Raw genomic sequence first — 48,365 nt, 5'->3', positions numbered from 1 at the left:
GGTTGCTTGGCACCTCGAAAGATGTTTTTGGCCCGGCCACAGGCAATTGTTCAGCAAGTCGGCAGTATTTCTTTTGCCTTCCGGCACTCAGGACGCACGTCGGGTGTCGGTGACCGTAAATCGCCGGCCAGCCAGTACCAAATTGGCGAAGCCGAACAGCGTAAACAGTTGTGTCGTGTTCTTGGCCAAGCCGCGATAGCGCGTCTTCCGATGACGGAACAGGTTCTTGATGACATGGAACGGATGCTCGACTTTCGCCCGCACGCTGGCCTTGAGATGCTCCAGTTTTTCGAGCATGCGGCCGAGCTTGTTCTTGGGCAGGGCCTTGCGCTTGGAGCGCTTCATCGCCACGTGCCAGGTCACCGATTTGCCGAGATTCTCTGCACGTTTCTCGACGCCTTGGTAGCCGGCATCGCCAAGCGCCGCAGATTCATCGCCGTGCAACAACGAGCCCGCTTGTGTGACGTCGGCGACGTTACCGGCAGTGCCGATGACGGTATGCACGAGGCCGGACGCGGCGTCCACTCCCACGTGCGCCTTCATCCCGAAATGCCACTCGTTGCCCTTCTTCGACTGGTGCATTTCCGGATCACGCTTGCCGTCCTTGTTCTTGGTCGAAGGCGGCGCCGCGATCAGCGTGGCATCCACAATGGTCCCCTCACGCATCATCAGACCCTTCTCGGCAAGGTGGCCGTTGATGGTGTCGAAGATCTTTTTCGTCAGCCCGTTAGCTTCGAGCAGATGCCGGAATTTGAGCAGCGTCGTCGCGTCCGGCGCAGACTCCCGATTGAGGTCGATGCCGACAAAGGCGCGGATGGCCTGGCTGTCGTAGATCGCGTCTTCAATGCCCTCATCCGACAGCCCGAAACACTGTTGGGCCACATACATCCTCAGCATGCGTGCCAAGCCGATCGGCGGGCGGCCAGCACCGACGATCTTGGGGTAGAACGGTTCGATTGCCCGCTGCAGCGGCTCCCACGGCGTGATCTTTTCGATCTCCGCAAGAAAGCGGTCGCGCCGCGTCAGCTTCTTCTTGTTTGCGTATTCAAGGTCCGAGAAGCTCTTTTGCATGATCGACACGACAGCGTTGGATGGGTTGAAATTATCGCAGATGGGCAGGCCTGTGGCACCTGCGGCGGATGAATTGATCAGCGGCTCCCTAAGGGAGAACGAGTGCGCGTTCCTACTCTTGAACAGTACGTTTACGTCAAGCAAGGGGAGGCTGCATTGGTTCAGTGGCATGACACTCATATCAAATATATCGCTACAGCTGGGCTCGGCCCATGCGTAGCTGTGCTTGTGGTCAGCGAGCTATACATTGGCCTTGCTCATATAGATAACACTAGTGTGATACATGCAAAGACTTTGGCGGCGTACGCCCGGGGTACCATCGAAAATCCGACCGACGTTTACATCGCTTCATCAGTGGATCCAGGTAACGAACACGGAGACCCATCGACATTTGCGATTTTTAAAGCAATGGCAGAGGTATTTCCCAATCATGTGCGTGTAGCAACTACGGAGATAGCTTGGGATCTAAATTTATTAAAAGCATTGTTCAGGTTTGAATTAAGGGAAGATGCAGCTATCCAGAACGTGTCAAGATGGAATTTACCTAATTAAGAAATATGAACGTAACCCACGTATAGACCGTTAGCGGTAAGGCGATTAACGACTGCGTCAGCATGAGGGCACCTCGAAAAACCTCGGCTGACCTGACGACGGCTGGGTAAAATCTTGACATCGAACGAGCCAGCGAGTGTCGTCATGATGAAACCCCGGATCAGCCTATTTGCCGAGCAGGAGCGCGAAGACCGGCGAGCAAAAATAGGCGATCCTTTGGTAGGACTGGCCGAGCACGTCGATTTCGACGCACTGGCCGCTCGCATTGATGCAGCCGCGCCGAGGCCTTCTCGTGCCAAGGGTGGTCGTCCGCCTTACCCGACAGTGCTGATGATCAAGATCCTGGTGCTGCAACAGTTGTACAACCTGGCCGACGACGCCCTGGAGTACCACCTGCCCAATCGCCATGCGCCTGTGGATCGGACTACACCTGCCCCGGTTATCGCTCGGGGTCTTCACACCGAGCTGGTCCACTGACACCGGCAGCGTCGTGCTCGAACACGAGCGCGTGCTGGTGGCCTTGCAGGAAGCGCTGGACGCCGGCGTGCGCACCGGCATGCGCCGCGGCCGCGTGCTGATCGACGTTCTGCCAGCAACGCCTTGCACCGAAGTCGTGACCGCTGGGTTCTTATGGGAAATGCGCGTCCGCTATGATCCGTGTTATCCATTGGATACCTTCGCGGTGGCGGGCGAGGTATTTGATGAGCCCAGGCGGGATTTTTCGTAGCCGCATTTCCTGTCGAATTCCTAAGGCTGATGCGTCAGCCGGGGCCAGCGCGGGGCTGACCAGCAGGGCGCCCGTATCCGAGAATGAAATCAGCTTTCGATCGAATAGCTTGTCGAGATTCGGGCTCAACAGAAGGCCGTTATCCAGATCAAGGCGTTCGTCGTTGGTTTCGCATTCGCGCCACGGAACAATATGGGACGCGATCAACGTGGTTTCCGGACCGCATCCGAGCACGCTGCAGGTGCCCCACCGGGCTACCAGCTTCTTCCGGTACGACCCTTGGCCAACGCGCGCAAGTAGGAGTCGCTCCTTTTCGGTTGCGGAAACCGGACCGATGATTTCCTCCGCCGCTCTGTCGGAAATGTAGTCAGCAAATGCAAGCTGCGTGGAGCGCGCCGGATCGCGGACGGCATTCGGGTGGAGTGAGCCTATGCCCGAGTAGTACCTGTGCACGAGCGAACATCCTGCATGGGAAGGCTTGTGTTCAAAATGGGCAGCGTTGCGCCCGTCCTTGCTTTCTTGCATCAAGACGATGGGGCCGTGGCATTCATGGCATCGAAACAGCGCTGATCGCCGATGCGGATAGACGGCCGATACCGGCCACATTTCCCATTGATCCCCGGTCCAGATTTGGCAACTCTTCTTGTCAGCGTAGGTTTGCATGCGGGTTGTCTTTCATGCGGAAAGCAGATCGATATATGACTGATAGCCGAAGCTACGGTTCTTGCGCTGGCCTGTCATCTCGCGCACGATGCCAAGGTCGGCGAGGGCCTTGACCGCCGCGTTGGCGGTCGGGTAGGTCGTCGCCAGGCGCTGCTTCACCTGTTCGACGGTAAAACGCGGCATCATGGGCAGCGATTCAAACAGGCGGTAGGCAACGGCGCCGGCCTTGGGTGACTCCAGCAGCCGGCGCCGGTCATTGGTGATTAGCGTCGCCAGGTCCACGATCGTGCGCTCCGCTTGCGCCGCCGCTGCCGCGACTGCCTCGAGGAAGAAGGCGATCCACGCTTCCCAGTCGCCTTCGGTACGTGTGCTTGAAAGCAGGCGGTAATACTCGGCCTGGTGCCGCTTGAGGTGGCCACTGATGTAAAGCAGTGGCGCCTGCATCAAGGACCAGTGCTCCAACAGGGCGGAAATCAGCAGCCGGCCCATCCTGCCGTTACCGTCGAGGAAAGGATGAATGGTTTCGAATTGCGCGTGCACCAGCGCTACTTTGACGAGGGGCGGCAGTTCGCCGTGTTCCCTGTGGACGAAACGCTCCAGATCGGCCAGCAGCTCCGGCACCCGTTCGGGCGGTGGCGGCACAAAGACGGCATTCCCGGGGCGCGTGCCGCCGATCCAGTTTTGCGAGCGGCGTAACTCTCCAGGCTGCTTGCCCGCGCCGCGCACGCCGTCCAGCAACAACCGGTGCGCTTCGCAGATGAGGCGCGCGCTGATGGGGAGGCCGTCGTCCGCCTGCAAATTTTCGCGCACGAAGCGGAATGCGCGCAGGTAATTGGTCACTTCTTCAACGTCGTCGGCGTTGTCCACCTCGATTCCGGCCTCGTTTTCGAACAGGTCGTCGAGGGTCGCTTGCGTGCCTTCAATCTGCGAGGTGAGCAATGCCTCTTTGCGCACGGCGGCGTAGAGCAGCCAGTCTTCGGAGGGGACCAGACCCGAAACGCCGTTGAGTCTGGCCAGCGCCAGTTCAGCCGCGCGGTTGTCGGCGGCATAGGACTCAGGCGCGACTGGCGGCGCAGTGGGCGGCAAGGGGTTGGGCACGAAAGCGTGTACACTCTCGCCTAGAGTTGTCGTGGTGACAATCGAACCGGTAGATCGGGACATTTTAAAGAGTCCTTTAATATGAATGGATATATTAAAGCATTCTTTAATTTACGGCTTGGGGTAAACAAGAGATCTTTCAGACCCGGCGCTTCGGCCACGAAGTGAACCGCCCCGACTTTCGTGGAGGCCGGTTGGTGTAAATCAGGCTTGGACGACCTGACTGTTCAGCTGCTTGTAGTAGTTTGCCTCAGCCTCGGCCGGCGGTATATAGCCGAGCGGTTCGGGCAAGCGGTGGTGGTTGAACCAGGACATCCATTCCGGCGCAGCTACTTCGACGGCCTCATGTGTTTTCCAACGAGCGCGTCGGTGTATCAACTCAGCCTTGTGAAGCCCGTTGATTGTCTCGGTCAGGGAATTATCGTAGCTGTCGCCCTTGCTGCTCACGGACGGCTCGATGTCGGCTTCTGCCAAGCGTTCGCTGTACTTTATCAACACATATTGCGAGCCCCTACTGTTGTGATGGACCAACGCGTTTCATTCCGGCTGACGGGCGTACAGCGCCTGCTTCGGCGCAGCGAGGACGAAGTCGGCTCGCGTTGAGCTGCGGACATGCCAGCCGACGATCCGGCGGGCGTAGACCTCGATGGGGAAGGTTGCATACGCGAAACCTTGCTAGTGGCCTCAGCTAGTCAGAGCAGCTGAAGCGGATTCGGTCGCGAAATATTATGCAAGCATAATTATTTGAATTATGCTTGCATGCAGATTTTTAGTCATGATAGGATGCAAGCACCACAACATATGAGGATTGCTTGCATGTCCGAGTCTGAGAAAAACTTGAGTAAGGCGAAGGGGGGCGTTGCCCGTGCCAAGGCGCTAGACCCCGAGGCTCGTAAGGCCATCGCAAAAAAAGCCGCCGTAGCCCGGTGGGGCGCAAAACCGCTGCAGGCAACCCATAAAGGAAATTTTAAAGACGACTTCGGGATTGATGTCGAGTGCTACGTCTTAAATGACGAGAGCAAGACTGCCGTTATCAGTCAGCGAGGTATGGGGTCGGCGATTGGCCTTGGCGAGGGAGGTAGTCGTCTGCCGGCCTTTATCAAGGGCAAAACCATTTCGCAATATGTCGGGCAGGAACTACGTGAGAAACTGGAAAAACCTATTATTTTTCAAGGGCTTGGGGTTGGTACCAATGCCCAGGCAAAAGCCCAAACGTACGGATACGACGTCACCATCCTTATCGACTTGTGTAAGGCCATCATTAGTGCCGAAGCGGATGGGAAGTTGCTCAAGAGCCAGGAAGCGTTCGCTCGTCAGGCGCATGTGATCGTAGGCGCGTCGGCAAAGGCTGGTATCAAGGGGTTAGTGTATGCGCTGTCTGGATACGATGCGACCCGCGAAGAGATCATCACGGCGTTCAAGCACTACGTGCAGCAAGAGGCTAAAGAATATGAGAAGGAGTTCCCGCCGCAGTTATACGAGGAATGGTATAAGCTGTATGATTTGCCGAAGTTCGAAAGGGGGCGCCCTTGGGAGTTTAAAATCCTTACGCTTAACCACGTCTATTTCCCGCTGGCCAAGAGTAACGGCAAGCTCCTGGAGTTAATGCAAGCGAATAAGGCCGCCAGTGGCAACCGTACGAAGAAGCTGCACCAATTCCTTTCCGAGATTGGAACCCGCGCATTGCGCATTCACCTCGGCCGTATTCTTGAAATGGTCGAATCATCAAAAACCAAGGAGGAATATGAGCAGAAAATTCGAGACCGGTTTGGTGACCAGAAAGAATTCGACTTTGGCTGAGAACTAATCTCGTAGGAGCATGGCCGAGAGGATCGTCCCGGCGCTCGCTACAGCCAGTTCGCTACTCGACCATGATGCGAACACGTCCCTCGTCGATGTTGACTGAACGAGCACGTGCCATCCCGGCACCGCGCACTTGTGCCGACCGGCACTTGATCATGTGCCGATCGGGCAGGAGTTGAACCTTATGCCCATCTTTGGCCGTGTAGTGGAGAGGGGACAGCAGCTTGGCTTCGTTGGGCTTCGACGTCGACTTCGATGCGTCACCCGGAGTTGCATCCTGATGCCGCGGTAGCGGAGCCGGGGCCGATGCGCGCTGGCTTGGACGAACGCTGCACTGAGGGCGCGTGCTAGTCCAAGAACGCGGCCCTCATGTGCGCTCGCGCGGCCAGGTGCTGAACGCAAAGACCCAAAGCAGATGAGGTTCAGAACTACAACAAAGCTGAGCAAACTCCAGGTGCTGTTGAGGCCACCGACCAGAACGAGCGTATTGTCGCTACGATGCTTCTTCCGCGCTGACGGCGCCTTCCCGTCCTTTTCCTTCTTGAACATGCGGCGGCGCTGCTGTGAGCCTACCGGCCGCCTCGCCCGCCATGATCCTGCGCCGCCAGAACCGCTCCCGCGCATAGCGCGTCACTGCCGCATAAGTCTTGCCACGGCGCTGCCGATACCGGGCGCCCACCGCGCGCATCTCGTCGAGGTAGCGCGCGCGCGCATCGGCGGCGCCGTCGATGTGCCGCTCGATGGCATGGGCTGCGCTTTCGGCCGTCGCCAGCGCGTTGAACAGCCCCTGGGATGCGATCGGATCGAAGGCCGACATCGCGTCGCCGACCGCAAAGAAGCCTGCGGGCAGTCGGCCCAAGGCGCCGGGATCCAGTCCACCACCACCGGCCGGCTGCGCGTGTACCGGAAAGTCCAGCGTCGCGGGGCGGATCTCGCCGAGCAAGGGATGACGATGGGCTTTGGCGAGCAGCCGCGCCGGAGCGCGCAGCGTTTTCAGCTCGTCGTCGTCGCTGTCGAGGTGCAGTGCCAGCACGCGTTTTCCCGACGGCACGCGCACGCTGTACCACCAGCCGTTGGTGTCGGCGCAGATGCGGGTGACCTGGTCTTCATCGCGCTCGTCCGCGGGCAGGTGCGCGTACAGGCAGACCAGCCGATCCTCGCCATGCCGGGCCAGCCCGAGCTGCCTCGCGGCGATCATGCTCCGGCCACTGGCATCGACCAGCACCGGCGCGCGGTGCGTGCGACGGCACGGGGGTGCACCGGCTTGCTCCGGACTCTGGAAATCGACACGCCATCGCCCGTCCTCGTGCGCCACCTCGAGATGCCGGACGTGGTTGTCCAGCGCCGCACCTGCCGCCAAGGCGGCCTCGCGCAGACCGGCGTCGAAGCGCGCGCGATCCAGATGCCATCCCGCACCGAGGGGATCGCGCACGGGATCGAACCACGTCGGCGGGCCCGCGTGCCACTGCGCGACGGACGCGCCGCGTTCCACATGCCCCTGGACGAGAAAGCGCTCGTAGATCCCGAGGCGCTGCAACAGCATGCGGGCCGCGCCCGGCAACGATTCTCCGATGCGCGCGGTGTCGATCGCCCGCGCCTGCGGCCGGTCCAGCAGCAACACGCGACACCGCGGCCGCAAGCGCCGGGCCAGCGCCGCGCCGGCCGGCCCGGCGCCCACGATGATCGCGTCCCAGTCCGTCGGCACGCGGTCCGGCGGGCGGGTGTTCACGCCGAGTGCTTTGGCGTGCCGCGCCGCGCCACCTGGCGCATCTGGCTGTCGGTGGCCTTGCGTTCTTCGCTGGACATCGGCTGTCCGCCGCGATCCTCGACCTGCATCACCGGGGGGAAATCGGGGTCATCGGGAATGCCTTTGCGTACCTCGACGATGCCTTGCCGGTCGAAATGGCTCACCATGGCCTGCAATTGCTGCTGATACCCGACGCCCAGCGTCCGGTCCCAGTCCATCCGGTCGTTGAACGCCGCCAGGCGCTCCGCGCGCGGCAGTTCCTCGTCCATGACCTTGTCGTAGTTCTCGACGCTCAGCACCTGGTTCGGGACCCGCGCCGGCCAGAACGTGGGCAGGTACGGGTCGTACTGCGGGTCGTAACCCGAGCGGCAGCTGGCGGTGTCGGTTTGCCAGGGTAGCGCCATCCAGCGCGTGACCGAACCCGGAAACTGTCCGTACAACGGCCCGTTGAAGGAACAGGCCTCGGATGGCGTCAAGGTCTTGCCGTAGTCCGGTTCGGGATCGTCCTTGGCGCGGTGGCGCCAGCGATAGGGCTCGCTGTACATCGAGGCATGGCGCACCGGCCAGGTCATCTCGCACCCGGGATGGAATGCGTCGGCCAGGCAGAATTCCAGCGCGGCGCGATCCAGCATGGCGGGCTGCTCCTCCAGCGGCACGGCGGCGATGTCCTGGTGGGGACCGGCCGCCGCATCGGGATCGTAATCGGCGATGAAGTGGCCGTCGGCCCAGCGTTCGAGCATCGCCAACTGCGTGGTCGTCAGCGCATTCATGGCCCGCGGGATCGGCGGCATCGGTACATCCATCGCATCGCCATAGGTCCACGGCCACGGCTTCATCGACGCGTCCTCGTATTGCGGGTTGCGGAATGCGTTGGCGACCGTCTTGCGCAGTTGCGCGTACGTGTCGCCCTCCTGCGCGAGCTTGCGCAAGTACGCCGGCGCGAGGAAGTACTGGGGCATGCCGTAGCCGAAACCTGCCGCGAAGCCGGCGTTCATCCATTGCAGGTCGCACAGCGCCTTGAAGATGGGCAGCAGGTCGTTCTTGAACGAAGGCCGCGTCGGCACCGGCAGCTGGCCGGACTGGACGGCGACGTCGGTCATCAACGCATACATGGTGCGCACCGATTTCTGCTGGGGCCCGTAATTCGGTGGCGCCACGACCACCCATGCCGGCGCGACGCGCAGTTCGCGTCCGCCGACCCGCACGCGCGCGGTCACCGGGCCATCGCTGGTGTCGTCATACCAGCCATCGTTGTTCGCGAACGTGGTGGGCGCGCAGCCGTCGAACGATGCCGACTTGCCGGACCCGCCGAACACCCACAAGCGGCCGCGCGGATCGGTGCGCAACTCGCCCAGGGGGACCGGAATGCCCATGAAACTGCCGCCATCGAAGTGATACGCCGGACCGGCGGCGCCCGGCGCGTCGATGCTGCGGGGGCCGGGCTGGATCGACAAGGTTCCGCGCTCGGGGAATGGCACGTTCGCGTTGCGGCGGGTGGAAGGCGGTGCGGTCGCCGCTTCCGGGATGTCCAGCGCCAGCTCGAAGTTGTACCAGGCCGCTTTGTGGTTGGCGAGTTCGACCGTCCACTCGATGTCGACACCATCTTGCATGGCCAGCTCGCACAGCACGCGCCCCTGGGCGTCGTAGCCGTAGATGCGGAATTCCGCCACTTCGCGTTTCAGCGCGCCGGTGCCGTCGCGGTAAAAATTCTCGGGCCTAGGCAGCGGGTCGACCACCTGGGGCCCCACATAGAAGCCATCCTCCTTGCTGGAATTGCCGACCCGCGCGATGCCGACCGACGGGTGGATTTTCGCGTACGCGATCTGTTCGGCGAACTTGGTTTCAGTACTCACGAGTGCCTCCTTCAGGTTGGGTCGAAACGATGGGCGAGCGGGCGGCCGGTTTCGTGACAACACCGGCTCATGGAGAACGTCTTGCGAATACTTGGCGGTGAAGGATAGCAAGGATCGTAAAAAAGTCTATCAACCCTGCATGATTTTTCCGATTTTTTCGATTTTACCGATGCGCCGGATTGGGGTGCGTTGCGGCACATCGTTCCGAATGTGTAGCATTTTTTCAACTCGGGCACCGAATCGATGAATGTTTGTAGTAAAATTTCATAACATTGTATTTCTTGCTGCACCGCACACGGTGATACGGGTTTGTATATATAAGCTATTTCGCGCTGACGCGAGTTACCCGGTGCGTGTTCTGTAAATTATTTACATTTTGCGTCGTCCCACGACGCATCGATCTGGAGAGCTTGGAATGAGCGTTGAAGAGGCACGGAACTTCAAGGAAGAGTTGCTGGGGCGGGACATCCGCCAGCTCGGCCGCATGCTGGGGGAAACGATCCGGGCCCAGGAGGGCGACGGGGTATTCGACCGCATCGAGTCGATCCGTAAGAGCGCCATCGGTTTCCGGCGCGACCAGGACGGCAGCGCGCACGAGGAACTGGCGGCGATCCTCGCCGGGATCTCGTCCGACGAGCGCACCCAGCTGATCCGCGCGTTCACCTATTTCTCGCTGCTGTCCAACATCGCCGAAGACCAGCACCACATCCGCCGCAGCCGCGCGCACCTGTCCGCCGGATCGGCGCCCAAGAAGGGCAGCATCGCGCATGCCGTCGACGGCGTGTTCGGCGCCGGCCGCATGGACGACCTGCCTGCCTTCTTCGACAACGCGCACATCAGCCCCGTGTTCACGGCGCACCCCACCGAAGTGCAGCGCAAGAGTGTCCTCAACTGCCAGATGGCGATCGCGCGCCTGATCGGCGAACGTGACCGCACGCAGCTCACGCCCGACGAGGAACAGGACAACGACGAAGCCCTGGCGCGCGCCATCCTGACCCTGTGGCAGACGCGCCTGCTCCGTCCCGCCAAGCTGTCGGTGCTGGACGAAGTGGAAAACGGCCTGTCCTTCTTCGACTACACGATGTTCAGGAGCCTGCCGCGCCTGTACTGCGCGCTCGAGGACACGCTGGCGCAAAAGGATGACGCCTGGGCCGGCACGGAACTGCCGTCGTTCATGAAAGTGGGCAGCTGGATCGGCGGCGACCGTGACGGCAACCCGTTCGTCACCGCGGACATCCTGCGCGCCACGCTCAAGGCGCAGTCGACCCGTGCGCTCGATTTCTACCTGCCCGAGCTGCACACGCTGGCGTCGCAGCTGTCGCAGGCGCAGTCGCTGTGCGGCAGCACGGAGGCGCTGCGCCGCATCGCCGAACGCGCGCCGGACAACTCGCCGCACCACCAGGACGAGCCGTACCGCCAGGCGCTGCACGGCATGCATGCCCGCCTCGTGGCGACGCGCGACTGGCTCGTCGCCGGCGCGGCGGCCCCGGACGCGGCGGCGTACGCCAGCGCGGCCGAGCTGCTGGCCGACCTGGACGCGATCCACGAATCGCTCGTCGCCAACGGCGCCCGTCAACTGGCGCGCGGCCGCCTGCGCCTGCTGCGCCGCGCCGTGAAGGTATTCGGTTTCCACCTCGCGCCCGTCGACCTGCGCCAGAACGCCGACGTGCACGAACGCGTGATCGCCGAACTGCTGGCGCAGGCGCGCCCCGGCGTCGATTACCTCGCGCTGGACGAAAGCGCGCGCTGCCAGGTCCTGCTGGACGAGCTGCAGTCGCCGCGGCTGCTCGTCTCGCCGTTCGAAGCGTATTCGGAAGACACCGCGTCCGAACTGGCGATCCTGCGCGAGACGAAGCGCGCGCACCTGACCTACGGCCGCGACGCCGTCACGAACTACATCATCTCGAAGGCCGCCTCCGTCTCCGACCTGCTGGAAGTGGCCGTGCTGCTGAAGGAAGCGGGCCTGCTGCATCCGACGCTCGGCACGCTCGACGTCAACATCATTCCGCTGTTCGAAACCATCGACGACCTGCGCGCCGGCGCCGCCATCATGGGCGCGGCGTTCGGCCTGCCGCTGTACATGCGCCTGCTGCAGTCGCGCGACCGCCTGCAGGAAGTCATGCTGGGCTACTCGGACAGCAACAAGGATGGCGGTTACGTCACCTCCGGCTGGGAACTGCACAAGGCGGAGCTGGAACTGATCGCCGTCTTCCGCGCGCACGGCATCAAGCTGCAGCTGTTCCACGGCCGCGGCGGTTCGGTGGGACGCGGCGGCGGCCCGAGCTACGAAGCGATCCTGGCGCAGCCGCCGGGCGCCGTGCAGGGACGCATCCGCCTGACGGAGCAGGGCGAAGTCATCACCGCGAAGTACGCCAACGCCGAGGTCGGCCGGCGCAACCTCGAGGTGCTGGTCGCCGCGACGATGGAAGCGACGCTGCTGTCGCATGCCCAGCCGCAGCCGGACGCGGAGCAGGTCGCGGCGATGGACCGCCTGTCCACCGAAGCGCTGTCCGCCTACCGGTCGCTCGTGTATGAAACCGAAGGCTTCGAAACCTATTTCTGGGAGTCGACCGTCATTTCGGAAATCGCCGCCCTGAACATCGGCAGCCGGCCGGCCTCGCGCAAGAAGTCGCGCTCGATCGAAGACCTGCGCGCGATTCCCTGGGTCTTCAGCTGGGCCCAGTGCCGCCTGATGCTGCCGGGCTGGTACGGCTTCGGCACGGCGGTGGAACGCTTCATCGCCGACGCGCCGGCCGAGCGCCTCGCGCTGCTGCGCAAGATGTACAAGGAATGGCCGTTCTTCACGACCCTGCTGTCGAACATGGACATGGTGCTGGCCAAGAGCGACATCGCGATCGCCAGCCGTTACGCGGCGCTGGTGGGCGACGCCGCGCTGCGCGACCGGATCTTCGGCTGCATCAGCGCCGAGCATGCGCGCACGGTGGACATCCTCGGCCGGATCATGGAACAGGACGAACTGCTGGACGCGAATCCGCAGATGCAGCGCTCGTTGCGCAATCGCCTGCCGTATATCGACCCGCTGAACCACCTGCAGGTCGAACTGCTGCGCCGCTACCGGGCCGGGACGGACGACGACGCGACCCGCAGCGGCTTGCACATGTCGATCAACGGCATTTCGGCCGGCTTGCGGAACAGCGGCTGATCGACCGCGTCATCACTGGTAACGGATCGTCCAGCTGATCCTGAGCGGTTTGTCGAAGGTGAACGCGCCCGTGCGGCAGCTGGCCAGCGTGGCCATCGGCCCGTACGGCGCGCGATACGCCTCGCTGCCCGCGACGTCCTCCGCGCGGCAGTTCGCGAGGCCTTGCACGGCGAACCCGCGTACGACGCCGTCATGGAAAGCGACGTCGGCGCCGGCCACGCTGGCGCCGCTCGAGAACGACGCGAAGTCGAGGCTCACGCCGGCCACGTCCAGCGGCGCCGCCGGCGTATAGGTGTCGGTGCGCGTGACGACGCCGTGGCGCAATACGTATTCCGTCTCGACGGCGATGCGCGGGTCCTTGACCGGGAGGTTCTTGCCCAGCTTCGTGAGCGCATCCTGGCGATACGTGACGCGGTAGCCACCGTCGACGTCGTGCGCCTGGATGTCCTTCATGAAGGCCGTCGCGATCAATTCGCTGCCGTCGGCCAGGCGGAATTTCGGCAGCAGCTGCGGATGCGCGGCGCCGCTGTCGGCGATGCCCGAGACGATCCCGTACGAAAACGGCAGCGGATAATACGGGCTGTTCGCATGCTGGCTTGGACCGCCGTTGATCATCGACAGGCTGAATACGTGCGGCCCGTCGCGCCAGATGGCGAGGGCGCGGTCGTACTCGCCGCCGGCGAAGCGCGTGAGGCTGAACGCGGGGCGCGCGCGCGCCAGCCAGGCCGCCAGGTCGGCGCGCGGCGCGGCGTCCCGCATGCCGGCGCGGTTCCACATGGCGTCCGTGCTGATCAACTGGTGCAGCAGCGAGAAGTTCTCGCCGAGGATGCGGTGCTTGCCGCGGTACGTGTCCGTGCGCCGGCCCTTGCCCCACATGTCGACGGAATGCAGCGCGGGGTCGTACCAGAAATCCATGTAGCGTTCGCCGATGCGCGCCGAGTAGGCATACGCGTACTCCTTTTCTTCCGGACTCAGGACACCGAGGTAGGCGGCCGTCGACAGGATCTCCAGCATCGCCGTCTCGCCGTACGGCCCGAGGCTGCGGCCCATCGTGAAGCCGGTGCCGTCGGCATTGGCCGCGTTCAGCGCGACGTCGGCCGACTTGCGCAGCAAGGCCTTGAGTTCCGGCGTCACGCTCAGGCCGGTCTCGATGAAGCGTTCGCAGATCTCGGCCGCCAGCAGGATGCTGTAGCGGTCGAACCGGCCCTGGCCGTCCGTCTCGTCCGAGAAACCGTAGGTGCCGGAATAATCGGCGTAATGCTTGAGCATCTTATCGAGCAGGACCTCGCTCGCGTGCGCATCCTCCCAACCCATCAGCAGGCGCAGGCGCGCGATGCTGAAGGCGACGCCGTAGTAATTGGTCGGCAGGTCGATCAGCTCGAACGCGGGCTGGCGCACGAACGTCCGCCAGTCGAGCTTCCGGCGCAGCAGGTCGAGCGTGGCGGGATGCACGGCGCGCGCCAGCAGGCCGGCCTGCTTCAGCTTGTACAAGGCGCCCATATAGTAATAGATGCCCCAGGTATCGTTTTCCATGCCGACCGTCAGATCGGCGATGGCGGCGTAATCGCGCAGCATGCCCGGCAGGCGCGGGTCGTCCTTCGGTGTGTGCAGCAGCACGTCCGCGAGGCCCGTCGCGATTTTCCCGGGCAGGAATTTGTCGTGGCTCTGGAACGGCGCACGCCCATCGATGGTGATGCCATCCCGTTCGCGCACGAGCTTCTGGAAAAAGTAATCCAGCTGCGGGTAGGCCTGTTCGACCGTCCGGTGCAGCGGCGGCGTGGCGCGCGCCGGCGCGGCGGGCAGGAAAGTCAGGCCGGCCAGCAAAGGGGCCGACATCAGGGCGGGCAGGGCAGGGCGCATGCGTGTCTCCGGTCTAGTTAAACGTTTTCCTAAAAGGATAGGCCAACTCGTCCGGAAAGTAAACGGGGGCGTAATCAGGGCCGGCGGGCGACGGTCGACGTGCGCAGGATCAGCTGCGGTGCGACCTTGGTGAGCTTCTCGACGTGCTCGCCGCGGATCACGGCCAGCAGCTTTTCCATGGCCGTCGCGCCCATGCGTTCGCTCTGCAGGTCGACGGTGGTCAGGGCCGGCGTCGTGTATTTGCCGTAGGGGATATTGTCGAAGCCGACGACGGAGATGTCCTGCGGGATGGCCATGCCCAGGTTGGACGCTTCCTTCATGAAGCCGAGCGCCATCAGGTCGTTGTAGCAGATCAGCGCGTCCGGGCGCTGGCTGCCCAGGACGATGGCGGAGCACAGGCGCTCGCCCTCGGCCAGCGACGGGGCCTCGGCATCGAAGATCGCCAGTTCGAGGCCGGCCGCGTTCAGCGATTCGCGGATGCCGCCCAGGCGCTCCTCGTCGCGGCGCGACTTGGAAAAGCCCAGGTAGGCGATGCGGCGGTGGCCCAGCATGCGCAGGTGCTGGGTCAGCATGTAGGCGCCGGCGTGGTCGTCGCTGGCGACCGTCGGCAGCGGCAATTCGGCCAGGCTGCCGAAGAACACGAGCGGCTTGTCGATCTCGGCCATCCACGCCATCTCTTTTTCGCGCAGGCGCGAGAACACGATCATGCCGTCCACGCGCCGGCTCAGTTCTTCCAGCGTGCGCCGCTCGCGGCTGGGCGTTTCCTCGGTGTCGACGAGCAGCACGGAAAATCCCTGGTCGTGCGCCACGCGGTTCGCGCCCTTGAGGATGCTGGAAAAGTGCGGGTTGGTGATGTCCAGCACCGAGAGGCCGATGGTGTTGGTGCGCCCCGTGATCATCGACTTGGCCAGCGGGTTCGACCGGTAGCCCAGGGTCGCGATCGCGGCCTCGATCGCCGCCTCGACCTTGGGCGAAAAGCGCTGCGCGCCGTTGATGAATTTCGACACCGTGGCGGTGGACACCTGGGCGGCTGCGGCGACGTCGCGGATGGTCGAAGCGGTCTTTTTCATGGGAGGGTAATCGTTACTCGGCGGCACATCTTAGCATGCGTCCCGGCAGCCGGACCCGAGCCAGGGCAAGGAAACGGCGATGGAATCGTTTCCCCTTGTTCCACCGGGGCGTCCGGGCAAAAAAGGCGGCCAAAAAATTGACAAGGAAAGCGTTTTGGATATACTCGGTTAAACGTTTAACACCAATGCGAGCCCGTTCATGATCCAAGCGCCCGAGTCCAAGCCTTTCCACCGTCTTCTCCTGACCGGCGCCGGCGGCGGCCTCGGCACCGTGCTGCGCGAGCGCATCAAGCCGTGGGCCGACGTGGTCCGGCTCAGCGACGTCCGCGACATCGCGCCCGCGGGCCCGGGCGAGGAAGTCATCCGCTGCGACCTGGGCGACCGCGCCGCCGTGATGGCGCTGACGGAAGGCGTCGACGCCGTGCTGCACTTCGGCGGCGTCTCGGTCGAGGACAAGTTCGAGGCGATCATGCACGCCAACATCCTCGGCCTGCACCATCTGTACGAGGCCGTGCACAAGCGCGGCATCAAGCGCGTGATCTACGCGAGCTCCAGCCACGTCGTCGGCTACTATCCGACCACGCAGGTCGTCGACACGGCCGCGCCGCTGCGGCCGGACGGGATCTACGGCGTGTCGAAATGCTTCGGCGAGGCCTTGTCGCGCTATTACTTCGACCGCTTCGGCATCGAGACGGTCTGCCTGCGCATCGGCTCCTCGTTCGACGAGCCGCGCAATGCGCGCATGATGGTGACGTTCCTCGCGCACGACGACCTCGTCGAACTGGTGCGCTGCGCCCTGTTCACGCCGCGCGTGGGCCACACGATCACGTACGGCGTCTCGGACAACCCGGTGCGCTGGTGGGACAACGGCGCTGCCGCCCACCTGGGCTTCGAGCCGCGCCACAGCTCGCGCGCGTTCGCGGACCGTTTCCCGGCCGGCGGCGCATGGGCCGACGCGGGCGACATCGCCAGCGTGTACCAGGGCGGGCCGTTCCTGACGGCGGGGCCGATCTACGAGGACTGAGGTCGAAAAAAAACCGCCGGGTCGCCCCGGCGGCATCGAGGAAACGCGGGCCGCGGCCCGCGGAGGAAACTCAGAACTTCAGGTCCAGGCGCACGCTGTAGAAGCGGAACACGTCGCGCGGCGGTACCCAGCTGTTGACCGTGATGCCCGGCGAGGACGACGTCGGACCGGTGCGGTAAGCCGGGCCGCTGGCGTTGGCGTTGCCGATGTAGAAGCGGTCGAACAGGTTGTTGATGCGGAAGGACAGGCGCCACATATCGTTGTTCTGGCGCACGCCGAAACCGAGGTCCGAGATCGGGTACGCGTTGTTGACCGAGCGCGGGTCGTTGTTGATGTTGGTCTGGTACGCGCTCTGGTAACGCACGTTGGCGTTCACGAACGCCCAGTACGGACGGTCGGCGAAGTGGTAATCGTAGTTGGTGCCGATGTTGACCTTGTTCTTCGGCGTACCCGGGAAGATGCCGCCCGAGAGGTTCTGCACACCCGTCGTCGAGCCGGTGCGGATCGGGAAGCAGGCGCGGTTCCAGCCGCCCAGCGAACCGCCTTCGCCCAGCCCCGTCGTGCCGATGGCGGGGTTCGTGTTGTCCTGGTAGCAGGGGCCGTTCTTCCAGTCGACGATCTCCGGACGGGTGTACGCGTACGACACGTTCATCGACCAGTTCGTCGTCAGCAGGAAGTGCGAATCGAGTTCGAGGCCGCGCGTGCGGATCTTCGGGATCGAGTTCAGCTGGGTATAGATGGTCGGATCGTTCGGCAGCACGAACGACGTGTTCTGCTGGTAGTTCTTGAAGTCCGTCCGGTAGAGCGTGGCCGCGAGCGACATGCGGTTGTGGAACAGGTTCGCCTTGGTCCCGAGCTCGTAACTCCGGCTCGTCTCCGGCGATACCGGGAACGCGGCCGCCGCCTTCAGGCCGCTCGTCACGTCGTACGCGAGGCCCTTGTAGCCGGTCGCCGTCATCGCGTACACCATCCAGTCGCTGTTGATCTGCTTCTGGAGCGACAGCTTGCCCGTCGTCGCCCAGTCGCGGTTGCCGCTGCTGGAAAACTGGTCGCGGCCGACGGGGCCGGGCACGAAGGTCGAGCGGTCCAGCTGGTCGGTGTAGAAATTGCGGAGGTAGTTGAAGCCCGACGTCTCCTCGTTGCGGCGGATGCCCGCCACCAGCGTGTAGGTCGGATACAGGTCCCACGTGGCCTGGCCGAACACGGCGCGGTTCACGTTGTAGATGTCGGTGTAGTAGTTGGTCGGGCTCGACGGCGAACTCGCGGTGCACACGCTCGGCTGCACGCAGAAGCCGCGGATGAAGTGGCGGTCGATCCCGTTCTGTGCCCACCACAGGCCCGCTACGTAGCGCAGCGCGCCGGCGTCCGGCGACACGTAACGGATTTCCTGCGTCTTGGACCGGATGTCGTACGTGCCGAATTGCGCGTTCCCGACCGAGAACCTGGTCTCGCCCGGCTTCGCGATGGTCGGCACGTCGACGAAGTCCTGGTCGCGGTAATCGTGTGCCTTGTAATGCTCGTACGAGGAAATCGACATCAGGGTGGCGTCGTTCGGCAGCGCGTACGAGAGCTTCAGGCCGGACCCGAATGTGGACGAGTTGATCCCGGTCGGGAAGTCGCGCCGCACGTTGCGGTTGTTCCGGTCGAACGGGTTGATGCCCGCCAGCGTGATCGATGCCGGCAGTTGCGGATTGCCGTTCATGTACGCGGTCGACAGGTCGGCCGGCGTCGTCACGAGATTGCCCGCCGCGGCCGACCCGGTGGTGCGGTAGAAGCCGTTCACGGCGGTCACGCCGCGGCTGTTTACCTGCGTGTTGTAATGCGGGGTGAAGTCGATTTCCAGATCCCTGATGGGCGTCCACTGGAACTTCGCCATGATCGTTCTGCCGCCCGAGCCGTTGACCTTCTGGCCGTTGGTGAGGTTCGTGAAGTTGCCCGGCATGTCGCTCTTGTTGACGGCGATGCGCATGCCGAAATCGTCGCGCAGCTTGCCGCCGACGGACGCGCCTGCGCGCCACTCGTGGTCGTTGGTGTAATACGCGTTGGCGCGGTAGACGATCGGGCCGCTGATCGGCTTCGTCACGATGTTGATGGCACCGGCCACCGCCGATTTGCCGAACAAGGTCGATTGCGGTCCTTTCAATACCTCCACGCGGGACACGTCGGCGAGGTCGCGGAACGCCTGGAACTGGCTCGCGATCGGGATGTCGTCGATGATGACGGAGACGTCGGACTCCACGCCGATGCCGACCGAAACGGTGCCGATGCCGCGCATGAAGATGGCGTTGTTGGCGGCCGTCGTGCCCGAGGACAGCGTCAGCGACGGGGTCAGGTTGATGACGTCCTCGACCTCGCGCACGTTGTTACGCTGGATCTCGGCTTCGGACAGCACGGAGATCGACTCCGGCACGTTGTCCAGCCGCTCCACGCGCTTGTTGGCCGTCACCAGCACGGTCTGCAGCTGGTTCGGGTTTGCCTCGGCTTCTTGCGCCCATGCGGGCGCCGCCCAGTGGGCGACGGCGACCGCGACGACGGCCGCCACGGGCTTGACCGCGATCCGCGCGCCCGATGTTCTCTGCTTGCTCACAACGTCTCCTTGTTTTTCTAATGAAAACTGCCGATCCCGGTACGCGCCGCCTTCATGCGCAGCAGCGCTTCCAGAAAGTAGTAGTCCGCATAGTTCAGCGGACCGTCGATCTCCATGCCGGCCGGCTTGTGGCCGGTCGCATGCTTGAGGAGGAAGCCGCCGTTGTCGCCCGGTTGCGCCAGATAGGCGCTCGACGACAGGCTGCGCAAGGTCTGTTCGGCGAAGTCGCGGTAGCGCGCGGCCGTGTCGCGGTCGGAGAACGACGCCAGCTCCAGCAGCGCGGACGCGGCGATGGCGGCGGCGGAACTGTCGCGCGGGGCGGCGGGAATGGCGGGATCGTCGAAGTCCCAGAACGGGATCTTGTCGGCGGGGAGGCGTGGATGGTTCATGTAGAAGCGGGCGATCCGGTGCGCCTGCTGGAGGTATTCGTCCTTGTGCGTTTCGCGGTACATCATCGTGTAGCCGTACAGGCCCCACGCCTGGCCGCGCGCCCACGCGGAGCCGTTCGCGTAGCCCTGCACGGTCACGCGCGCGCGCACGGCGCCCGTGTTCGGATCGTAGTCGACGAGGTGGAAGCTCGAGCCGTCCGGGCGGAAGTGGTTTTTCAGCGCGGTGTCGGCATGGGCGATGGCGACCTCGCGGTAGCGCGGCTCGTCGGCGGCGCGCGCGGCCCACATCAGGAGCTCGAGGTTCATCATGTTGTCGATGATGACGGGGAAGGCCCACGTCGTATGCGGCCACAGGTCCCACGACTGGATGCTGCCGACCTTGGGATTAAAGCGCGTCATCAGCGTCGTCGCGCCGGCCAGCAGGGCGTCGCGATAGGCCGTGCGGGTGGCGGGATCGTCGACGAGACGCAGGCCGTTGCCGTAGCCGGCACCCAGCATGAAGCCGAGGTCGTGCTGGCTCTTGTCGAACTTGGCGGGCGCCGTCAGCGCCGTGTAGCGCATGGCGGCCGTTTTCCACGTGGCGTCGCCCGTCGCTTCGAACAGATACCACAGCGAGCCGGGAAAGAAGCCGGCGGTCCAGTCGCCCGGTCCGACCATCCTGACGTCGCCGTGCGCCACGCTGCGCGGAAAACCGGGCTTGCCGGCGACCTTGGCCAGCAGGACGCGGTACTGCGCGGCGGCGACCTGGATATCCCGGTCGACGACCGCGGCGATCGGTTCGGCGGCGGTGGCGGCGGCGTGCGCGGCGGACAAGCCGCAGACGGCCAGGAGGACACTGCAGATAATCGTTTTCGCAGCCCGCCTCGCAGGCCGGATATCCCGGTCGAACATGGATTCCGTCTCCTCGATTTTCTCGTTGTTGAGCAAATCGTAATCAGAAGACGAGGCGATGTCAACAAAAATAGGAAAACGCTTAACTAGATTTTTTTACGGGTGCGAACCGGGCATTTATACTGCTGCGCTGCGAAATATCCTTGCGCGGAATACGTGCGGGAGAGGCATGGGTGAGAAAACGTTTTGCCTGCTCTGGCGGCGGTCAGAACGGCGGCGGCACGTCCGCCGGCGCCGGCGGCACGTCGAGGTCGATCAGCGTGCGCGGCAGGTGCGCGAGGTCGGCGCCGTCGACGAGCGCCTGCGCCTGGAACGCGGCATGCGCCCGCACGCCATGCCTGTCCACCGACACGAGCATCACGGGCAGCGTGGGGAAGTGCGGGCGCAGGCGCTCCAGCAGGACGTCGCCGACGCCGGGCGCGACCCAGGCCGGCGGCGCAAAGGCCAGCGCCACGCGCACGCCTTTCAGCTCGGCGAGGGCGACCTCGAGTTTCATATGCGGTCGCTTTCCTTGCGCACGACGCGGCCGAGCACGAGACAGGTATTGCCCTCGCAGCGTTTGCGGGGGTATTTGCGCTGGTCCGGATTGTCCGACGTCAGCCACCATTTGCCGGCATCGCGCGCCAGGCGCTTCACGACGGCTTCGCCCTCGTAGTTGAAGGCATACACGGCGCCGTCCACGAGTTTCGTATCGAGCGTGTTGATGATGACGATGTCGCCCGCGTATAGCGACGGCTCCATGCTCTCGCCCTTGACGAGGATGGCGATCAGGTGGTCGGGATGGAAGTTGTGCCGTTCGATCCACGTGCGGCGCATGCCGAGCGTGCCGCCGTCGCGGCGTTCCGGCTCCGTCTGGAAACCGGTGATCCCGGCCGACAGTCGCAGCTTGACCATGCGGATCTGGACGAATTCCGCGTCGTCGTTGTCGAGCGAGCGTATCGGCATGCCGCCCTTGAGGCGGTGGAAGGGCGCCTGGCGCGGGTCGCCCTCGCCGGTCATCAGCCAGATGTGCGAAAAGCCGAGCTCGCGCTCGACGTTGAGCGCGTAGCGGATGTCCATCGACTTGATCTTCCCCGTCAGCCACTGGTTCACCACGCTTTTCGACGCGCCCGAGGCCTTTACGAGACCCGTCTGGCCGCGCTCGCCTTCCAGTTGCGGCGTGGTGTTGTAGATGTAGTCGAGGCGCTCGGATAAGAGGTTCATGTTAAGTATTCTAAACTTTAAGTTTAGTGTTCTTGACGTTGATCAGTTTAGAGTTCTATACTCTACCCGACTGACCGGCCCTTGTGAAGGGGGGATCGGAAAATGTCGATGGGGGAGAACAGCTATGAGCAGACCAAGTATCTTCGGTGTGGTCAGTTACGTCGCCGGTGCGGCATCGATCGGTGCGTCGTTGACCCTGGCGGACGTCGGAACGGCCGTTGGTATCGCGACCGCGGTGCTGACGTGCGTGACCAATACCGTGTACACCTATCGTCGCGACCGGCGCGAGCAGCGCGAATGTGATGCGCGGATCGCGCAATTGGAACGGCTCCCGTGAACGTGCGGGTCCGGGCGAGGCGCCTGACAGGCAAGAGCGCGATTTTGATGTAAATCAAAGCTACGGGGGAGTAATCTGTAAGACAGTGGTTCAAGGCGTGCGTGCTTCAGATGCTCAGCGGCATGCCCGATATGGCGTGCCGGTCGAGCGGCGCGGGGAGGGTGCGTGAACGATATGTCCGATAACAGGGATACGCCGGCCGGCGGCAACGCGCCGAACGACACGCCGAACGACACGCCGAACAACGCGCCCGGCAACGGCAGCAATGCGCTTCGCCCCCTGCTGTGGTACTGGCTGTTGGCCATCGTCCTGTTCATGCTGTTTCAATCGGTGACGGACTTCGCGACGCCGCCGCCGCTGGCCTACAGCGAATTCAAGCAGCTGCTGCACGACGGCAAGGTCAGCGATGTCACGCTGACCGACACGAACGTGTCCGGCACCCTCAAGTCCGGCGGCCTCGACGCCATCCTGCCGCGCGAGCGCGCGCAGTCGATCAAGTGCGGCGCGGACGGGCTGTGTCCGTTCAGCGCCGTGCGCGTGACCGACCCGGATCTCGTCAAGGACCTCGACGCGGCGCACGTCCGCTACGTCGGCCAGCAGCGCAGCGAATGGATGAGTACGTTGATGTCGTGGGCGCTGCCGTTGCTGCTGTTGTTCTGGATGTGGGGCCGGCTGGCGAAGCGGGGCGGCGTGGCGGCGGGGCTGTTTGATGTGGGCAAGAGCCGGGCCCGCGTCTATATGCAGAGCAAGACCGGCGTCAGTTTCAACGACGTGGCCGGGATCGACGAGGCGCGCGACGAGTTGATGGAAATCGTCGAGTTCCTCAGGAACCCGCAACGCTACCGGCGGCTCGGCGGGCGCATTCCGAAAGGCGTGCTGATCGTCGGGCCGCCCGGCACCGGCAAGACCCTGCTGGCCAGGGCCGTGGCAGGCGAGGCCGGGGTGCCGTTCTTTTCGATCAGCGGCTCGGAATTCGTCGAGATGTTCGTCGGCGTCGGCGCCGCGCGCGTGCGCGACCTGTTCGTCCAGGCGCAGAAGGTGGCGCCCTGCATCATCTTCATCGACGAACTCGACGCGCTGGGCCGCGCGCGCGGCGTGGCGGGCGTCGTCGGCGGGTACAACGAGCAGGAGCAGACGCTCAACCAGCTGCTCGTCGAGATGGACGGCTTCGACACCAACAAGGGCGTGATCATCCTCGGCGCCACCAACCGCCCGGAGATCCTCGACCCGGCGCTGCTGCGGCCCGGCCGCTTCGACCGCCACGTCGCGCTCGACCGGCCGGACCTCAAGGGCCGCCAGAAGATCCTGCAGGTGCATGCCCGCCAGGTCACGCTGGCGCCGGACGTGGACCTGGCCGCCGTGGCCGCCAAGACGCCGGGCCTGGCGGGCGCCGACCTCGCCAACCTGGTCAACGAAGCGGCCCTGCTGGCCGCGCGGCGCGGCAAGGACCGGGTCGAGCGCAGCGACCTCGACGAGGCCGTCGACCGCGTCGTCGCGGGCCTGGAAAAACGCTCGCGCCTGATCAATCCGATGGAAAAGGAAACGGTGGCCTTCCACGAGGCGGGCCACGCCGTGACGGCGGAATGCCGTGCCCACGCCGACCGGGTGGCCAAGGTGTCGATCATCCCCCGTGGCATCGCCGCGCTCGGCTACACGCAGCAGTTGCCGACCGAGGACCGCTACCTGCTCAAGCAGAGCGAACTGCTGGACCGGATGGATGTGTTCCTGGGTGGGCGCGTCGCGGAAGAGCTCGTGTTCGGCGACGCGTCCACGGGGGCGCAGAACGATCTGCAGATGGCGACCGACCTCGCGCGCCACATGGTCGCGCAATACGGCATGAGCGACCGCGTCGGACTGGCGACCTTCGAGCAGCCGGCCGGCGCGCCCTATGCCCCGGCGACGCAGCATACGACGTACAGCGAACGCACGGCGCGCCTGATCGACGCGGAGATCGCGCGGTTGCTCGACGAAGCCCATCAGCGCGTCCGCGCCACGCTGCGTGAGCAGCGGGCCTTGCTGGACGCGCTGGCGCGGCAACTGCTCGACCACGAGACCGTCGAGCGCGACGCGCTGCAGGTGCTCGTGCGCGCCCACGCGGTCGATGCCGCGGCGGCCGGCGTCCCTGCGGCCGGCGTCCCGGCGGCCGGTGCATCGGCTGTCGACACATCGGCCGCCGGCACATCGGTGGCCGACACATCGGCGGCCGGACCCGCGGCGGCGCACCCGGTGCGCAGCGCAGCGGGCAGGTAGTGGGGATGGCGATCCGCGCGGCAGCATCGTCGCCTCCCCGTCAGCCGGGCACCGAGGTGTCCGGCGCTGCGGCCGGCAATGCCGGCGCGGCCGGCCGCGCCGTGCCCAGCAGCTCGTGCACGGCATCGGCGACGCGCTGCGGGGCGACGCCGGCAAGACACGCGTGGTGGCCGTGCGGACATGTGCTCTGAAGGCAGAAGCGGCAGGGGACGTCGTGGAACAGGACGCGGTTGCGCACGTGCCACGGCGTGTGCTGGGGATGGGTCAGCGCGTACAGGTCGACCACGGGCGTGCCCACGGCGGCCGCGATGTGGGCCGGTCCGGTGTTGTTGGTCACGGCGACGGCGGCCATGCCCAGCGCGGCGCCCAGTTCGCCCAGCGACAGCCGGCCCGCGAGCGCGACAGCCGGCACGGCGGCGCTGAACCGGATGCCGTCGACCAGTTCCGCTTCCGCCGCGCTCCCCGTGAGCACGAGGGGCAGTCGCGGATCGTGCGCGAGCAGGCGCAGCACCTGCGCCCAGTGCGCGGCCGGATAGCGGCGTGAGGCGGCGCCGGCGCCCGGGTGCAGCAGGATCCAGGGCCGGTCCGGATCGACGCCGGCCGCCGACAGGCGCATCCGCGCCGCGGCGACGTCGGCCGCAGCGGGCGCGAACGACAACCCGGGTTCGGCGCCGCGGCACCCGACCCGCTGCACGAGGGCCAGCTGGCGCTGGACTTCGTGCCGCACGAGGGCCGTCGGCTCGGGATCGGGAATCCAGTCGGTCAGCAGGCCGTAGGGATTCTCGCGGCAGTGCGCCAGCCGCAGCGGAATGCCGGCCAGCTGGCACAGCAGCGCCGCCGGCAGCGCGCTCTGGGTGTAGGTCGTGAAGATGACGGCGGCGTCGAAGGCGCGCCCGGCGAGGGCGGCGATCAGCGCCAGGCCGGCCGTGTGCGCTTGCGGGGCGAGGTGCCGGGTGCCGGCGTGCGCCCATGGCGCGCTCCAGGCGATGGCGTCGTCCAGTTCCGGGATGCAGGGCTGCGCGGCCGCGCCGGATGGGGACCCCAGCAGGGTCAGCGTGCGTCCCGGCACGGCGCGGTGCAGCGCGCGCATGGCCGGGGTGCACATCAGCACGTCGCCGAGCGAGTCGAGACGCACGCACAGGATGCGCCGGGCCCGTTGCCAGGGCGCCGTCATGATGCGTCTCCGTGGCTGGCGATCAGCACGGCGGCCGAGTAGAGGTCGGGCGCCATGCGCGTCGGTACGCGGCGGGGGCCCAGCCGCCATTCCGTTTCGTTGCCGTTGTCGATGAGGATGGTGCGGCAGCCGGCCCGGTTGCCGGCCTCGACGTCGTGCAGGATGTCGCCCACCATCCACGACGCACGCAGGTCGATGCCGTGCTCGTGCGCCGCCTTCAACAGCAGGCCCGGCAGCGGTTTGCGGCAATGGCATTCGGTGGCCCAGGGCGCGGCCGTTCCCTCCGGGTGATGCGGGCAATAATAAAAGCCGTCGAGCGCCAGCTCTTCGTCGAGCAGCAGGTCGCGCAGGCGGCCGCGGACACCGTCCATCGCGGCCGCGGCGAAGCGTCCGAACGCGATGCCGGGCTGGTTGGTGACGACGAACAGGCGGTAGCCGAGGCGCGCCATCAGGCGCAGTGCCGGGCCGGCGCCGCGGCACAGGACGATGTGCGCAGGCTCGACGTCGTGGGGCCGGTCGTCCACGAGCATGCCGTCCTTGTCGAGGAATACGGCTTTCATGGCCGGGGCGCCTCCCCGGCGCGCGCGGCGGTGCGGCGCCCTCGTGCAATCCCGTTCTCGTTCGGCATGCTTCGCTCGCAGTCTGGCAATGTGTCAGGTTCGACCGCGAGGGAAATGGCTGGGTTCCGGAACCGGTCCGGCGCTTGAATCTGGATCAAGAACAGAGAAGGGGAAGCGCCGGCCCGCGCGACGGGCCGGCGCAACAGGGACTCAGGGCTTGCTCTTGAAGCCCGTGTCGTCGTCCATGTTCTCGTCGCCGTGCAGCTTGTTGGCGAAGCCGGGGCTGCGCGGGTAGCCGCCGGCCGCATCGTTCGACTTGTGCACCGCCGGGCCGCCCGCCGACGCAGTGGAGCCCGTCTGCGAGCCCTGGCGGTCGGTGCTGTCCGCGCCCGTGTTGCCCGGCGAGCGCGGCAGGCCGCCGGCCACGTCGTTCGATTCGTGCACGCCGCCGTAGTCGGAATTCTGGTTGGCCAGCGAGCGCGAGCCGGTCACTTCCAGCTGCGTGTTGCCGCGCTGGGCCTCATGGCCGCCGGCGCTGCCGGGCCCCGGCATGCCGCCGCCCTGGGTCGAGGACGACGCGCCGGACTGGCGGTTGCCCGCCGGGCCGCCCGGCGGCTGCGCCGGCAGTTCGCTGCGCGGGCCGTGCATGCCGCCGCCTTGCGTGGCCAGTTGCTGGTTCAGATTTACACCCGAGTCTTTCGGACGGTGTCCGACGGCCTGTTCCAGCAGGCCATAGGCGCCGGACTTCTGTTCCATCTGGCGCTGGTGGCTGTCCGTCACGCCCTGCACGGCGCCGGAGCCGCCGTTGATCTGGTTGTCCATCGAGCCGCCCGGGATGCCGGCGTCCTCGCCGTATTCGCGGCCGCCGATGCCGCCCTGTTCGTTGCCCATGACGTCGCGCTGCTGGTTGCCCTGCTGCGTACCGGCGCCGTGCGCGTAGGTGTGGTCGAGCGGCTGGCCGCGGTCGGCGCTGGCGCCCTCGGACCCGGGCGTCCATTTTTCGTTGGCGCCGTTGTTCGTCTGGTTGTTCGCTTCGCTGCGTTGGTTCGCGTCCATGGTCGTCTCCTTTCGATCTGGAACCAGGATGATGCGCGTCCGGGACCGACTTCAGTATAGGAAGACACAGCGGGTATATGTAGGACGATTACCGACGAGTTATTTACGACTGGAAGTAAAATTTCGAGAGTGCATTTTCTGTCTCACATTGTCCTACAAAGTCATCTGAATTGCTCCTATAGTCTCATCCAATCGGCATGCCTAAGATGTGTTCCGACCGAGCGCTCATCCGATGGCATCGGCAGGCCTGCCGCAGGACGCGGCGGTTTCAACTGCAATGAGGAGAGAACACCATGGCATCCAGCAATCAGGGCAACAAACAGAGTGGCGGTACGAAGAATCGCGGTTTCGCATCGATGGATCCGGAGCGTCAGCGCCAGATCGCCAGCGAGGGCGGCAAGGCCGCCCACCAGAAAGGCACCGCGCACGAGTTCACCTCGGAAGAGGCCCGTCGCGCCGGCAGCATGAGCCATGGCAACCGCCAGTCGGCGTCCGGCTCGTCGCGCAGCTCCTCCAAGGGCAACAAGCAGTAATCCCGTGCGGGCGGGACGGTGGCGGTACCGTCCCCTCTGCCCACAAATCCACGCGGGGAGCGCAGGCTTCCCGTTTTGCATTTCTTTAACACAATTTCGAAATTGGATGCGGTAGAATCGCCGGGCTTTCGATCACTTAGTTTTCAATCACCTGCCCATAGGAATTCGTCGTGAAATCAGCGGTCATCCGTCAAGTCAAGAGCATGTCCATGTCGTGCGACCGGGTCGGCAATCTGCTGCTGACCAAGTTCTCCGCACACGGGGCGAGCGACGTCGCCATCTTCGTGCCGGCGTCGATCGTGTTCTGGCTCATCAAGCATCTGCCGGTCAACCAGGATCCGGCCCTGCAGCCGCCGCCGGCCGGGCCGCAGATCACGCAGTGGGACTGGGACCATCCGAACATCCCGCGCGCGTTCACCGTGCAGTGCAAGGTCTTGCCGGGCAAGATCAGCATGACCTACAACCTCGACCGCAAACCCGACCTCACCGTCGTCCTCGACCGCAGCAACGTCGAGCTGATGCGCCAGATCATGCTGGCCTACAGCAAGGACCTGATCGACCTCGACGCGTAAGCGGCGACGCCGGCCTGGCCAGCCCATGGCCGGCGGGCGTGGGCTCGGCTATCATGCCTTCTTTGAACGCTTTTCGAGGAACCAGTCCCATGCCCATCAAGATCAGCCAGCTGTTCGATTCCGGTGCGATCGACGTCGTCCAGGCCACCGATCCGCGCCAGATCGACCTCGAGCTGCGCAAGGATTCCGCAGCCGACATCCACCAGTGGTTCCACTTCCGCCTGCAGGGCGCGCGCGGCAAGGCCTGCACGATCCGCTTCCTGAATGCCGGCCAAGCGACCTATCCCAAGGGCTTCGAGGGCTACCAGGTGGCGGCCAGCTACGACACCGAGAACTGGTTCCGCGTTCCCACCTCGTTCGACGGCCAGGTCATGACCGTCAACCACACGCCCGAGCTGGACAGCATTTATTACGCCTACTTCGAGCCCTACACCTGGGAGCGCCACCTGCGCCTGCTCGGTGAAGTGGCCGAGAATCCGATCGCGCGCGTGCACGACATCGGCACGACCGTCGACGGCCGCGACATGAACCTCGTCGTGATCGGCAACCCGCAGGCCGAGAAGAAGATCTGGGTGATCGCGCGCCAGCATCCGGGCGAGACGATGGCCGAGTGGTTCGTCGAAGGCATGATGGATGCGCTGCTCGACAATTCGGATCCGGTCTCGCGCAAGCTGCTGCAGCGCGCCGTGTTCTACATCGTGCCGAACATGAACCCGGACGGCTCGTTCCGCGGCAACCTGCGCACGAACGCCGCCGGCGCCAACCTGAACCGTGAGTGGATGACGCCGTCGGCCGAACGCAGCCCGGAAGTGCTGTGCGTGAAGAACAAGATCCACGAGACGGGCGTCGACATGTTCTTCGACATCCACGGCGACGAGGCGCTGCCGTACAACTTCGTGGCCGGCAGCGAGATGCTGACCGATTTCACGCCCGAGCGCCTGGCCGCGCAAAACGCATTCATCGAGCGCTACATGGCGGCCAGCCCGGACTTCCAGAACGTCTACGGCTATGCCGCGAGCAAGTACAACGAGGAATTGCTGACGCTGGCCTCGAAGTACATCGGCCACACGTTCAAATGCCTGTCGCTGACGCTGGAGATGCCGTTCAAGGACAACGCCAACCTGCCCGACCCGTACGTCGGCTGGAACGGCGCCCGCAGCAGCGCGCTCGGCGCGGCCATGCTGCAGCCGATCCTGCAATCGCTGGACGACTGAACGGAGCACCCCATGGGCGTCGAGATCGAACGCAAGTTCTTGCTGGCCAACGAGGGCTGGCGCGGGCAGGGCATCCCGACGCGCATGCGCCAGGGCTATCTGGTGGCCGAGGCCGCGCGGACCGTGCGCGTGCGCATCGAAGGCGAGCGCGCCGCCATCACCATCAAGGGCAAGAGCACAGGGGCAAGCCGCGGCGAGTGGGAGTACGAGATTCCCGTGGCGGACGCGACCGAGCTGCTGGACGGCCTGTGCGAGCAGCCGCAAGTGGAAAAGATCCGCCACCGCATCGAGCACGCCGGCCACACGTGGGAAGTCGACGAATTCCTCGGCCTGAATGCCGGGCTCGTCGTGGCGGAAATCGAACTCGGCGCGGAGGACGAGGCGTTCGACACGCCGGACTGGATCGGGCCGGAAGTCACGGGCGAGAAGCGCTACTACAACTCGAGCCTGATCCGCCATCCCTATGCGCGGTGGCAGGACAGGGCGTGATGCGACGGCGCGCCGACGGCCCCGCCTTTTGAGAGGTGCGCGGCGTCCCGGCTTGGGTTAGCATGCGATACCCAACCACGAGGCGGCCGACATGTCCGAACACGTTCCCGAACTGATTCCCGAAGGCCTCGTCGCCGATCCCGACGCGCGCGCCGGCGTCGACCTGGCCACGCGCGGCCACCAGATCTTTCCCACCTTGAGCGCGGACGACATCGCCCGCCTGCGCCGCTTCGGCACGTGCCGCGGCTGGCCGGACGGGGCCACCGTGTTCCGCGCCTGCGTGGATTCGCCGGGCATGGTCGTCGTGCTGGCGGGACGGCTGTCGTGCAGCCGGACCGATGCGCTCGGCAAGCGCGTCGAGGTGGTGGAATACGGCCCCGGCCAGTTCGCCGGCGAAGTGGCGACATTGTCCGGCCGGCCGCCGCTGGCCGACGGGGTCGCCGTGGGCGAGCTGGAAACCCTCGTGCTCGACGCGGAATGCCTGCGCGCCGTGATCGTGGCCGAGGCCGAACTGGGCGAGCGGCTCATGCGTGCCTTCATCCTCCGCCGCGTGCAATTGATCACCAATAAGCCGGGCGGTCCCATCCTGATCGGACCGGCCGCGCATGCGGGCCTGTTCGAACTGGAGAATTTTCTGTCGCGGAACGCCTACCCGTACACGCGGCGCGATCCCGAGACCGATCCCGAAGCGGCCCAGCTCGTGCGCGAGCACTGGAAACAGGCGTCCGACTGGCCGCTCGTGGCACTGCCGGACGGCTTCGTGCTGAAGAACCCGACCCTGGCCGAAGTGGGCCGCTGCCTCGGCACCTTGCCACGCATCGAGCGCGGGACCGTGTTCGACGTGCTCGTCGTCGGGGCCGGCCCGTCCGGCCTGGCGACGGCCGTGTACGCGGCATCGGAAGGGTTGCGCGTGATGGTGCTGGACCAGCGCGCGTATGGCGGCCAGGCGGGCGCGAGCGCGCGCATCGAGAACTTCCTCGGCTTCCCGACGGGGATCTCGGGCCGCGCGCTGGCCGGCCGTTCCTACGTGCAGGCGCTGAAATTCGGCGCCGAGATCGCAATCCCCGCGCGCGCCACGCGCCTGCTGTGCCACGAGCGCCCCCTCAAGGTCGAACTGGACGACGGCACCTGCCTGCAGGCGCGCAGCGTCGTGCTGGCGGCCGGCGCGCGCTACCGCAAGCCCGATCTGCCCGACATCGCCGATTACGAAGGCCGCGGTGTGTACTACTGGGCCTCGCCCGTGGAAGCGAGGCTGTGCCGCAACGAGCCCGTCGTGCTCGTCGGCGGCGGCAATTCGGCCGGACAGGCCGCCGTCTTCCTCGCGGCGCACGCGTCGGAAGTGCACCTGCTGGTGCGCGGACCTGGGCTTGAGGCGACGATGTCCAGCTACCTGATCGAACGCATCGCGGCGACGCCGAACATCCACCTGCACGCGCGGCGCGAAATCGTCGGGCTGCTGGGCGACGAGAACGGCCTGACGGGCGTGCGCTGCCGCGGCCGCGACGGCGGCGACACGCGCGAGTTCGCGGTGCGGCGGATGTTCCTGTTCATCGGGGCCGATCCGAACAGCGACTGGCTGCACGAATGCGGTGTCGAACTGGACGACAAGGGCTTCGTGCTGACCGGTGCCGAGACGCGTCCGGAACGTGGCGCCCGCACGCTCGAGACGAGCGTGGACGGCATCTTCGCCGTGGGCGACCTGCGCGGCGGATCGACCAAGCGCGTGGCGGCCGCGGCGGGCGAGGGCGCCGCGGCGGTGGCGCAGATCCACGGCTACCTGGCGTCGCTCGCCCAACGCTGACCGGCGGCGCGTGCGGAAGGGGACACCGTTCGGTTGAACCTTCTAGATGACAGCAGGCATAATCCTCGCCACGCGGCCGTACTGTGTGCGCCGCAGCCCGAGGAGCGCAATGGTATTTCCCGTCCTGTCACAATCCAGCATGCGCGCATACTGCGCCGTTGCGATCCTGCTGTGCCCGTTCACGGCCCGCGCCGACCAGCCGCTGGCCCAACGCCTGCGCGAGGCCGGCGCCATGGCCCGCTTCGTGCCGGACCAGGCGTCGAGCCGGCTGCGCGACATGGAGTGGGAAATGGCCACCGCGCCCACGTCGTTGCGGACGGACTTCCTGTATTTTTACAGCACCGCCGAGCGCGGCACCGGCGACCTGACGCATGCGCTGACATTGGCCGACCAGCTGATCAATTATGGCAAGCGGAACAATGACAACGTCGCCTTGGCCAAAGGCCTGATCGGGCGCGCCAATACGCTCTACCTGCGGGAAGACCTGGCCGCGTCCCATGCAACGTCGTTCGAGGCGGAACGCGTCGCCCGGACCACCGCCGACATCCCGACGACGGTGCTGGCGACCATCGCGGCGGGACAGTCATTCCAGGAAGAGGGGAATTATCCGGCCGCGCTGGCGAAACTGCACGCCGCCGTCGGCATGGCGCGCCAGATCGGCACCGACACCGCGCCGTTGGCCAGTGCGTTGCACGCGCTGGTGCAGCTGTACCTGAATTTGGGCGAGCTCGACAAAGGCTGGGAAGTGCAGCGGGAATCGCTGGCCGTGGCCAGGAAGATGGCGTCGCCGGGATACGTGGCGACGGCGCTGGGCGACGAGTACGCGCTGGCCGTCGAGCAGAACGCATTCGAGCGGGCGCGCCACGCCCTGTTCGAGGAACTCGGCCTGGAACGCAGCATGGGCGCACGCCAGATGGGCGCCACCACGCTCGTCAACCTGTCGGATTGTTACCTGAAGGAGGGCCGGTTCCGCGAGGCCGAGGCCTATGCCGCGCAAGCGCTGGACGCCGCCGTCGACGTCAGGAGCAACAACGACATCGCCACCGCCCGCGTCAACCTGGGCCAGGCGCTGCTCGGGCAGGGGCGCCTGGCCGAGGGCAAGCGGCAGTTCGAGGCGGGCCTGGCCACGTATGAAAGACAGGGCGACAAGCCGGAACTCCTGGCGGTGCTGCGCGAGTATGGGCGCGCGCTGGAACACGCCGGCGACTACAAGGGCGCCGTCGACGCCTACGACCGCGAGCGCGGCCTGTCGGGCGAGATCTTTGCCGGCGAGCGCCAGAAGGCGGTGATGGAACTGCAGCAGAAATACGACGCCGAGAAAAAGCAGCGCCGGATCGACGCGCTGCGCCAGGAGAACCGCGCCGCCAGGGCGGAGCTGGACAATCGCCGCTGGCAGCAGCGTGTCTGGTGGCTGCTGGCCGTGGCCTGCGCGCTGGCCACGGTGGTCGTCGGACTGCTCTACCGGAAAGTACGGCGCGCCAACACCGCGCTGGAAGAAAAAAACCTGCAGTTGAAGCGGCAGGGCGCGCTCGATCCGCTCACGCTGCTGTACAACCGCCGCCACTTCCAGGAATTCATGGCGCGTGCCGGCAATGAGCGGCGCACGGGCGTCGATGCGACCGCGGGGGCGCTGTTCCTGCTGGACGTCGACCATTTCAAGGACGTCAACGACACGCTGGGCCATGCGGCCGGCGATGCCGTACTGAAGACGGTCGCGCACGACCTGCGCGCGGCATTGCGCGACACCGATATGATCGTGCGCTGGGGCGGCGAGGAATTCCTCGCGTTCGTGCCCGCGGTCGCGCACGACGACCTGGACGAGGTGGCGCTGCGTATCCTGCACGGCATCTCCGCGCAGGCCGTCGAATACCGCAACGGCAGCGTCCCGGTCAGCGTGTCGGTGGGCTACGCGCCGTTCCCGCTGGCGCTCGGCGGCACTGCGCTGACGTGGGAACAGGTCGTCAACCTCGCGGACATGGCCATGTTGCTGGCCAAATCGCATGGCCGCAACCGCGCCTACGGCGTGCGCGGCTTTCCCGGCGCCGTGCATGCGTCGCTGGATGCGATCGAGCGCGACCTGGAGCAGGCTTGGCGCGCGGGCTGGGTCGACTTGTCGGTGGTGCGGGGCGGGGGCGAGGCGCCGGTCCGCGCGCGCGTTTAACTCCTGCGGCACGGCATTCGCCTTGCGGCTGGCGAACTAACCGACAATTCGGGGTCAGAGCCCGGTTTTGGGCACGATCTTTGGGGAAAGCAGGTACGGTGGGCATCCTGTGCCCACCGACGGCACGATCAGTGGAAGTGCTCGTTCCCCGCCGGCGTGTCTTCCGGCATCTCGGCATGCACGAGCTCGCCGCTCGGGTCGGCGAACAGCGGCGCGCCGCAGTCGTCGCAGTACTCGGCGACATAGCGTTCGCCGATGCGCTTGACGTGGCTGATGCCGACGTCGTTCAGGTGCTTGACGATCTCGTCCAGCGGCGCCAGCGGGCGGTCGCCGCCGCCGGCCGGGCCTTCCATCGGCGTGCCTTCCTCGTCTTCCTGGCCGTACAGGGGCCAGACGATGCCGTACACGACGTCCGACGACTGGCGCAGGGTGAACCCGACGCGGTATTCGTCGACCTGGCTGTCGTTGATCTCGTCGCCGAAGCCGGCGATGACGGCGCGCAGGTCGTTCGGTTCCACGGCCAGCGTGTTCGTCAGGTAGTGGACGGCGGCGCGGATCGACACCGGGCGGATCAGCTTATCGGCCTCGCGGCACGCCACGTAATACGCTTCCGGCAGCAGCAGTTCGACGCCGCAGCCCGGCAGCAGGCGGCCGATGTTCGGGCCGGCCTGGGCGCGCCATTGCTCGAGGGCGTTTTCGCGCTCGGCTTCGAAGTTGATGTGGTGCTGCGGTTCCTGCCAGCGGAACAGCGGGGCGCCTTGCGGGGCGATGACGGCCACCAGCAGGTAGCGCGTGTCGGCCAGGAATTGCGACGTGTCCGGGCCGGGCGCGGCCGGCTTCACCGTCGAGCCCTTGTGGGCGGCGGCGGCGAGCTTGTGCGTCAGGGTATAGGTCTCGGCGTGGGTGCGCGGCAACTGGTCGATCGAGTACAGCGTCGGCGCGATGGCGACCTTGGTGTTGTCGGCCAGCAGGTGGGCACCGAAGTGCGCCGTCAGCGTGGTCAGGATGTCGCCGGGGATCGTGCCGGACGCGATCGAGAAACGGGTCCAGGCCAGGATCGGCGCGGCCACGAGCAGGGCCTGCCAGGTGGTCTCGGCGCCGTCGTTGGCCTGCTCGGTCATCGTCGAGGACTCGCTGACCGCCTCGACGCCGTCCATCAGCACATCGTAGACCGCGAGATCGCCCTTGAACAGGACGTTGAGGGCGGCATCGATGGTGTCCTGGTGGTTCGTCTTGAGCAGTTTCTGCAGCTGGGCGTCGAGGTTGCGTTCCCAGGCCCGTTCTTCAACGCGGCTGGCGGCCTGCACGATGGCGTTGCTGAGGCTGATGAGACGCTGGCTTTCTGCCGAAAGTTTGGGTGAGTCTTTGGAAGGGCGACGCATACGCTTGGGGAGTCTCTTCGGTAAGGGTGGGTCGTATTCTTTGGATCGAGATCCAAGGGCCATGATAAACCCTTATCCCCGGTATTGTAGTTGATTCGGCCACACCCCAGTAACACTGCGGCAATATCGGTGCCGTCGTGTTCGCGCGTCGCCCCGGCATCGATTGTCCGTCAGTGCTTGTCAAAAGCAATAATAGGAATCATAATGCGAATCGTTCTCATTAATATTCCTGTCAGTCGCGACGCACAGAGACTCCCGGCAGGGCCAGCCCCACACCATGACAATCAAGAACAACGACAGCGCCACCCCGACGTCCTTCATCACGAGCCGCAAGCACGCGCGCACGCTGCCGGGCCCCACATTGGCCGTGCTGGCATCGCTGGCGCTGCCCGCCGTCGCGCATGCCGGCCCCGACGTCGCACCCGATCCCACCATCCCGAGCGTGCAGGTGACGGGCGCCAACCAGCAGCAGGCATCGGCCAACGACAAATTCACCGCGCCGCTGCTCGACACGCCTAAATCCATCACGGTCGTGCCGGCCGACGTCATCGCGCAGACGGGCGCCACGTCGCTGACGGACGCGCTGCGCACCGTGCCCGGCATCACCATCGGCGCGGCCGAGGGCGGCAACCCAGTCGGCGACAACCTGTTCATCCGCGGCTACAACGCGCAGACGGACACGTACATCGACGGCATCCGCGATTCCGGTTCGCAGTCGCGCGAGATCTTCGACGTGGAACAGGTCGAAGTCGTGAAGGGCCCGAACTCGGCCTACGGCGGCCGCTCGTCGGCCGGCGGCGGCGTCAACCTCGTCACCAAGACGGCGCAGGCCTATGACTTCAACCACGCCGGCATCGGCATCGGCAGCGACAAATACCGCCGCCTCACGGGCGACATCAACCGCAACATCGGCAGCGACAGCGCCTTCCGCCTGAACGTGATGGCGCACGAAGCCGACGTGCCGGGCCGCGCCGTCGTCGGCGGCAAGCGCTGGGGCATCGCACCGACCGTGACCTTCGGCCTGACCGGCCCGACGCGCGCCATCGTCAGCGTCTACCACATGACGTCGCACGAAATCCCGGACACCGGCATCCCGTTCAACAACCCGGTCACGACCGGGCTCAACGTCGCGAAGAACGGCAACGGCGAACCGTTCGCCGTCGACCGCTCGACCTTTTACGGCCTGGCCAACCGCGACTTCCGCGACACCAAGAGCGACATCGCCACCGTCGACCTGCGCCACCGGCTGGCCAACGGCATCACCCTGCGCAACGTCACGCGCTACGGCAAGTCGAACAACGATTACGTCTGGACCCAGCCCGACGACTCGAAGGGCAACACGGTCCTGTACGGCACCGTCTGGCGCCGCGCCAACACGCGCGTGACGGAAACCCGCACCGCGACGAACGTGACGAGCCTCTCCGGCAATCTTGATACGGCGGGCGTCAGGCACACGTACAACGCGGGTATCGAGTTCGACCGCGAGACGACGGACCGCGCCGCCTACGTCTTCACGCCGGGCACGAACAATCCGTTGACGGGCACGTTCACCTGCCCGACGTCGGGCAGCACGACGCTGTACAACTGCACGACGCTGGCCGATCCGAACCCGTACGATCCGTGGGCGTACACCCGCACCGTGTCGGGCGCGCTGACGCACGTGAACACCAAGACGAAGTCGGCGTACGCGTTCGACACCATCGAATTCAACAAGCAGTGGCAGCTCAACGTGGGCGGCCGGTACGACGATTTCCAGAGCACGCTGAACACGCTGCCGACGGCGACGACGGCGGCCGTGCAGGCGGACGTCGACAGCAATTTCTGGAGCTGGCAGACGGGCCTCGTGTACAAGCCCGCGACTAACGGCAGCATCTATCTGGCGTATGCGACGTCGGCGACGCCGCCGGGCAACGACGGCGGCGACGGCCTCGATGCGCTGACGGTGGCCGTGCAGAACCTGCAGCCCCAGCGCAGCAAGAACATCGAGCTGGGCACCAAGTGGGACGTGATGCCGGGCGGCCGGCTGTCGCTGACGGCGGCCGTGTTCAAGAGCACGATGAACAATGCCCGCGTGACGTCCCCGGACGGCACGGTGCAGAACGTCGGCCGCAAGGAAGTCAGGGGCGTGGAGCTGGGCTTCTCGGGCAAGCTGTCGTCGCAGTGGAGCGTGTTCGGCGGCTACACCTACCTGGACGCGGAAATCGCGGACAATGGCTATCTGAACGTCGGTACGACCGCGGCGCCGGTGTACGCGGCATCGCCCTATAACGGCAACCGCTTCCCGGCGACGCCGAAGCACTCGGCGTCGCTGTGGACGACGTATGCCGTCACGAAGGACCTCACGTTCGGCATGGGCCTGAATTCGATGTCGATGCTTTACGCGAACGTGAACAACAACAAGTGGGCGCCCGGCTATACCCGCTTCGACGCGATGGCCACCTATGCGCTGAACCAGGACGTCAGCCTGCAGCTGAACGTGCAGAACCTGACCGACAAGCTGTACTTCGACAAAGTCTCGTCGCCGCACTATGCCGGCGTGGCGCCGGGACGGTCGGCGACGCTGTCGGCCAACGTCAGGTTCTGATCCGGCTCCGCGAGCCGCCAGCGAACCGCAAGCCCTCCGCGCTACCCGGCGTCGAGGGCTTGTTTCATGAGGAGTGAACGATGATGCTGCATATCCCGGGCGTGCTGAGCCCGGACCAGGTGAAGTCCATGCGCGCGCGCCTGGCCGCCACCGACTGGATCGACGGCCGCGCCAGCGTCGGCAGCCAGGGCGCACAGGTCAAGCGCAACCGCCAGCTGGCGGAAGGGTCGCCGCTGGCCGTGGAACTGGGCCAGGTCGTGAGCGCCGCGCTGATGGCGCACCCGCTGTTCTTTTCGAGCGTGCTGCCGCTGCGCATCCTGCCACCTTACTTCAACGGCTATGCGGGCGGCGAGCATTACGGCCCGCACGTCGACGGCGCCATCCGCGCGCAGCGCAGCGGGGCGACGGTGCGCGCCGACGTGTCGTGTACCGTGTTCCTGAGCGATCCGGAAGAGTATGACGGCGGCGAGCTGACCGTGATCGACACCTACGGCACGCACGAGGTGAAGCTGCCGGCGGGCGACGCGATCGTGTACCCGTCGTCGAGCGTGCACGAGGTGCGGAAGGTGGAGCGCGGCGAGCGCGTGGCATCGTTCCTGTGGGTGCAGAGCATGGTGCGCGACGACGGCAGGCGCGCGATGCTGTTCGAGCTCGACACCAATATCCAGGCCTTGCGCGCGCAGCATGGGGACGGGCCGGCGCTGGTGGCGCTCACGGGGCATTACCACAACCTGTTGCGGATGTGGGCGGAGACGTAGCGAGGGGTCAGAGCGAGGGGGCAGAGCGAGGGGTCAGAGCCCGGTGTTGATGGTTGGGCTCTGACCCCGGTGGTTAGACGCGACGTCTCTAAGCACCGATGATGGTTGGGCTCTGACCCCGGTGGTTAGACGCGACGCCTCTAAGCACCGGGGTCAGAGCCCCAAAGGAAACACCGGGCTCTGACCCCTCTGACCCAAGGAAACACCGGGCTCTGACCCCTCTGCCCCCTGACTGCCTCGGCTTAGGCAGCCAGCAGCTGCCGCAGCACGAACGGCAGGATGCCGCCATGCTTGTAGTAATCCACTTCGATCGGCGTGTCGATGCGCAGCAGGACCGACGTTTCCTTCGTCGAACCGTCGGCGCGGTGGATGACGAGGGTCGCCTGCATCTGCGGACGGATCTCGCCTTCCAGGCCTTTCAGGTCATAGGTTTCGTTGCCGGTGATGCCCAGCGAATCGACGCTGTCGTCGCCCAGGAACTGCAGCGGCAGCACGCCCATGCCGACCAGGTTCGAACGGTGGATGCGCTCGAACGAACGGGCGATCACGGCCTTCACGCCCAGCAGCTGGGTGCCTTTCGCGGCCCAGTCGCGCGACGAGCCGGTGCCGTATTCTTCGCCCGCGAAGATCATCGTCGGGGTGCCTTCCGCGATGTACTTCATGGCCGCGTCGTAGATCGACAGCTGTTCGCCGCCCGGCTGGTGCAGCGTGATGCCGCCTTCGACCGCGGAACCGTCGGCCTTCGGCGGGATCATCCTGTTCTTGATGCGGACGTTCGCGAACGTACCGCGCATCATGATCTCGTGGTTGCCGCGGCGCGAGCCGTACGAGTTGAAGTCGGCCTTGATGACGCCGTGGTCCTTCAGCCATTTGCCGGCCGGACCGTCTTCCTTGATCGAGCCGGCCGGGGAGATGTGGTCGGTGGTGATCGAGTCGCCGAACACGCCCAGCGCGCGCGCGCCCGCGATGCCTGCCGCGGCGGCCTTCGGGGTCATCTCGAAGTCGCTGAAGAACGGCGGCTCGGCGATGTAGGTCGACTCCGGCCAGTCGTAGACCTGGCCCGACACCGACGCCACGGCTTCCCACAGCGCGCCCGGGTTGCCCTTGACGTCCGCGTAGTTGGCCTTGAAGACGTCCGAGTTCATCGCGAGCTTCATCAGGTCGTGGATCTCCTGCGAGGTCGGCCAGATGTCGCCCAGGTAGACGTCGACGCCGTCCGAGCCCTTGCCGACGGGTTCCGTCATCAGGTCGCGCGTGACGTTGCCGGCGATCGCGTAGGCGACGACCAGCGGCGGCGAGGCCAGGAAGTTCGAGCGGATGTTCGGGTGGATGCGCGCTTCGAAGTTGCGGTTGCCCGACAGGACGGCGGCGGCGATGATGTCGTTCGACGTGATCGCGGCGTTCAGCTCCGGGGTCAGGTCGCCGGCGTTGCCGATGCAGGTGGTGCAGCCGTAGGCGGTCACGCCGAAGCCCAGTTGCGTCAGGTACGGCAGCAGGCCGGCCGCTTCCAGGTAGTTGGTGACGACGCGCGATCCCGGCGCCAGCGACGACTTGATGTGCGGTGCCACCGTCAGGCCTTTTTCGACGGCCTTCTTGGCCAGCAGGCCCGCGGCCAGCATGACGCTCGGATTCGACGTGTTGGTGCACGACGTGATCGCGGCGATCAGCACGTCGCCGTTCTTCACGCGCAGGCCGTTGGTCGTTTCATAGACCTTCGACAGGTCTTCCGGCGATTTGTTGAAGCCGTTTTCGCTGGTCGGCTTGGAGAACAGGTCGGCGAAGTTGCCCTTCACGTTGCCCAGTTCGATGCGGTCCTGCGGACGCTTCGGACCGGCCAGCGACGGGGTGACGGTCGCCAGGTCGAGCGACACGACGCGCGTGTAGTCGATGTCGCCGGCGCGCGGGATGCCGAACAGTTGCTGGGCCTTGAAGTAGTTCTCGAAGGCGGCCAGTTCTTCTTCGGTGCGGCCGGTGCCGCGGAAGTAGTCGATGGTCTTGTCGTCGATCGGGAAGAAGCCCATCGTCGCGCCGTATTCCGGTGCCATGTTGCCGATGGTGGCGCGGTCGGTGGTCGACAGCGAGGCGGTGCCTTCGCCGAAGAATTCCACGAACTTGCCGACGACTTTCTCCTTGCGCAGCATCTCGGTGATGGTCAGCACGAGGTCGGTCGCGGTGCAGCCTTCGCGCAGCGTGCCGGTCAGGTTGACGCCGATGACGTCCGGGGTCAGGAAGTAGACCGGCTGGCCCAGCATGCCGGCTTCCGCCTCGATGCCGCCGACGCCCCAGCCGACGACGCCGACGCCATTGATCATGGTCGTGTGCGAGTCGGTGCCGACCAGGGTGTCCGGGTAGTACATGCCGTCGTTCTTCATCACGCCGCGCGCCAGGTACTCCAGGTTCACCTGGTGCACGATGCCGAAGCCCGGTGGCACGACGCCGAACGTGTCGAATGCCTGCATGCCCCACTTCATGAACTGGTAGCGCTCGTTATTGCGCTGGAACTCGATCTTCATGTTCAGGTCGAGCGCGTCCGGGGTGCGGAAGTGGTCGATGGTGACCGAGTGGTCGACGACCAGGTCCACCGGCACCAGCGGCTCGATCTTCTTCGGATCGGCGCCGTTCTTGGCGGCGACGTTGCGCATCGCGGCCAAGTCGGCCAGCAGCGGCACGCCGGTGAAGTCCTGCAGGACGACGCGCGCGACGACGAACGGGATCTCTTCGGTGCGGGCGGCGGTCGGGTTCCAGTTCGCCAGCTGGCGGACGTGCTCTTCGGTGACCTTCTTGCCGTCGCAGTTGCGCAGCACGGATTCGAGGACGATGCGGATCGACACCGGCAGGCGCGACAGGTTCACGCCCAGGGATTCGGCGAGGGCCGGGAGGGAATGGAACTGGCCGGTCTGGCCCGCCGCGATGGGGAATTCCTTCAGCGTGTTCAGCGTGTTGTGAGACATAAAAGCTCCCTTCAGTAGAGGATTTTGTTGTTGCTGCGATAAACCCGGTTCGCTACGCCGTCACCCCAGCGGAGGCGGGGGCCCAGGCAGGACGCGTGCCGGGACGCAAAACTGGATCCCCGCCTACGCGGGGACGACGCCCGGTTGCATTCCGCGCCCAGGCATCAGCTTTTCTTCTCGGCCGGTGCCGAGGCCATCACCGGCTTGGCCTGCTGCTCGGCGTCCTTGCACTCGTTGGCCAGCTGGCGGCTCTGCTTCGAATCGAGCAGCATACCCTTCGACGGGATGCCGATCCAGACCAGGCCGAGTTTCGCATTCTCGTAGCGCTGCGCGCCCGTCGTCGTGCCGACCTTGTCCATGCGGCGCAGGTGGTTCTTCCAGCGCAGCGCGATGTGGCTGTCGTCCATCGGGTTGCGGTAGATGGCGACCTTGTTGTCCAGTTCGCAGGAGTATTCGGCCAGCGTCGTGTCCGTGACGTCCGGTTCCGGTTCGTCGTCGGCGACTTCCTGCTTGACGTCTTCCTTTTTGGCTTTTTTATGCTTGGAAGATTTTGCCTTTGCCTTTGCCTTCAGGACCTTGGTCGCCTTCGGGTGCGTGTCGTGGGTGGTGGCGGATGCCGGCGCGCAAACACCGGCGGCCGCGAGCGCGAGGGCACAGGCGGCGGCGATTTGTTTCAGAGTGATGGACATCAGATGGATTCCGGTTGATTGACGAGTGCCGCCGCGGCATCCGGCAGCGCAAGGCCGGCCAGCTTCGCGCGCTGCAACACCGTCCAATAATATCGGTAGCTGGCGCGATCGTGCAAGCGGCCGGCGTGGGCAATCGGGCCCCAATCGTTCGCCATCGCCGCGGCCAGGATGTTGGTCGCCTCGTTCACTTCCGCCAGGCGCGGCGTGAACGCCTTGACGATCGGCTTGATCTGGTCGGGGTGGATGCTCCACATGCGGGTAAAACCGAACTCGGCGGCGGCGCGCTGCGCGTCGTTGGCGACCACCGCGCTGTCCTTGATCTCGGTCGTCACATTATGCGAGGGGACTTTGTCGTGTGCATGACATGCGGCAACCATCTCCAGCTTCGCCCGGACGACGAGTGGATGGGTAAATTGACCTGGCGTACGCATCGCGGCGGCCGGCACCGCGCCGTAGTGCGCCGAGACGAAGTCCATGATGCCGAACGACAGCGATTCGACCTGGGGCAGGGCGGCGATGGCGTACACGTCGTGCAGGGCTCCGTGCGTCTCGATCAGCACGTGCAGCGGCAGGGCGTCGCGTCCCGCATTCGCCGCGGCGCGGTTGACGGATTCCTGCGCGCGCAGGACGTCTTCCAGGCTGTTCGGCTTGGGCAGCATGACGTAGCCGAGCTTGCGGGCGGCGGCGCCCACGATGATCTCGACGTCCTGCTCGAAATGGCTGCTCGTGACGTCGTGCAGGCGCGCGCCGATGCGGTTGAAGCGGTTGTCGTCGCCGTTCACGAGCGCGGCCACCAGTTCGGCGTGGGCGCGCTCGGCGCCGGCGCTGGCGCCGTCCTCGCAGTCGAAGGTGATGTCGAAAATCGGCCCAAGTTCTTGTTGCAGGGCCATCGATTTGCGCATCAGCTTCTCGCTGCCGGCGTAGTGGTCGCAGGCAGGGAGCAGCGGCGGCTGGCGTTGGCCCTGGAATAAAACCTCGGAAGGATGCATGTCGAGTCCTGGATATGCATTACGTGGGCTCGGGGAGCCCACCCTACGAACGGTATATTGCCGTAGGGTGGGCACCCCGTGCCCACCAAGCGTGTGCGTGCCGCCGGCACACGGCAATTCGTAGGGTGGGCACCCCGTGCCCACCAGACGTTTGCGTTGCCGGGATTACTTGCCCAGCAGGTGAGCGACGCCCGCGCGCTCTTCGTTCAGTTCTTTCAGCGTCAGGTTGATGCGCTCTTGCGAGAACGGATCGATCTCCAGGCCTTGCACGATCTTGTATTCGCCGTTTTCGGTGGTCACCGGGAAGCCGAAGACGATGCCTTCCGGGATGCCGTACGAACCGTCCGACGGGACGCCCATCGTGGTCCACTTGCCATTGGTGCCCAGCACCCAGTCACGCACGTGGTCGATGGCGGCGTTGGCGGCCGATGCGGCCGACGATGCGCCGCGGGCGTCGATGATGGCGGCGCCGCGCTTGCCGACGGTCGGCAGGAACGTGTTGGCGTTCCATTCCTGGTCGTTGATCAGGTCCTTGACCGATTTGCCGTTGACCGTGGCGAAACGGTAGTCGGCGTACATGGTCGGCGAGTGGTTGCCCCAGACGATCATCTTCTCGATGTCGCCGACGGCCGTGCCGGTCTTGGCCGCGACTTGCGACAGGGCGCGGTTGTGGTCCAGGCGCAGCATGGCGGTGAAGTTCTTGGCCGGCAGGTTCGGGGCCGATTTCATCGCGATGTGGGCGTTGGTGTTGGCCGGGTTGCCGACCACCAGCACCTTGACGTCACGCGACGCGACGGCGTCCAGCGCCTTGCCTTGCACCGTGAAGATCTGGGCGTTGGCTTCCAGCAGGTCTTTACGCTCCATGCCCGGGCCGCGCGGACGGGCGCCGACCAGCAGGGCGACGTCCGCATCCTTGAACGCGGTCATCGGATCGCTGTGGGCGGTCATGCCGGCCAGCAGCGGGAATGCGCAGTCTTCCAGTTCCATCATGACGCCCTTGAGCGCCTTCTGTGCTTTTTCGTTGTCGATTTCGAGCAGCTGCAGAATGACCGGCTGGTCCTTGCCCAGCATGTCGCCGTTGGCGATGCGGAACAGCAGGGAATAGCCGATCTGGCCGGCCGCGCCGGTTACGGCAACGCGCTTAGGGGTTTTAGCCATGATGAATCTCCAAAGTGGGAAAGAAAACGGGGCGACGCAGAAGGATACGCCTGTTTGGGAAAACCGCAATGATACCAAAAGCGCCATCTTGGGAAGCGGGCGTGTGGCGCATTGCTGGCAGGCGGGCGCCCACGCTCGATCGACCGCGAGTGTAGTCCTGCGCCATTCCATCTGTCAATTCATATCATATGTCTTATATAAGACACATAATCCGAGGGTTTCTTCACTGGACGGACCAGGGGATTTATGAAAAAATCGCAGTCTATGAACCAAGCCTCGTCCAATCCGAACAGCAATGGCGCCACGACTACGGGCGCCGGCAGCGCTGTCGGCGGCGCGGCGCCATCGCCCACATTTTCGCCACTGTACCAACAGATCAAGGCGCTCATCACGCAGAGCCTGCAGTCCGGCGAATGGAAACCGGGCGAGCTGATCCCCAGTGAAGTCGAGCTGGCCGGCCGCTACAAGGTCAGCCAGGGCACCGTGCGCAAGGCTATCGACGAACTCGCCGCCGAGCACCTCGTCGTGCGCCGCCAGGGCAAGGGCACGTTCGTCGCCACCCACAACGAGGCGCGCGCCCACTTCCGTTTCCTCAAGCTGATGCCCGACGAAGGCGTCCCCCAGCATTTCGAGCACGAATACCTCGACGTCAAGCGCATCCGCGCGCCGGCCGAGGTGGCGCGCCTGCTCGACCTGAAATCGGGCGACGCCGTGGTCTACATCAAGCGCCTGATGAGCGACAGCGGCGCGCCCACGATCCTCGAGGAATTGTGGTTGCCGGGGCAGCTGTTCAAGGGACTGACGGGCGAGCGCCTGGCGGAATACAAGGGGCCGATGTACGGCCTGTTCGAATCGGAATTCGGCACGCGCATGATCCGCGCGACGGAAAAGATCCGGGCCGTGGCGGCCGATGCGCCGAGCGCGCTGGCGCTGAAAGTGCCGGAAGGAACGCCCTTGCTGTGCGCGGACCGGCTGTCGTTCACGTATGGGGATAAAGCGGTGGAATTGCGGCGCGGATTGTATCTGACCGCCAAGCATCATTACCAAAACGAATTGTCCTGAATAGTTTTTGCGCTGGCTCTATGCTGGTGCAGTAATCGCTGGCAGCGATTACAATGTTTCGATTTTGGGAAAGCGTCGAAGAGGCCCGATCGGCGCGTTTCAGCCTGGATCTGGCAGCGAAAAAGCCGGAATCCGTGCAGGTCGCAAAATCGGCGTAGTCCGGGTTCCAATATAAATAAGTCAGTTTTAAGGGAGGTGTTCCAATGTCCGAAGCCGTGAAAAACGCGCAAAAAAGAGGGCAGCCGATCCGTAATGTGAGCATTACGGACATCACGATGAATTACAAGCAGCCGCCGTCAGCCATCGTGTCGATCCTGCACCGTATCAGCGGCTTCGTGCTGTTCCTCTTCCTGCCGTTCCTGCTCTACCTGTTCGAGCAGAGCGTCCGTTCCGAGATCTCGTTTGCGCACTTCGCCGGGATCGTCAGCCATCCGTTCACGAAGATCGTCATCCTAGGCCTGTCCTGGGGTTACCTGCACCACTTCTGCGCCGGCATCCGCCACCTGTTCATGGACAACCACATGGCCCTCGACAAGGACGCCGCGCAGCGCACCGCGCGCTGGGTGCTGGTCGTCAGCCTGGCCCTGACCCTGCTGGTCGCCCTCAAACTGTTCGGAGTGTTTTAATCATGGCTACCCCCAACAACATCGGACAGCGCCGCCTCGTCGTCGGCGCGCACTACGGCATGCGCGACTGGCTCGCGCAGCGCGTCACCGCCATCGTGATGGTCGTGTTTACCGTCATCCTGCTGGTCTCGTTCCTGACCGGGCAGAATTTCACCTACGAAGGCTGGGCCGGCCTGTTCGCCCGCCAGTGGTTCAAGCTTTTCACGATGGTCACGTTCTTCGGCCTGTTCTACCACGTGTGGGTCGGCATCCGTGACATCTGGATGGACTACGTCAAACCGGTCGGCATCCGCCTGACCCTGCAGATCGCCACGGTGCTCTGGCTGCTCGCCTGCGCCGCCTGGACTGTGCAAATTCTCTGGAGCGTGTAATCGTGGCAGCAATCAAACCCGCAATCCCCGTCCGTCATTTCGACGTGGTCATCGTCGGCGCCGGCGGATCCGGCCTGCGCGCCGCACTGCAGTTGTCCGAAGCCGGCCTGAATGTGGCCGTGCTGTCGAAAGTCTTCCCGACCCGTTCGCACACCGTCGCCGCACAGGGCGGCATCGGCGCCGCGCTCGGCAACATGTCGGAAGACGACTGGTTCTGGCACATGTTCGACACCGTCAAGGGCGGCGACTACCTGGGCGACCAGGACGCCATCGAATTCATGTGCCGCGAAGCGCCGAAGGTCGTGTACGAGCTCGAACACTTCGGCATGCCGTTCGACCGCAACCCGGACGGCACGATTTATCAACGTCCGTTCGGTGGCCACACCGCCAACTTCGGCGAGAAGCCGGTGCAGCGCGCCTGCGCCGCCGCCGACCGTACCGGCCACGCGCTGCTGCACACGCTGTACCAGCGTAACGTCCGCTCGCGCACGCACTTCTTCGTCGAGTGGCAGGCGCTGGACCTGGTCCGTAATGCCGACGGCGACGTCCTCGGCGTCGTCGCGCTGGAAATGGAAACGGGCGACGTCATGATGCTGCAGGCGAAAACGACCGTGTTCGCCACGGGCGGCGCGGGCCGTATCTTCGCCGCGTCGACCAATGCCTTCATCAACACCGGCGACGGCCTGGGCATGGCGGCGCGTGCCGGCATCCCGCTGCAGGACATGGAGTTCTGGCAGTTCCACCCGACCGGTGTGGCCGGCGCGGGCGTGCTGATCACGGAAGGCGTGCGCGGCGAGGGCGGCATCCTGATCAACTCGAACGGCGAACGTTTCATGGAGCGCTACGCCCCGACGCTGAAAGACCTGGCGCCGCGCGACTTCGTGTCGCGCTCGATGGACCAGGAAATCAAGGAAGGCCGCGGCGTCGGCCCGAACAAGGACCACGTGCTGCTCGACCTGCGCCACATCGGCGCGGACACGATCCGCAAGCGCCTGCCGTCGATCCTGGAAATCGGCCACAAGTTCGCCAACGTCGACGCGACCAAGGAACCGATCCCGGTCGTCCCGACCATCCACTACCAGATGGGCGGCATCCCGACCAACATCCACGGCCAGGTCGTCACCCCGGACGGCACCGGTTCGCAGAAAGTGGTCAATGGCCTGTACGCGATCGGCGAATGCTCGTGCGTGTCGGTGCACGGCGCGAACCGTCTCGGCACGAACTCGCTCTTGGATCTGGTGGTGTTCGGCCGCGCGGCCGGCAACCACATCGTCGCGCAGAACCTGAAGGAGCAGGGCAACCGCGCGCTGCCGGCGGACTTCGCCGACTACGCGCTGGGCCGCCTGAACCGCCTGGAAAACTCGACCGGTGGCGAAAAGGTGCAGGACGTGGCCAACGCGATCCGCGCCACGATGCAGAAGCACTGCGGCGTGTTCCGTACGCAGGCGCTGATGGACGAGGGCGTGCGCGAGATCATGGCGCTGGACGAGCGCCGCAAGCACGTCTCGTTCAAGGACAAGTCGAAGGTGTTCAACACGGCGCGCATCGAGGCGATCGAACTGGACAACCTGATCGAAGTGGCCAAGGCGACCGTCGTGTCGGCGGCGGCGCGCAAGGAATCGCGCGGCGCCCACGCCCACAGCGATTTCGAGCACCGCGACGACGAGAACTGGATGAAGCACACGCTGTTCTACTCGGAAGGCAATCGCCTCGACTACAAGCCGGTCACGACCAAGCCGCTCACCGTCGACACGTTCAAACCGAAGCCCCGCACGTTCTAATTTAGGCAAACCATGGCACGCACAGTCCACCTGAAAATCTACCGCTACGATCCGGACAAGGATTCGAAGCCCTATATGCAAGACGTCACCGTCGAGCTGAAAGACACCGACAAGATGCTGCTCGACGCGCTGCAGCGCATCAAGGCCGACGTCGACGATTCGCTGG

The 48,365-nt window shown here is 65.3% G+C and carries 38 protein-coding genes and 2 pseudogenes; 19 read left to right on the top strand and 21 right to left on the bottom strand.

The window, feature by feature from the left end; translation table 11 throughout:
• Positions 1-87 precede the first annotated feature (87 nt).
• The gene (locus tag U9J41_RS27040) at positions 88-1,071 is read right to left on the bottom strand and encodes an IS5 family transposase (protein WP_322404939.1); all 984 of its coding nucleotides are present in this window, start codon (positions 1,069-1,071) and stop codon (positions 88-90) included.
• Between the two features lie 696 nt (positions 1,072-1,767).
• Between U9J41_RS27040 and U9J41_RS29380 the strand changes: the two genes are divergently transcribed.
• Positions 1,768-2,100: a transposase gene (locus U9J41_RS29380; protein WP_482194209.1), complete on the top strand. Its 333-nt coding sequence runs from the start codon at positions 1,768-1,770 to the stop codon at positions 2,098-2,100.
• 151 nt (positions 2,101-2,251) lie between these two features.
• Here the strand turns inward: U9J41_RS29380 and U9J41_RS27030 are convergent, their stop codons facing one another.
• The 3 genes and pseudogenes from U9J41_RS27030 to U9J41_RS27020 form a co-directional block, all read right to left on the bottom strand.
• Positions 2,252-3,013, bottom strand: coding sequence for an HNH endonuclease (locus U9J41_RS27030; protein ID WP_322405268.1), 762 nt, complete (start codon positions 3,011-3,013; stop codon positions 2,252-2,254).
• Between the two features lie 12 nt (positions 3,014-3,025).
• Positions 3,026-4,174, bottom strand: coding sequence for a Fic family protein (locus U9J41_RS27025; RefSeq protein ID WP_322405267.1), 1,149 nt, complete (start codon positions 4,172-4,174; stop codon positions 3,026-3,028).
• 141 nt (positions 4,175-4,315) lie between these two features.
• Positions 4,316-4,786, bottom strand: a pseudogene (locus tag U9J41_RS27020) (DDE-type integrase/transposase/recombinase); the annotation flags it as partial.
• A 141-nt stretch (positions 4,787-4,927) separates the two neighbouring features.
• Between U9J41_RS27020 and U9J41_RS27015 the strand changes: the two are divergent.
• On the top strand, positions 4,928-5,911 hold the full coding sequence (locus U9J41_RS27015) for a P63C domain-containing protein (protein ID WP_322405266.1): 984 nt from the start codon (positions 4,928-4,930) through the stop codon (positions 5,909-5,911).
• A gap of 47 nt (positions 5,912-5,958) precedes the next feature.
• Here U9J41_RS27015 and U9J41_RS27010 read toward each other — a convergent pair.
• From U9J41_RS27010 to U9J41_RS27000, 3 genes and pseudogenes are all read right to left on the bottom strand, one after another.
• Positions 5,959-6,069: pseudogene (locus U9J41_RS27010) on the bottom strand (DUF3761 domain-containing protein); the annotation flags it as partial.
• Between the two features lie 338 nt (positions 6,070-6,407).
• Positions 6,408-7,643, bottom strand: coding sequence for an NAD(P)/FAD-dependent oxidoreductase (locus U9J41_RS27005; protein WP_322405265.1), 1,236 nt, complete (start codon positions 7,641-7,643; stop codon positions 6,408-6,410).
• Positions 7,640-9,514 (bottom strand): LodA/GoxA family CTQ-dependent oxidase, encoded by a 1,875-nt coding sequence (locus U9J41_RS27000; RefSeq protein WP_322405264.1) that lies wholly within the window; start codon positions 9,512-9,514, stop codon positions 7,640-7,642. The genes U9J41_RS27005 and U9J41_RS27000 overlap by 4 nt, the downstream gene beginning before the upstream one ends.
• A 415-nt stretch (positions 9,515-9,929) precedes the next feature.
• On the opposite strand from U9J41_RS27000, the gene ppc reads away from it, so the two are divergent.
• A complete protein-coding gene (ppc, locus tag U9J41_RS26995; protein ID WP_322405263.1) occupies positions 9,930-12,677 on the top strand; it encodes a phosphoenolpyruvate carboxylase in 2,748 nt (915 codons plus the stop codon).
• A gap of 12 nt (positions 12,678-12,689) precedes the next feature.
• On the opposite strand, the gene U9J41_RS26990 is transcribed toward ppc, so the two are convergent.
• Positions 12,690-14,537 carry a hypothetical protein gene (locus tag U9J41_RS26990; RefSeq protein WP_322405262.1) on the bottom strand — a complete coding sequence of 616 codons (1,848 nt, stop codon included), beginning with the start codon at positions 14,535-14,537 and terminating at the stop codon, positions 12,690-12,692.
• Between the two features lie 74 nt (positions 14,538-14,611).
• Positions 14,612-15,607: a LacI family DNA-binding transcriptional regulator gene (locus tag U9J41_RS26985; protein ID WP_322405261.1), complete on the bottom strand. Its 996-nt coding sequence runs from the start codon at positions 15,605-15,607 to the stop codon at positions 14,612-14,614.
• 199 nt (positions 15,608-15,806) lie between these two features.
• Here U9J41_RS26985 and U9J41_RS26980 point away from each other — a divergent pair, with 199 nt between their 5' ends.
• Entirely contained in the window at positions 15,807-16,631 is an 825-nt protein-coding gene (locus tag U9J41_RS26980) for an NAD-dependent epimerase/dehydratase family protein (RefSeq protein ID WP_322405260.1), read from the top strand.
• A gap of 70 nt (positions 16,632-16,701) precedes the next feature.
• Here U9J41_RS26980 and U9J41_RS26975 read toward each other — a convergent pair whose 3' ends face one another.
• From U9J41_RS26975 to U9J41_RS26960, 4 genes are all read right to left on the bottom strand, one after another.
• Positions 16,702-19,218 carry a TonB-dependent receptor gene (locus U9J41_RS26975; RefSeq protein WP_322405259.1) on the bottom strand — a complete coding sequence of 839 codons (2,517 nt, stop codon included), beginning with the start codon at positions 19,216-19,218 and terminating at the stop codon, positions 16,702-16,704.
• Positions 19,219-19,235: 17 nt separating this feature from the next.
• Positions 19,236-20,420, bottom strand: a complete 1,185-nt coding sequence (locus U9J41_RS26970; RefSeq protein ID WP_322405258.1) for a glycoside hydrolase family 88 protein — start codon at positions 20,418-20,420, stop codon at positions 19,236-19,238.
• A gap of 283 nt (positions 20,421-20,703) precedes the next feature.
• Positions 20,704-20,994, bottom strand: a complete 291-nt coding sequence (locus U9J41_RS26965; RefSeq protein WP_322405257.1) for a hypothetical protein — start codon at positions 20,992-20,994, stop codon at positions 20,704-20,706.
• The gene (locus tag U9J41_RS26960; RefSeq protein ID WP_322405256.1) at positions 20,991-21,701 is read right to left on the bottom strand and encodes a S24 family peptidase; all 711 of its coding nucleotides are present in this window, start codon (positions 21,699-21,701) and stop codon (positions 20,991-20,993) included. The genes U9J41_RS26965 and U9J41_RS26960 overlap by 4 nt, the downstream gene beginning before the upstream one ends.
• Before the next feature lie 124 nt (positions 21,702-21,825).
• Between U9J41_RS26960 and U9J41_RS26955 the strand changes: the two genes are divergently transcribed.
• Positions 21,826-22,038, top strand: coding sequence for a holin (locus tag U9J41_RS26955; protein ID WP_322405255.1), 213 nt, complete (start codon positions 21,826-21,828; stop codon positions 22,036-22,038).
• A gap of 174 nt (positions 22,039-22,212) precedes the next feature.
• Complete coding sequence (ftsH, locus tag U9J41_RS26950) at positions 22,213-24,288, top strand: ATP-dependent zinc metalloprotease FtsH (RefSeq protein WP_322405254.1); 2,076 nt, start codon at positions 22,213-22,215, stop codon at positions 24,286-24,288.
• A 40-nt stretch (positions 24,289-24,328) separates the two neighbouring features.
• Here the strand turns inward: ftsH and U9J41_RS26945 are convergent, their stop codons facing one another.
• From U9J41_RS26945 to U9J41_RS26935, 3 genes are all read right to left on the bottom strand, one after another.
• Positions 24,329-25,462 (bottom strand): glycosyltransferase family 9 protein, encoded by a 1,134-nt coding sequence (locus tag U9J41_RS26945; protein ID WP_322405253.1) that lies wholly within the window; start codon positions 25,460-25,462, stop codon positions 24,329-24,331.
• Positions 25,459-26,022, bottom strand: coding sequence for a D-glycero-alpha-D-manno-heptose-1,7-bisphosphate 7-phosphatase (locus tag U9J41_RS26940; protein ID WP_322405252.1), 564 nt, complete (start codon positions 26,020-26,022; stop codon positions 25,459-25,461). Before U9J41_RS26940 ends, U9J41_RS26945 begins: the two co-directional genes overlap by 4 nt.
• 210 nt (positions 26,023-26,232) lie before the next feature.
• On the bottom strand, positions 26,233-27,078 hold the full coding sequence (locus tag U9J41_RS26935) for a hypothetical protein (RefSeq protein WP_322405251.1): 846 nt from the start codon (positions 27,076-27,078) through the stop codon (positions 26,233-26,235).
• 293 nt (positions 27,079-27,371) lie between these two features.
• Between U9J41_RS26935 and U9J41_RS26930 the strand changes: the two genes are divergently transcribed.
• From U9J41_RS26930 to U9J41_RS26905, 6 genes are all read left to right on the top strand, one after another.
• A complete protein-coding gene (locus U9J41_RS26930) occupies positions 27,372-27,611 on the top strand; it encodes a KGG domain-containing protein (protein ID WP_056440301.1) in 240 nt (79 codons plus the stop codon).
• Positions 27,612-27,781: 170 nt separating this feature from the next.
• Positions 27,782-28,183 (top strand): hypothetical protein, encoded by a 402-nt coding sequence (locus tag U9J41_RS26925; RefSeq protein WP_229412657.1) that lies wholly within the window; start codon positions 27,782-27,784, stop codon positions 28,181-28,183.
• Positions 28,184-28,272: 89 nt separating this feature from the next.
• Positions 28,273-29,397 (top strand): M14 family metallopeptidase, encoded by a 1,125-nt coding sequence (locus tag U9J41_RS26920; protein WP_056440299.1) that lies wholly within the window; start codon positions 28,273-28,275, stop codon positions 29,395-29,397.
• Positions 29,398-29,409: 12 nt separating this feature from the next.
• A complete protein-coding gene (locus U9J41_RS26915; protein ID WP_322405250.1) occupies positions 29,410-29,886 on the top strand; it encodes a CYTH domain-containing protein in 477 nt (158 codons plus the stop codon).
• 91 nt (positions 29,887-29,977) lie between these two features.
• Positions 29,978-31,687 carry an FAD-dependent oxidoreductase gene (locus U9J41_RS26910; protein ID WP_322405249.1) on the top strand — a complete coding sequence of 570 codons (1,710 nt, stop codon included), beginning with the start codon at positions 29,978-29,980 and terminating at the stop codon, positions 31,685-31,687.
• Positions 31,688-31,796: 109 nt separating this feature from the next.
• Positions 31,797-33,848 carry a tetratricopeptide repeat-containing diguanylate cyclase gene (locus tag U9J41_RS26905; protein ID WP_322405248.1) on the top strand — a complete coding sequence of 684 codons (2,052 nt, stop codon included), beginning with the start codon at positions 31,797-31,799 and terminating at the stop codon, positions 33,846-33,848.
• A 128-nt stretch (positions 33,849-33,976) separates the two neighbouring features.
• On the opposite strand, the gene U9J41_RS26900 is transcribed toward U9J41_RS26905, so the two are convergent.
• Complete coding sequence (locus U9J41_RS26900) at positions 33,977-35,230, bottom strand: DUF2863 family protein (RefSeq protein ID WP_322405247.1); 1,254 nt, start codon at positions 35,228-35,230, stop codon at positions 33,977-33,979.
• 277 nt (positions 35,231-35,507) lie between these two features.
• Here U9J41_RS26900 and U9J41_RS26895 point away from each other — a divergent pair, with 277 nt between their 5' ends.
• Together U9J41_RS26895 and U9J41_RS26890 are read left to right on the top strand one after the other, a co-directional pair.
• A complete protein-coding gene (locus U9J41_RS26895; RefSeq protein WP_322405246.1) occupies positions 35,508-37,814 on the top strand; it encodes a TonB-dependent receptor in 2,307 nt (768 codons plus the stop codon).
• Between the two features lie 80 nt (positions 37,815-37,894).
• On the top strand, positions 37,895-38,572 hold the full coding sequence (locus U9J41_RS26890; RefSeq protein WP_322405245.1) for a Fe2+-dependent dioxygenase: 678 nt from the start codon (positions 37,895-37,897) through the stop codon (positions 38,570-38,572).
• A 242-nt stretch (positions 38,573-38,814) separates the two neighbouring features.
• Here U9J41_RS26890 and acnA read toward each other — a convergent pair whose 3' ends face one another.
• The 4 genes from acnA to U9J41_RS26870 form a co-directional block, all read right to left on the bottom strand.
• On the bottom strand, positions 38,815-41,523 hold the full coding sequence (acnA, locus tag U9J41_RS26885; RefSeq protein WP_322405244.1) for an aconitate hydratase AcnA: 2,709 nt from the start codon (positions 41,521-41,523) through the stop codon (positions 38,815-38,817).
• Positions 41,524-41,687: 164 nt separating this feature from the next.
• Entirely contained in the window at positions 41,688-42,212 is a 525-nt protein-coding gene (locus U9J41_RS26880; protein ID WP_322405242.1) for a hypothetical protein, read from the bottom strand.
• Positions 42,212-43,201 carry an HpcH/HpaI aldolase/citrate lyase family protein gene (locus U9J41_RS26875; RefSeq protein WP_322405241.1) on the bottom strand — a complete coding sequence of 330 codons (990 nt, stop codon included), beginning with the start codon at positions 43,199-43,201 and terminating at the stop codon, positions 42,212-42,214. The genes U9J41_RS26880 and U9J41_RS26875 overlap by 1 nt, the downstream gene beginning before the upstream one ends.
• A 165-nt stretch (positions 43,202-43,366) precedes the next feature.
• A complete protein-coding gene (locus U9J41_RS26870; RefSeq protein WP_322405240.1) occupies positions 43,367-44,359 on the bottom strand; it encodes a malate dehydrogenase in 993 nt (330 codons plus the stop codon).
• Between the two features lie 264 nt (positions 44,360-44,623).
• On the opposite strand from U9J41_RS26870, the gene U9J41_RS26865 reads away from it, so the two are divergent.
• The 5 genes from U9J41_RS26865 to U9J41_RS26845 form a co-directional block, all read left to right on the top strand.
• A complete protein-coding gene (locus U9J41_RS26865; protein ID WP_322405239.1) occupies positions 44,624-45,421 on the top strand; it encodes a GntR family transcriptional regulator in 798 nt (265 codons plus the stop codon).
• A 203-nt stretch (positions 45,422-45,624) separates the two neighbouring features.
• The gene (gene sdhC / locus U9J41_RS26860) at positions 45,625-46,047 is read left to right on the top strand and encodes a succinate dehydrogenase, cytochrome b556 subunit (RefSeq protein ID WP_322405238.1); all 423 of its coding nucleotides are present in this window, start codon (positions 45,625-45,627) and stop codon (positions 46,045-46,047) included.
• Between the two features lie 2 nt (positions 46,048-46,049).
• The gene (gene sdhD / locus U9J41_RS26855; protein WP_322404968.1) at positions 46,050-46,418 is read left to right on the top strand and encodes a succinate dehydrogenase, hydrophobic membrane anchor protein; all 369 of its coding nucleotides are present in this window, start codon (positions 46,050-46,052) and stop codon (positions 46,416-46,418) included.
• A 2-nt stretch (positions 46,419-46,420) separates the two neighbouring features.
• Positions 46,421-48,199: a succinate dehydrogenase flavoprotein subunit gene (gene sdhA / locus U9J41_RS26850; RefSeq protein WP_322404969.1), complete on the top strand. Its 1,779-nt coding sequence runs from the start codon at positions 46,421-46,423 to the stop codon at positions 48,197-48,199.
• Between the two features lie 12 nt (positions 48,200-48,211).
• On the top strand, positions 48,212-48,365 hold a 154-nt coding region (locus U9J41_RS26845; protein ID WP_322405269.1), incomplete at its 3' end, for a 2Fe-2S iron-sulfur cluster-binding protein.

Origin of the sequence: Massilia luteola (assembly GCF_034420155.1) — a bacterium.
GTDB lineage: Bacteria > Pseudomonadota > Gammaproteobacteria > Burkholderiales > Burkholderiaceae_D > Telluria > Telluria luteola.
This window is presented reverse-complemented; position numbering and strand designations above follow the sequence as displayed.

What these genes read in the sequence shown, in the direction of transcription:
- U9J41_RS27040 (WP_322404939.1), bottom strand. Translation starts at nt 1,071, where the DNA reads ATGCAAAAGAGCTTCTCGGACCTTGAATACGCAAACAAGAAGAAGCTG.
- U9J41_RS29380 (WP_482194209.1), top strand. Translation starts at nt 1,768, where the DNA reads ATGATGAAACCCCGGATCAGCCTATTTGCCGAGCAGGAGCGCGAAGAC.
- U9J41_RS27030 (WP_322405268.1), bottom strand. Translation starts at nt 3,013, where the DNA reads ATGCAAACCTACGCTGACAAGAAGAGTTGCCAAATCTGGACCGGGGAT.
- U9J41_RS27025 (WP_322405267.1), bottom strand. Translation starts at nt 4,174, where the DNA reads ATGTCCCGATCTACCGGTTCGATTGTCACCACGACAACTCTAGGCGAG.
- U9J41_RS27015 (WP_322405266.1), top strand. Translation starts at nt 4,928, where the DNA reads ATGTCCGAGTCTGAGAAAAACTTGAGTAAGGCGAAGGGGGGCGTTGCC.
- ppc (WP_322405263.1), top strand. Translation starts at nt 9,930, where the DNA reads ATGAGCGTTGAAGAGGCACGGAACTTCAAGGAAGAGTTGCTGGGGCGG.
- U9J41_RS26990 (WP_322405262.1), bottom strand. Translation starts at nt 14,537, where the DNA reads ATGCGCCCTGCCCTGCCCGCCCTGATGTCGGCCCCTTTGCTGGCCGGC.
- U9J41_RS26985 (WP_322405261.1), bottom strand. Translation starts at nt 15,607, where the DNA reads ATGAAAAAGACCGCTTCGACCATCCGCGACGTCGCCGCAGCCGCCCAG.
- U9J41_RS26980 (WP_322405260.1), top strand. Translation starts at nt 15,807, where the DNA reads ATGATCCAAGCGCCCGAGTCCAAGCCTTTCCACCGTCTTCTCCTGACC.
- U9J41_RS26965 (WP_322405257.1), bottom strand. Translation starts at nt 20,994, where the DNA reads ATGAAACTCGAGGTCGCCCTCGCCGAGCTGAAAGGCGTGCGCGTGGCG.
- U9J41_RS26960 (WP_322405256.1), bottom strand. Translation starts at nt 21,701, where the DNA reads ATGAACCTCTTATCCGAGCGCCTCGACTACATCTACAACACCACGCCG.
- U9J41_RS26955 (WP_322405255.1), top strand. Translation starts at nt 21,826, where the DNA reads ATGAGCAGACCAAGTATCTTCGGTGTGGTCAGTTACGTCGCCGGTGCG.
- ftsH (WP_322405254.1), top strand. Translation starts at nt 22,213, where the DNA reads ATGTCCGATAACAGGGATACGCCGGCCGGCGGCAACGCGCCGAACGAC.
- U9J41_RS26945 (WP_322405253.1), bottom strand. Translation starts at nt 25,462, where the DNA reads ATGACGGCGCCCTGGCAACGGGCCCGGCGCATCCTGTGCGTGCGTCTC.
- U9J41_RS26940 (WP_322405252.1), bottom strand. Translation starts at nt 26,022, where the DNA reads ATGAAAGCCGTATTCCTCGACAAGGACGGCATGCTCGTGGACGACCGG.
- U9J41_RS26935 (WP_322405251.1), bottom strand. Translation starts at nt 27,078, where the DNA reads ATGGACGCGAACCAACGCAGCGAAGCGAACAACCAGACGAACAACGGC.
- U9J41_RS26930 (WP_056440301.1), top strand. Translation starts at nt 27,372, where the DNA reads ATGGCATCCAGCAATCAGGGCAACAAACAGAGTGGCGGTACGAAGAAT.
- U9J41_RS26920 (WP_056440299.1), top strand. Translation starts at nt 28,273, where the DNA reads ATGCCCATCAAGATCAGCCAGCTGTTCGATTCCGGTGCGATCGACGTC.
- U9J41_RS26915 (WP_322405250.1), top strand. Translation starts at nt 29,410, where the DNA reads ATGGGCGTCGAGATCGAACGCAAGTTCTTGCTGGCCAACGAGGGCTGG.
- U9J41_RS26910 (WP_322405249.1), top strand. Translation starts at nt 29,978, where the DNA reads ATGTCCGAACACGTTCCCGAACTGATTCCCGAAGGCCTCGTCGCCGAT.
- U9J41_RS26905 (WP_322405248.1), top strand. Translation starts at nt 31,797, where the DNA reads ATGGTATTTCCCGTCCTGTCACAATCCAGCATGCGCGCATACTGCGCC.
- U9J41_RS26900 (WP_322405247.1), bottom strand. Translation starts at nt 35,230, where the DNA reads ATGCGTCGCCCTTCCAAAGACTCACCCAAACTTTCGGCAGAAAGCCAG.
- U9J41_RS26895 (WP_322405246.1), top strand. Translation starts at nt 35,508, where the DNA reads ATGACAATCAAGAACAACGACAGCGCCACCCCGACGTCCTTCATCACG.
- U9J41_RS26890 (WP_322405245.1), top strand. Translation starts at nt 37,895, where the DNA reads ATGATGCTGCATATCCCGGGCGTGCTGAGCCCGGACCAGGTGAAGTCC.
- acnA (WP_322405244.1), bottom strand. Translation starts at nt 41,523, where the DNA reads ATGTCTCACAACACGCTGAACACGCTGAAGGAATTCCCCATCGCGGCG.
- U9J41_RS26880 (WP_322405242.1), bottom strand. Translation starts at nt 42,212, where the DNA reads ATGTCCATCACTCTGAAACAAATCGCCGCCGCCTGTGCCCTCGCGCTC.
- U9J41_RS26875 (WP_322405241.1), bottom strand. Translation starts at nt 43,201, where the DNA reads ATGCATCCTTCCGAGGTTTTATTCCAGGGCCAACGCCAGCCGCCGCTG.
- U9J41_RS26870 (WP_322405240.1), bottom strand. Translation starts at nt 44,359, where the DNA reads ATGGCTAAAACCCCTAAGCGCGTTGCCGTAACCGGCGCGGCCGGCCAG.
- U9J41_RS26865 (WP_322405239.1), top strand. Translation starts at nt 44,624, where the DNA reads ATGAACCAAGCCTCGTCCAATCCGAACAGCAATGGCGCCACGACTACG.
- sdhC (WP_322405238.1), top strand. Translation starts at nt 45,625, where the DNA reads ATGTCCGAAGCCGTGAAAAACGCGCAAAAAAGAGGGCAGCCGATCCGT.
- sdhD (WP_322404968.1), top strand. Translation starts at nt 46,050, where the DNA reads ATGGCTACCCCCAACAACATCGGACAGCGCCGCCTCGTCGTCGGCGCG.